Annotated in this window: 60 protein-coding genes and 1 tRNA gene (1 of these 61 only partly in view); 32 read left to right on the plus strand and 29 right to left on the minus strand. The window is 63.2% G+C overall.

Translation table 11 applies throughout. The features are described 5' to 3' along the window. Positions 1-177 precede the first annotated feature (177 nt). Positions 178-1173, minus strand: coding sequence for an aldo/keto reductase (locus NKI37_RS21760; RefSeq protein ID WP_023703777.1), 996 nt, complete (start codon positions 1171-1173; stop codon positions 178-180). A 96-nt stretch (positions 1174-1269) separates the two neighbouring features. On the opposite strand from NKI37_RS21760, the gene NKI37_RS21765 reads away from it, so the two are divergent. The 4 genes from NKI37_RS21765 (at position 1270) to NKI37_RS21780 (ending at position 4599) form a co-directional block, all read left to right on the plus strand. After that, complete coding sequence (locus NKI37_RS21765) at positions 1270-2160, plus strand: LysR family transcriptional regulator (protein WP_023752338.1); 891 nt, start codon at positions 1270-1272, stop codon at positions 2158-2160. Between the two features lie 151 nt (positions 2161-2311). Beyond that, on the plus strand, positions 2312-2890 hold the full coding sequence (locus NKI37_RS21770) for a cytochrome b (RefSeq protein WP_023687445.1): 579 nt from the start codon (positions 2312-2314) through the stop codon (positions 2888-2890). A gap of 68 nt (positions 2891-2958) precedes the next feature. Beyond that, positions 2959-3534, plus strand: coding sequence for a YceI family protein (locus NKI37_RS21775; RefSeq protein ID WP_023672273.1), 576 nt, complete (start codon positions 2959-2961; stop codon positions 3532-3534). Between the two features lie 78 nt (positions 3535-3612). Beyond that, positions 3613-4599 carry a Gfo/Idh/MocA family protein gene (locus NKI37_RS21780; protein ID WP_352789018.1) on the plus strand — a complete coding sequence of 329 codons (987 nt, stop codon included), beginning with the start codon at positions 3613-3615 and terminating at the stop codon, positions 4597-4599. A gap of 79 nt (positions 4600-4678) precedes the next feature. Here the strand turns inward: NKI37_RS21780 and NKI37_RS21785 are convergent, their stop codons facing one another. Continuing rightward, on the minus strand, positions 4679-5527 hold the full coding sequence (locus tag NKI37_RS21785; protein ID WP_352789021.1) for an alpha/beta hydrolase: 849 nt from the start codon (positions 5525-5527) through the stop codon (positions 4679-4681). 53 nt (positions 5528-5580) lie between these two features. Then, positions 5581-5946, minus strand: coding sequence for a VOC family protein (locus tag NKI37_RS21790; protein WP_352789023.1), 366 nt, complete (start codon positions 5944-5946; stop codon positions 5581-5583). Between the two features lie 147 nt (positions 5947-6093). Between NKI37_RS21790 and NKI37_RS21795 the strand changes: the two genes are divergently transcribed. Further along, positions 6094-6402: a hypothetical protein gene (locus tag NKI37_RS21795; RefSeq protein ID WP_352443601.1), complete on the plus strand. Its 309-nt coding sequence runs from the start codon at positions 6094-6096 to the stop codon at positions 6400-6402. A gap of 32 nt (positions 6403-6434) precedes the next feature. Beyond that, positions 6435-7325 (plus strand): sigma-70 family RNA polymerase sigma factor, encoded by an 891-nt coding sequence (locus NKI37_RS21800; protein ID WP_023732742.1) that lies wholly within the window; start codon positions 6435-6437, stop codon positions 7323-7325. A gap of 30 nt (positions 7326-7355) precedes the next feature. Here NKI37_RS21800 and NKI37_RS21805 read toward each other — a convergent pair whose 3' ends face one another. Then, positions 7356-8084, minus strand: coding sequence for a GntR family transcriptional regulator (locus NKI37_RS21805; RefSeq protein WP_023672267.1), 729 nt, complete (start codon positions 8082-8084; stop codon positions 7356-7358). 147 nt (positions 8085-8231) lie between these two features. Here NKI37_RS21805 and NKI37_RS21810 point away from each other — a divergent pair, with 147 nt between their 5' ends. Further along, complete coding sequence (locus NKI37_RS21810) at positions 8232-8774, plus strand: autotransporter (RefSeq protein ID WP_023672266.1); 543 nt, start codon at positions 8232-8234, stop codon at positions 8772-8774. A gap of 296 nt (positions 8775-9070) precedes the next feature. Here the strand turns inward: NKI37_RS21810 and NKI37_RS21815 are convergent. Beyond that, positions 9071-9147 (minus strand) — tRNA-Arg (locus tag NKI37_RS21815). Between the two features lie 195 nt (positions 9148-9342). After that, on the minus strand, positions 9343-10875 hold the full coding sequence (locus NKI37_RS21820; protein ID WP_023672265.1) for an ATP-binding protein: 1533 nt from the start codon (positions 10873-10875) through the stop codon (positions 9343-9345). A 344-nt stretch (positions 10876-11219) separates the two neighbouring features. Between NKI37_RS21820 and rpmH the strand changes: the two genes are divergently transcribed. From rpmH to yihA, 6 genes are all read left to right on the plus strand, one after another. Then, positions 11220-11354, plus strand: a complete 135-nt coding sequence (rpmH, locus tag NKI37_RS21825) for a 50S ribosomal protein L34 (protein WP_008833937.1) — start codon at positions 11220-11222, stop codon at positions 11352-11354. Between the two features lie 16 nt (positions 11355-11370). Next, positions 11371-11724, plus strand: coding sequence for a ribonuclease P protein component (gene rnpA, locus NKI37_RS21830; protein WP_023672264.1), 354 nt, complete (start codon positions 11371-11373; stop codon positions 11722-11724). Between the two features lie 14 nt (positions 11725-11738). After that, complete coding sequence (gene yidC, locus NKI37_RS21835; RefSeq protein WP_352789026.1) at positions 11739-13553, plus strand: membrane protein insertase YidC; 1815 nt, start codon at positions 11739-11741, stop codon at positions 13551-13553. Positions 13554-13898: 345 nt separating this feature from the next. Continuing rightward, positions 13899-14465 carry a fasciclin domain-containing protein gene (locus NKI37_RS21840; protein WP_023673244.1) on the plus strand — a complete coding sequence of 189 codons (567 nt, stop codon included), beginning with the start codon at positions 13899-13901 and terminating at the stop codon, positions 14463-14465. Positions 14466-14783: 318 nt separating this feature from the next. Beyond that, positions 14784-15422, plus strand: coding sequence for a CatB-related O-acetyltransferase (locus tag NKI37_RS21845; RefSeq protein WP_023701989.1), 639 nt, complete (start codon positions 14784-14786; stop codon positions 15420-15422). Next, positions 15419-16078: a ribosome biogenesis GTP-binding protein YihA/YsxC gene (gene yihA, locus NKI37_RS21850; RefSeq protein WP_023673242.1), complete on the plus strand. Its 660-nt coding sequence runs from the start codon at positions 15419-15421 to the stop codon at positions 16076-16078. Before NKI37_RS21845 ends, yihA begins: the two co-directional genes overlap by 4 nt. A 66-nt stretch (positions 16079-16144) precedes the next feature. Here yihA and NKI37_RS21855 read toward each other — a convergent pair whose 3' ends face one another. After that, on the minus strand, positions 16145-16888 hold the full coding sequence (locus NKI37_RS21855) for a TetR/AcrR family transcriptional regulator (protein ID WP_023673241.1): 744 nt from the start codon (positions 16886-16888) through the stop codon (positions 16145-16147). A gap of 146 nt (positions 16889-17034) precedes the next feature. On the opposite strand from NKI37_RS21855, the gene NKI37_RS21860 reads away from it, so the two are divergent. Together NKI37_RS21860 and NKI37_RS21865 are read left to right on the plus strand one after the other, a co-directional pair. Next, positions 17035-18216, plus strand: coding sequence for an HlyD family secretion protein (locus NKI37_RS21860; RefSeq protein ID WP_352789028.1), 1182 nt, complete (start codon positions 17035-17037; stop codon positions 18214-18216). A gap of 21 nt (positions 18217-18237) precedes the next feature. Continuing rightward, complete coding sequence (locus NKI37_RS21865) at positions 18238-19839, plus strand: DHA2 family efflux MFS transporter permease subunit (protein WP_352789030.1); 1602 nt, start codon at positions 18238-18240, stop codon at positions 19837-19839. Between the two features lie 116 nt (positions 19840-19955). Here the strand turns inward: NKI37_RS21865 and NKI37_RS21870 are convergent, their stop codons facing one another. The 5 genes from NKI37_RS21870 to NKI37_RS21890 all read right to left on the minus strand — a co-directional run bounded on the left by NKI37_RS21870 (position 19956) and on the right by NKI37_RS21890 (position 24402). Next, entirely contained in the window at positions 19956-21503 is a 1548-nt protein-coding gene (locus tag NKI37_RS21870) for an FAD-dependent monooxygenase (protein WP_352789032.1), read from the minus strand. Positions 21504-21654: 151 nt separating this feature from the next. Continuing rightward, positions 21655-22149 (minus strand): peptide-methionine (R)-S-oxide reductase MsrB, encoded by a 495-nt coding sequence (msrB, locus tag NKI37_RS21875; RefSeq protein ID WP_352710578.1) that lies wholly within the window; start codon positions 22147-22149, stop codon positions 21655-21657. Positions 22150-22360: 211 nt separating this feature from the next. Next, positions 22361-22918: a fasciclin domain-containing protein gene (locus NKI37_RS21880; RefSeq protein ID WP_023693011.1), complete on the minus strand. Its 558-nt coding sequence runs from the start codon at positions 22916-22918 to the stop codon at positions 22361-22363. Positions 22919-23143: 225 nt separating this feature from the next. Beyond that, complete coding sequence (locus NKI37_RS21885; protein WP_023673235.1) at positions 23144-23866, minus strand: anti-sigma factor; 723 nt, start codon at positions 23864-23866, stop codon at positions 23144-23146. Further along, positions 23863-24402 carry a sigma-70 family RNA polymerase sigma factor gene (locus tag NKI37_RS21890; RefSeq protein ID WP_023673234.1) on the minus strand — a complete coding sequence of 180 codons (540 nt, stop codon included), beginning with the start codon at positions 24400-24402 and terminating at the stop codon, positions 23863-23865. Before NKI37_RS21890 ends, NKI37_RS21885 begins: the two co-directional genes overlap by 4 nt. A 410-nt stretch (positions 24403-24812) precedes the next feature. Here NKI37_RS21890 and NKI37_RS21895 point away from each other — a divergent pair, with 410 nt between their 5' ends. Continuing rightward, positions 24813-25019, plus strand: a complete 207-nt coding sequence (locus NKI37_RS21895) for an amidase family protein (RefSeq protein WP_023687462.1) — start codon at positions 24813-24815, stop codon at positions 25017-25019. 100 nt (positions 25020-25119) lie between these two features. Then, positions 25120-26013 (plus strand): acetylglutamate kinase, encoded by an 894-nt coding sequence (gene argB / locus NKI37_RS21900; protein ID WP_352669651.1) that lies wholly within the window; start codon positions 25120-25122, stop codon positions 26011-26013. Between the two features lie 42 nt (positions 26014-26055). Here the strand turns inward: argB and NKI37_RS21905 are convergent, their stop codons facing one another. The 3 genes from NKI37_RS21905 to NKI37_RS21915 form a co-directional block, all read right to left on the minus strand. After that, positions 26056-26454, minus strand: coding sequence for a RidA family protein (locus tag NKI37_RS21905; protein ID WP_023687463.1), 399 nt, complete (start codon positions 26452-26454; stop codon positions 26056-26058). Positions 26455-26562: 108 nt separating this feature from the next. Beyond that, the gene (gene bchE, locus NKI37_RS21910) at positions 26563-28110 is read right to left on the minus strand and encodes a magnesium-protoporphyrin IX monomethyl ester anaerobic oxidative cyclase (RefSeq protein ID WP_352669648.1); all 1548 of its coding nucleotides are present in this window, start codon (positions 28108-28110) and stop codon (positions 26563-26565) included. Positions 28111-28221: 111 nt separating this feature from the next. Further along, entirely contained in the window at positions 28222-28698 is a 477-nt protein-coding gene (locus tag NKI37_RS21915; protein ID WP_023687465.1) for an Lrp/AsnC family transcriptional regulator, read from the minus strand. Positions 28699-28837: 139 nt separating this feature from the next. Between NKI37_RS21915 and phhA the strand changes: the two genes are divergently transcribed. Further along, positions 28838-29674, plus strand: a complete 837-nt coding sequence (phhA, locus tag NKI37_RS21920) for a phenylalanine 4-monooxygenase (RefSeq protein WP_023696031.1) — start codon at positions 28838-28840, stop codon at positions 29672-29674. A gap of 198 nt (positions 29675-29872) precedes the next feature. Here phhA and NKI37_RS21925 read toward each other — a convergent pair whose 3' ends face one another. From NKI37_RS21925 to NKI37_RS21935, 3 genes are all read right to left on the minus strand, one after another. After that, positions 29873-31312 (minus strand): GMC oxidoreductase, encoded by a 1440-nt coding sequence (locus tag NKI37_RS21925; RefSeq protein ID WP_023821729.1) that lies wholly within the window; start codon positions 31310-31312, stop codon positions 29873-29875. After that, positions 31309-31479 (minus strand): hypothetical protein, encoded by a 171-nt coding sequence (locus tag NKI37_RS21930; RefSeq protein WP_023673226.1) that lies wholly within the window; start codon positions 31477-31479, stop codon positions 31309-31311. The genes NKI37_RS21925 and NKI37_RS21930 overlap by 4 nt, the downstream gene beginning before the upstream one ends. A gap of 177 nt (positions 31480-31656) precedes the next feature. Further along, the gene (locus NKI37_RS21935) at positions 31657-32418 is read right to left on the minus strand and encodes a GGDEF domain-containing protein (RefSeq protein WP_023681345.1); all 762 of its coding nucleotides are present in this window, start codon (positions 32416-32418) and stop codon (positions 31657-31659) included. A 175-nt stretch (positions 32419-32593) separates the two neighbouring features. Between NKI37_RS21935 and NKI37_RS21940 the strand changes: the two genes are divergently transcribed. Further along, a complete protein-coding gene (locus tag NKI37_RS21940) occupies positions 32594-33313 on the plus strand; it encodes a pyrimidine 5'-nucleotidase (RefSeq protein ID WP_023687469.1) in 720 nt (239 codons plus the stop codon). A gap of 80 nt (positions 33314-33393) precedes the next feature. On the opposite strand, the gene NKI37_RS21945 is transcribed toward NKI37_RS21940, so the two are convergent. Continuing rightward, the gene (locus NKI37_RS21945; protein WP_352789036.1) at positions 33394-34239 is read right to left on the minus strand and encodes an LOG family protein; all 846 of its coding nucleotides are present in this window, start codon (positions 34237-34239) and stop codon (positions 33394-33396) included. A 148-nt stretch (positions 34240-34387) separates the two neighbouring features. Here NKI37_RS21945 and dapD point away from each other — a divergent pair, with 148 nt between their 5' ends. Genes dapD through NKI37_RS21960 form a run of 3 tightly spaced genes read left to right on the plus strand, consistent with a single transcriptional unit; the run spans position 34388 to position 36435 of the window. Continuing rightward, positions 34388-35242 (plus strand): 2,3,4,5-tetrahydropyridine-2,6-dicarboxylate N-succinyltransferase, encoded by an 855-nt coding sequence (gene dapD, locus NKI37_RS21950; protein ID WP_023673222.1) that lies wholly within the window; start codon positions 34388-34390, stop codon positions 35240-35242. Beyond that, complete coding sequence (locus NKI37_RS21955; protein WP_081725464.1) at positions 35239-35643, plus strand: DUF805 domain-containing protein; 405 nt, start codon at positions 35239-35241, stop codon at positions 35641-35643. The genes dapD and NKI37_RS21955 overlap by 4 nt, the downstream gene beginning before the upstream one ends. 21 nt (positions 35644-35664) lie before the next feature. Then, positions 35665-36435, plus strand: coding sequence for a hypothetical protein (locus NKI37_RS21960; protein WP_023703796.1), 771 nt, complete (start codon positions 35665-35667; stop codon positions 36433-36435). Between the two features lie 66 nt (positions 36436-36501). Here the strand turns inward: NKI37_RS21960 and NKI37_RS21965 are convergent, their stop codons facing one another. Then, a complete protein-coding gene (locus NKI37_RS21965; RefSeq protein ID WP_023703797.1) occupies positions 36502-37515 on the minus strand; it encodes a 2-dehydropantoate 2-reductase in 1014 nt (337 codons plus the stop codon). Between the two features lie 115 nt (positions 37516-37630). Between NKI37_RS21965 and dapE the strand changes: the two genes are divergently transcribed. Next, positions 37631-38821, plus strand: a complete 1191-nt coding sequence (gene dapE, locus NKI37_RS21970; RefSeq protein ID WP_023673218.1) for a succinyl-diaminopimelate desuccinylase — start codon at positions 37631-37633, stop codon at positions 38819-38821. 2 nt (positions 38822-38823) lie between these two features. Then, positions 38824-39429, plus strand: coding sequence for a hypothetical protein (locus NKI37_RS21975; RefSeq protein ID WP_023673217.1), 606 nt, complete (start codon positions 38824-38826; stop codon positions 39427-39429). On the opposite strand, the gene truA is transcribed toward NKI37_RS21975, so the two are convergent. From truA to def, 4 genes are read right to left on the minus strand one after another with little or no spacing between them, the layout of a single operon-like run. Beyond that, on the minus strand, positions 39426-40181 hold the full coding sequence (gene truA / locus NKI37_RS21980; protein WP_023673216.1) for a tRNA pseudouridine(38-40) synthase TruA: 756 nt from the start codon (positions 40179-40181) through the stop codon (positions 39426-39428). The two genes, NKI37_RS21975 and truA, sit on opposite strands and share 4 nt — an antisense overlap. Before the next feature lie 11 nt (positions 40182-40192). Continuing rightward, the gene (locus tag NKI37_RS21985) at positions 40193-40699 is read right to left on the minus strand and encodes a GNAT family N-acetyltransferase (protein WP_352789039.1); all 507 of its coding nucleotides are present in this window, start codon (positions 40697-40699) and stop codon (positions 40193-40195) included. Then, a complete protein-coding gene (gene fmt, locus NKI37_RS21990; protein ID WP_023728812.1) occupies positions 40696-41646 on the minus strand; it encodes a methionyl-tRNA formyltransferase in 951 nt (316 codons plus the stop codon). The genes NKI37_RS21985 and fmt overlap by 4 nt, the downstream gene beginning before the upstream one ends. A gap of 5 nt (positions 41647-41651) precedes the next feature. Next, complete coding sequence (gene def / locus NKI37_RS21995) at positions 41652-42182, minus strand: peptide deformylase (RefSeq protein WP_352789040.1); 531 nt, start codon at positions 42180-42182, stop codon at positions 41652-41654. 103 nt (positions 42183-42285) lie between these two features. Here def and NKI37_RS22000 point away from each other — a divergent pair, with 103 nt between their 5' ends. Continuing rightward, positions 42286-43539 (plus strand): DNA recombination protein RmuC, encoded by a 1254-nt coding sequence (locus NKI37_RS22000; protein WP_023710397.1) that lies wholly within the window; start codon positions 42286-42288, stop codon positions 43537-43539. A 99-nt stretch (positions 43540-43638) separates the two neighbouring features. Here NKI37_RS22000 and NKI37_RS22005 read toward each other — a convergent pair whose 3' ends face one another. From NKI37_RS22005 to NKI37_RS22020, 4 genes are all read right to left on the minus strand, one after another. Further along, positions 43639-44445 carry a class I SAM-dependent methyltransferase gene (locus NKI37_RS22005; protein ID WP_023748252.1) on the minus strand — a complete coding sequence of 269 codons (807 nt, stop codon included), beginning with the start codon at positions 44443-44445 and terminating at the stop codon, positions 43639-43641. 81 nt (positions 44446-44526) lie between these two features. Next, positions 44527-44931 carry a GFA family protein gene (locus tag NKI37_RS22010; RefSeq protein ID WP_023673210.1) on the minus strand — a complete coding sequence of 135 codons (405 nt, stop codon included), beginning with the start codon at positions 44929-44931 and terminating at the stop codon, positions 44527-44529. Positions 44932-45008: 77 nt separating this feature from the next. Next, positions 45009-45962, minus strand: a complete 954-nt coding sequence (locus NKI37_RS22015; RefSeq protein ID WP_352789044.1) for a cation diffusion facilitator family transporter — start codon at positions 45960-45962, stop codon at positions 45009-45011. Between the two features lie 112 nt (positions 45963-46074). Then, entirely contained in the window at positions 46075-46884 is an 810-nt protein-coding gene (locus NKI37_RS22020) for a transglutaminase-like domain-containing protein (protein ID WP_352789047.1), read from the minus strand. A 213-nt stretch (positions 46885-47097) separates the two neighbouring features. On the opposite strand from NKI37_RS22020, the gene NKI37_RS22025 reads away from it, so the two are divergent. Next, positions 47098-47223 carry a hypothetical protein gene (locus NKI37_RS22025; protein WP_006200611.1) on the plus strand — a complete coding sequence of 42 codons (126 nt, stop codon included), beginning with the start codon at positions 47098-47100 and terminating at the stop codon, positions 47221-47223. Positions 47224-47429: 206 nt separating this feature from the next. After that, positions 47430-47744 (plus strand): quaternary ammonium compound efflux SMR transporter SugE, encoded by a 315-nt coding sequence (gene sugE, locus NKI37_RS22030; RefSeq protein ID WP_023681326.1) that lies wholly within the window; start codon positions 47430-47432, stop codon positions 47742-47744. 85 nt (positions 47745-47829) lie between these two features. Here sugE and NKI37_RS22035 read toward each other — a convergent pair whose 3' ends face one another. Then, positions 47830-48258 (minus strand): DUF6481 family protein, encoded by a 429-nt coding sequence (locus NKI37_RS22035; protein WP_023673205.1) that lies wholly within the window; start codon positions 48256-48258, stop codon positions 47830-47832. 234 nt (positions 48259-48492) lie between these two features. On the opposite strand from NKI37_RS22035, the gene NKI37_RS22040 reads away from it, so the two are divergent. The 5 genes from NKI37_RS22040 to dnaK form a co-directional block, all read left to right on the plus strand. Then, positions 48493-49554 (plus strand): LLM class flavin-dependent oxidoreductase, encoded by a 1062-nt coding sequence (locus NKI37_RS22040; RefSeq protein WP_023673204.1) that lies wholly within the window; start codon positions 48493-48495, stop codon positions 49552-49554. A gap of 110 nt (positions 49555-49664) precedes the next feature. Then, entirely contained in the window at positions 49665-50834 is a 1170-nt protein-coding gene (locus tag NKI37_RS22045) for an AI-2E family transporter (protein WP_023673203.1), read from the plus strand. An 82-nt stretch (positions 50835-50916) separates the two neighbouring features. Next, positions 50917-51120, plus strand: a complete 204-nt coding sequence (locus NKI37_RS22050; protein WP_023673202.1) for an arylamine N-acetyltransferase — start codon at positions 50917-50919, stop codon at positions 51118-51120. A 22-nt stretch (positions 51121-51142) separates the two neighbouring features. Next, positions 51143-52141: an LLM class flavin-dependent oxidoreductase gene (locus NKI37_RS22055; protein ID WP_023673201.1), complete on the plus strand. Its 999-nt coding sequence runs from the start codon at positions 51143-51145 to the stop codon at positions 52139-52141. Positions 52142-52512: 371 nt separating this feature from the next. Further along, on the plus strand, positions 52513-53859 hold the 5' portion of the coding sequence (gene dnaK / locus NKI37_RS22060; protein ID WP_023832243.1) for a molecular chaperone DnaK. 570 nt of this gene lie beyond the right edge of the window; 1347 of the gene's 1917 nt are visible here — the first part of the coding sequence; the start codon lies at positions 52513-52515; its stop codon lies off the right edge, out of view.

A 53859-nucleotide genomic window follows, 5' to 3' on the forward strand; every position in this document is an offset into this window, starting at 1 on the left:
GGGGTTTCGGGGGGGGGGCGGGGGCTCCCCCCCCCCCCCGGGGGGGGGGGGGGGGCGGCGCGCGCGGCCCCGGGGGGGGCCCCCCTGGGGGGGGGGGGGGCCCCGCGCCTCACGAGGACCCCCACCCCGATCCGCTTCGCGGATCGACCCTCCCCACAAGGGGGAGGGTAAAGGCACTCACCCATTCACCAGCGCCAACAGCTCCTCCGTATAGCGCTTGCCAACCACCTTGTCCGGCGACAGCGCATCGCCGATCGCCGCGACCTCAGCCGCGCTCAGCTCGATCCCGACCGCCGCCGTGTTCTGCTCGAGATGGCGTATCTTTCTTGCGCCGGGGATCGGCACGATGAAGTCGCCCTGGTGCAGCACCCAGGCCAGCGCCAGCTGGGCCGAGGTGACGCCTTTTTCCACCGCCAGCTTTTCCAGCGTCGCAACGACCTTGGCATTAGCGGCCATGGCGTCGGCCTGGAAACGCGGCAAGGTCCGGCGCCAGTCGTCGTCGCTGAGGGCCTCGGGCTTGGCGATGGTGCCGGTGAGCAGGCCGCGACCGAGCGGGCTGTAGGGGACGAAGCCGATGCCGAGTTCGCGGCAGACATCGAACACTTCGTCTTCGGGGTCGCGGCTCCAGAGCGAATATTCACTCTGCACGGCAGCGATCGGATGCACGGCGTGCGCCCGGCGGATGGTGGTGGCACTGACCTCCGACAGGCCCAGCGCCCGCACCTTGCCGTCGCGCACCAGTTCCGCCATGGCGCCGACCGTGTCCTCTATCGGCACGCCGGGATCGACGCGGTGCTGGTAGTAGAGGTCGATGACATCGGTATCGAGCCGTTTCAGCGAGGCTTCCGCCACTGCCTTGACGTGCTCCGGGCGGCTATCGACGCCAACCATACGTTCGAGGCCTGAGCCTTCCTCGGAAATCTTGAAGCCGAATTTGGTGGCGATCGTCACCCTGTCGCGCACCGGCTTCAACGCCTTGCCGAGAAGGATCTCGTTCTCAAAGGGACCATAGACTTCGGCGGTGTCGAAAAACGTCACGCCGATCTCGACAGCGCGGCGCAGCGTGGCGATTGCGTCCGCCTCGGCCTGACCGCCATAGGCGAAGCTCATGCCCATGCAGCCGAGGCCGACGGGGAAGACTTCGAGTTCAGTACCAAGTTTGCGGGTTTTCATGGCGCGTCTCCTTGTTGCGATGAAAGAGAGATAGCGCTTGGCTTTACGTTCGATAATTGGCTGTCATTCGCACGGGCTGTTCTATAAAATAGAGCAATGAACCGAGCGCATCTTTCTCAACTCGCTGTACTGGCAACAGTCGCCCAATGCGGCAGTTTTCGTGGCGCGGCGCGCGAACTGGCCATAGCGCCCTCGGCAGTGAGCCATGCCGTGTCCAGCCTGGAGGCGCGGCTCGGCGTGCGGCTTTTGGCGCGCAGCACCCGCAGCGTAGCGCCAACGGAAGAGGGCGCGCAGTTGCTCGAACGGCTGCGGCCGGCGCTGTCCGAGATCGATCTGGCGCTGGAAACGGCGATCGAGGCGCGCGACCGGCCGGCCGGGAACCTGCGGCTGACCGTGCCGCGCACCGCGGCCCACCTGGCATTGACGCCCAGGCTCGGCGGCTTTGCCGCGGCCTATCCTGACATCGTGCTGGAAATCGTCATCGAGGATCGCTTCACCGACGTCGTCGAAGGCGGCTTCGATGCCGGCGTGCGGCTCGGTGAGAGCCTGCAGCGCGACATGATCGCGGTGCGCATCGGACCGGACCTTCGCGGCGCCGTGGTCGGCGCGCCATGCTATTTCGCGACCATGCCAAGACCCCGCCATCCGCGCGATCTTGCCGACCACCGCTGCATCCGCTTCCGTTTTTCCAGCGGCATTCTTTACCGCTGGGAATTCGAGAAGGATGGCGAAGAGATCGAGATCGCGGCGCAAGGGCCGCTGATCCTCGACGAAGACCATCTGATCGCCCAGGCGGCGGTCGACGGCGCTGGGCTCGCCTTCGTCTTCGACGATTATGTGCGCGCGCCGCTCGCCGACGGTCGCTTGATCCGCGTGCTGGAAGACTGGTGTCCGCCCTTCGACGGTTTCTTCGTCTACTACCCCAGCCGCCGCCAGATGCGCCCGGCGCTGCGGGCGTTTGTGGATTTCTTCAAGGTCGGTGCTTAGCCACCTCCCCCTTGTGGGGAGGGTCGATCCGCGTAGCGGATCGGGGTGGGGGTCTTCGTAGGGCGCTACCCCCCCACCCCGTCGCTTCGCGCCGACCCTCCCCACAAGGGGGAGGGTGGAAGAAAGCCCAGCTGCCATTCGTTCACCAGCCATGCCGGCATTCATCACCAACAACTCAACCCGCTACGGCTGGGCGGCGATCGTCCTCCACTGGCTGATCGGCATCCTGTTCATCGGCCAGTTCATGCTCGGCTTCATCATGGTGCGGTTGACCAGCCAGCGCACCGCCTTCGAGCTGATCCAACTGCACAAATCCTTCGGCTTCCTGCTGCTCGGCCTCCTCATCCTGCGCATTGCCTGGCGGCTCGGCAACGCGGCCCCGGCCTTGCCGGCCTCGGTCGGAGGCCTGGAGCGTCGGACGGCGCCGCTGGCGCATCTGGCACTTTATGGCTTCCAGCTCGCGGTGCCGCTGTCCGGCTGGGCACTGGTTTCGGTGTCGATGCTGGAGATCCCCAGCATGCCGTTCAACCTTTTCGTGATGCCGAACCTGCCGCTCGGCGTGTCCGATGCGGCGGAAAACTTCTGGGCGGTAGCACACTGGTATCTCGCCTATGCCGGCATTGCCTTGGTCGCGCTGCATGCGCTGGCGGCGCTGCGGCATCATTTCTGGCTGCGCGACAGCGTGCTCACGCGCATGATCACGCCTTCGTCAGATCAGGACATGGAATAGGGCGCGCCGCGCATTCGTTCATTGGGGTGAGGGCGCAACACTTCGCTTGCCCCAGAAGGACAAAACCCATGTATGCGCGCATCTTCGGATTGGCGGCTGTTGCCGCTTGCCTTGCCATGCCTGTCTCCGCCGCTGTGGACCTCGGCGACGCCGCCGGCAGCTACACGGTCAACCCGGCCAGCTCCAGCATTCGCTTCTCCATCGGCAAGGTCGGTGGCGGCGGCCTCGACGGCGCCTTTGGCCGCTTCAAGGGCTCTATCCGCATCGACAACAGCGATGTCGGCCGTTCCGCGGTCAACTTCACCATCTATCCCGAAAGCGTCGGCACCGGCCAGGGCCGCATCGACGCCTTCCTGCGCTCCGATGCGGTGTTCGACGTGGCCAACAGCCCCGAAATCCAGTTCCGCTCGACCAGCGTAACCCGAACCAGCGACACCACGGCGCTGGTCAGCGGCCGGCTGACGGCGCGCGGCAAGACGTTTGCGGAAAAGTTCACTGCCGAGCTCGGCGGGCTGAAGGGTGGCGTCATTAAATTCCACGTCACCGGCAAGGTGCTGCGCTCCCGCTACGGCATGGATGTCGGCACGCCGATCTATTCGAATATTGTCGATTTCGACATGACGCTGACGGGCAAGCGAGGCTAGCAGGACCAGCGATCCGCATTGGCTTTTCCCGCAATTTCGGGCAAACCTCTTCGCCTGTAAATCGATAGGAGAAGCCTGATGTTCCGATGGGGTGTTTTGTCGACGGCCAAGATCGGCCGCGAGCAATTGTTGCCGGCAATCGTCGAGGCCGAGAATGGCGTTTTGTCCGCGATCGCCAGCCGCGACCTGTCGAAGGCCGAGGCCCTGGGCGAGCGGTTCGGCGCCAGGCATGCCTTTGGTTCGTATGAGGAGCTGCTCGCTTCGAAAGACGTCGACGGCGTCTACATCCCGCTGCCGACCTCGCAGCATGTCGAATGGACGGCCAAGGCCATCGAAGCGGGAAAACATGTGCTGGTGGAGAAGCCGCTGGCGCTCGACGCCAAGGACATCGCGCCGCTGATCAAGCTGCGCGACAGCAAGAAGGTGCTGGTCTGCGAGGCCTTCATGGTCATCTACCACCCGCAATGGATCAAGGTGCGCGATCTCATCGCCGATGGCGCCATCGGCCGGCTGCGCCATGTGCAGGGCGCCTTCTCCTATTACAATGTCAATCCCACCAACATGCGCAACCAGCTCGATCTCGGCGGCGGCGCGCTGCCTGATATCGGCGTCTATCCGACGGTGTCGACGCGGTTTTCGAGCGGCAAGGAGCCGCTGCGCGTGCAGGCGACGATCGAGCGCGACAAGAAATTCGGCACCGACATCTATTCCTCGATCCGCGCCGATTTCGGCGATTTCGAACTGTCCTTCTATCTGTCGACGCAGATGGCGGCGCGGCAGGTGATGGTGTTCCACGGCGAGAAGGGTTTCATCGAGGTGTTCTCGCCGTTCAATGCCGGGCTCTACGACCATCACCGCATCGAATTGCACAACCAGAACCACACCGAGGCGCAGGTGTTCCGCTTTCCCGGCACGCAACAGTACCGGCGCGAGGTCGAGACGTTTGCCAGGGCGGCACAGGGCGGCAAGGAGCGTATCTTCACGCTGGAGGAGTCCGTACTCAACCAGAAGGTCATCGACGCCATCTTCCGCGCCGGTGCCAAGGAAGGCTGGGAGGCCGTCTGATACACCAATCTTAGCCGGTAATTTCATGGGAGAAGGGCATTGTGCATGCGGACGCTCCTTTCCTATTGGACTGACGATCTCACGCGCCTCTGAGCGTCAGGTGCAAGGTCTCGGCGAAGCGATCGGGATAGGGCGCAAAGCCCATATGGTCGCCGGGGAAGGCGGCGCGCTTGCTGCCGAGCCTGTCGGCCAGCGCCTTGCCCATGCCGTCGATCGGCTGGCCGATGGACTCTTCGCCGATGCCGACCACGACCGGGCGGCCGCGCAGCGCCTCGATATCAGGACGGTAGAGCGACAGCGGCATGACGCCATGCGCCAGCCAGTATTCGAAATTGCCGCTGACCCTGGCAAAGGTCTCGGCCTCCTCGGGCGACGGTTCGAACGAAGGCGGTCCGTCCTGCGGCCCGGCTTCATCCTGACCCGGCCCTTCCGACAGGCTGTTCTCGCTGAAGAATTTCTGCATCGCCGCCTCGACACCCTGGCTGCGATAGGTGTCGTGCAGGTCGCGCATGCCGGCCAGTGACGGCGACGGGTCGTGGAGCAGCATCATGCTGGGCGGCTCATGCGCCACCAGTGCACGAACCCGGCCGGGATGGCGGGCGGCGAGGTTGAGCCCGATCTGGGCGCCGCCGCTGGTGCCGAACACATAGGCCGGTCCGGCGCCAAGCGCCTCGATCAATCGCGCGGCATCGTCGCCATGGACATCGAGGTCCTGCTCTTGCGGCTCTCCGTCGAAGGTGCTGCGCGAATTGCCGCGCGGATCATAGGCGACCACCGTGTAGCGGTCGGCGAGGTGGCCCGCGACATCGGCGAAGACGCCGGCGTCCTGCGGTCCGCCGGGGATTATCAACAGTACGGGGCCGGAACCGCGCATCTCATAATAGAGGCTGGCGCCCGGTACTTTCAGCGTCGACGTTTGGGGGGTCATGTCCATCTCTCCTGTTGTTCTCATGTCAAAGTTCGGCTTTGCGCCGGGTCCGATCATTTGCTGGCGACAACCATGCGGTTGCCCTCGCTGTCGCGGAATTCGGCGACCGTGCGGCCCGGCTGCCAAGGCGCTTCCTGCGGCTCGGTGATGATTTCGACGCCGCGCGCCTTCAGGCCCGCGACCGTTGCCTCGACATCGCCATCAACGAGCACCAGCACGGGCTCAGTGCCCGGCGTTTCATCGGGGCGTTTGACGAAATGCAAATTGGTGACGGCGCCGGGAAATGTCAGCTCGATCCAGCGCCAGCCGCTGTCGCCCATCAGCTGGTCCTCCGCCACCTGGCAAGCAAGATGTCCGGTGTAGAAGGCCTTGGCGCGGTCCTGGTCGAACACCGGCAATTCGGCAAACTGGATGTGCATGATGGGTCTCTCCTGCTCCTGGACGGCTGCCGCGCAGCCGTCGACGGGAAAGACGATCCGGACGATCGAAAAGATTCGCCGGGCGACGAATCTTTTCGAGGCCGCGAAACGTCTTCTCTGTGCAGAGTTGAAAAACAGGAGACGACAATGGGCTGCAATCTCATCCGCTACGGCGTGAAGGACGAAAGCATCGCCGAGAACCGTATGCTGGTTGCACAGGTGTTCGACGCACTCGACGACACGAAGCCGCAATCTGTGCGCTACCTCGTCCTGGAACTGGAGAATGGCGAGTTCATCCATCTTGTCAGCCAGGATGGCGACGGCCTGACCGGGCTCACAGCCTTCAAGGCCTTCAGCGCCGATCATGCCGGACGCCGCTCGACGCCGCTTGCCAGATCGCCGGCAAAGATCGTCGGCAATTATCGTATGCTGGCCGGCGAGGTCGTGCCGGCTTGAATGCAAAGACCGGCATTTAGGGAACGGACAGGATGAACACAGCAAAACTCGACCGCGTTGCCCTGGAGGCGATGCTCGGCTCCTTGCGACCGAAGCTGCACCGCTACTGCGCCCGCATGGCCGGCTCGGTGATCGATGGCGAGGACATCGTCCAGGAGACACTGATCAAGGCACTGCAGGCCATCGACGGCGACGCCGCCGTCGAGCGTCCGGAGCAATGGCTGTTCCGCATAGCCCACAATGCCGCGCAGGATCATCTGCGCCGGCGCCAGCGGGAGCAGGCGCGCATGAGCGAGACCGACATGACGACGATCGAAGACCCCTCCGCAAGCGCCGATGCGAGGCTCGCCACCGCCGCCAGCCTGCGAAGCTTCATGCAGCTGGCAACAGTGCAGCGCAGCGCCGTGATCCTTGTCGACGTGCTTGGCCTCAGCCTGCACGAAACCTGCGAAGTGTCCGGCGCGACCCTGGCCGCGACCAAGGCAGCGCTGCATCGCGGGCGGTCGCAGCTGCGCCTGCTGGCGTCACAGGACGAGCAGGCGCCTGCCCCAAAACTCGACGCCGGTGACGAGCGGCGCCTGCGCCGCTATGTCGACCTGTTCAACGCGCGCGACTTCGACGCCGTGCGCGCGTTGATTGCCGAGGACATCCAGCTTGAAGTCGTCAATCGCACCCGCATGCGCGGCAAGGCGCAGGTTTCCAACTATTTCGGCAATTACGACCGTGTCCAGGATTGGGCGCTGTCGCTCGGCTTCGTCGACGGCAGGCCGGCCATCCTGATCCGCAGCCCGCAAGCGGGAGATGACGCCGTGCGCGGCTTCATGCTGGTCGACTGGCAGGATGGAAAGGTCAGCCATATCCGCGATTTCCGCTACGCGCCCTATTGCCTTGCCGATGCGGACATCCGCTTCATCGACGAGTAAGCATCGGCCAGAGAGCGCGGGCTTCGCGCCTCAGGCGAAGCTTTGCAAATTGGCGTCCTGCAGCTTGGAGCCGGCGAGCAAGGCCTCGAGCACCTGCTTCTTGAGCGACAGGCACTGCGAGCGGGCAAGCTTTGCGATGGCCGAGACTTCGGCCAGCTCGCAGGCAAGCACCAACTCCTTCTGCTGGCCGATGATCGCTTGCGTGAAGTCGCGCGATTTGAAGCCGAGATGGAGGACACGCTCCGACTGGTCGAGCGTTTGGTCGAGCAGGCGAACCAGCCGCAGATTGCCGGAGAGTTCAGCCAGGGCCAGGCGAAAGGCGCGGTCGGCCGCCAGAAAGGCGACATGGCTGCGCAGCGTCTCCGGCTTCAGCACCTTCTGCGCCGCCAGCCTGATGTCGTCGAGCCCGCGTTCGGTGAGGTTTGCCGCGGCCACCCGGAACACTTCCGGTTCGATCAGGCTGCGGAGGTCGAAAATCTCGTTGACGTCGCGCAGGCTAAGCGGTGCGATGACATAACCGCGGCGCGGCTCGCTCTTGATCAGCCCTTCCTGCGTCAGGCGGGCCAAAGCCGAGCGGATCGTCGCCTTCCTGATCTGGTAGCGGTCGCCGATCTGCTTTTCGGTCAGGCTTTCGCCGGGTTGCAGGACGCAGGCGACGATGTCGCTCTTCAGCTGCTCATAAGCTTCCTCGCTGCGCAATATGTCGGCGGTCGACGGCGCCTTGACGGCGGACGGTGACACTGATTTCGGAAGAGCCATATCTGCCTGCCCGTGTGGTCTGCCCGCGTAGTCTGCCCGCGTAGTCTGCTTGCCCGTTTCGACCATCCGGTTGACGGGTCTGTCGGCATTCGCTAGCCTGAGCATCTCAGCTGTATTGGTTGAGCTTCCCAATGGAGATGACGACAAATGTCTCTTGCCGCCAACTCGCCTCTCTACGCCGTAACCGCCGGTATCGTCAACGCAGCCAAAGGTGCTCATGCCATCGAACGGGTCAAGGCGGTGCTGCGCGAACACACCGACCGCTTCCATGCATCAGGCGTGCTCGCGCATGAGGAAGACGACGATGAGGTGCTGCTGCATGCCAGCCCTGACTTGACCATCTACCACATCACGCTGTCGCCCGGCCTGCGGTACCCGCCGCACAACCATCTGATGGATGCGCTGATCGGCATCTACAAGGGCAGCGAGACCAACTTCATCTATCCCGTCGACGGCAGCGAGATCGATGCGCCGGAACGCCACGACATCGCGGCGCCCGCGGTGGTGCACATGACCCCTGATACCGTGCACGCGGTGGCCAACACCGGCATCGCCCGCTCAGGCGCGCTGCATGTCTATCTCGGCAATCTGACCGAGACCCACCGCCACATGTGGAGCCCGGGCAGCACCCACGCCGAGCCGTTTGACAATGAGCGGTATCTGGCTGGAGCGAGGCCTATTGGGCCCTGATCCGGGAAAGGCGGAAGAAAAGTGAGCGTGCTGCGCGGCGGCGTGAATGAGCATTCAGCGTCGCTGCGCCCAGATAACGGTCGCCGCGTACTCTCCCGTTTCAAGAACATCGCAGCGCGTTTATAGCGCAGTCAGGCTGACGACTGGGGTAATAAATGAAGAAGCCCGGAATAGGCGGCGTCCAGTTCTCCAGCACTCGGATGAGGCGGTGCTCGGCAACGTGTTCCGCGACCTGCTCTTCATATGCGAGCCCAAGACCGAAAGCGGATCGCAGGAAATCGCAGATTCGGCGGAAATGGCGCGCCCGAAGAGATTCGAACTCCTGACCCCCAGATTCGTAGTCTGGTGCTCTATCCAGCTGAGCTACGGGCGCGCAACAGGCCATGCTTTACATAGCCCCGCTAACCGATCCTGACGACCGGCCGCGACAAGACGTGTTCCCTAGCGACTGAATTTCCGAAAAGCAAGCCAATCCGGCAAAAGTTTTGTCGCAGCTGCTTTCGACGGTGCCGATCAAAGGGGTGCTGAGATTCAGCTCAGTCCGGCTTCGGCTGAATATCAATACAGCTCAGGCAGGGCGGCGCAGGCCGTTGCGGGCCTGGTCGAGGCGGACCGGCTGGTCGGGGATGGTGACGGCGAAGGTGGTGCGGCCGCCGATCGATTCGACCAGTTCCACCGTGCCGCCATGGGCGCGGATCAGCTCGTGCGCGATGGCCAGGCCAAGGCCGGTGCCGCCGCTGCGGGCCGAGCCTCGAAACGCCGCGAACAGGTTTTCTCGCGCCTTCGCCGGCAGGCCGGGACCGGTGTCGGTGACAATGATGCGGCTTACGCTGCCTATGCGCTCGGCCGATACGGCGAGCCGGCGCACCAGCGCGCTCTCGGCGTCGGCCGCCATCGCCTGCACCGCGTTTCGGCACAGATTGGTGAGCACGCGAAACAGCTGGTCGGAATCGGCATCGACCTCGAAGGCGAGCTCGACGGCATTGACGAATTCGATGCCGTCCTCGATGTCGAGCAGGCCGTGGACGTCGTCGACCAGCTGGCGCAGCCGCAAGCGGCGGCGTGAGGGCGCCGGCTCCTGCGTGCGACCATAGTGGAGCACACCTTCGGAATAGGAGACGGCGCGGTCGAGCGCGCGCAACAGCTTTGGCGCGAAGGCCTGCACCGTCGGGTCCTTGACCAGGCGCAGGCGGTCCGACATCAGCTGCGCCGAGGCCAGGATGTTGCGCATGTCATGGTTGATCTTGGAGACGGCGAGGCCAAGATCGGCAAGATGCTTCTGCTCCGACAGCATCTTTTGCAGCCGTTCCTGCATCTGCGACAGTTCGCGCTCGGCAACGCCGATCTCGTCGGCACGGGCGGCCGGGTGGATGATGCGCCCTGGATCGTCGGGCGCCTCGGAGAAGGACAGCATCGAGCGCGTCATGGTGCGGATCGGGCCGATCATGATCAGGTCGATCGCGGCATAGACCAGCATTGCGGTGAACAGCGAGATCAGCAGCGAGACGAAGGCGACGTTGCGCGAATAGCGCAGCATGGCGTTGCGGAGGGAATAGTCGGGCATGATCAGCTCGAATTCCTTGTCGCTGTCGCCGACCGGGCCGAACACCCGCAGCATGCGCTTGCCGCCGAAGAACAGCGTATCCAGCGCCCCGGTCATGCCCTTGATCATGCCGACATTGGCGATGTCGATGTGCTCGTCGACCTGCGGCGGCATCTCGGCCACCACCAGCAGGCGCGATACGCCGCCGTCGCGCACCGCGATCGCCTTGGCGCCGATTGCCATCAGCACGTCGTTCTGGGCGGCGCGGGAGAGCGAATTGGGCTCACCCTGCACCAGCACGATCGACACCGCGGCAGCGGTGCTTAGCCTCTCCTTCAGCCAGGCCAGGCGGTAGCTGGCGATCCAGGGCAGGAAAATGAGGACTTCGGCCAGGAGCACGAAGACAATGGTGAGCAAGAGCAGCTTGGTCGACAGGCCGCGCGCCAAGGGCACTGAACGATTGGGCACCGAACGGCTCGCAACCGGGCGAACGGTCGCCGGGCTGGCATCGGCTGTCGCCGGGCCGCTCCCTTCATCCGCTGATGCAACTTCGCTCATTAAGGCCTGTCTTCACAAACGCTTGATCGGTTGAGATTAGGTGATTGCGGCTTTTTTGCCAATTTCATCCTTCGTTGGACGATGGCGCCAGCAATAAAAATAGCCTCGAACTGGGTGTTCGCGCCGCGACGAACGGGGTGTCGCGCCGTGACGAACTGGCAGTTCGCGCTGCGACGAACTGGCGTTCGCGCTGGATTGACTCCCAAAACCCTTCTTTCTATAAGCCGCTCACGCTCGGGCCATTCGTCCCGGCGCGGTTTCGATCGCGCCAATGCCGGCCCGGCAAAGCTCCTGTTACACAGTGACAGAATCAAGAAGGGCCGCACCCCGCGGTATTAAAACAAATGAAGCGTACCTACCAACCGTCCAAACTCGTCCGCAAACGCCGGCACGGTTTCCGTGCTCGCATGGCCACCAAGGGTGGTCGCGGCGTCGTCGCAGCTCGCCGCAACCGCGGCCGCAAGCGGCTCAGCGCCTGAACGGAAGACGAGATCGTTGCCCGCAACCGGCAAGCCAGTGGGACCAAACCCCAAGCGGCTTCTGAAACGTGCGGAATTCCTGGCCGTCCGCCGCGGTGAAAAGCGGCGCGGGCGGCTTTTTCTCGTCGAAGTTCTCGACCGCAATGACGGCCTGCCGCCGCGCGTCGGCTTCACCGTCACCAAGAAGGTCGGCAATGCGGTTGTCCGCAACCGCGTCAGGCGGCGGCTGAAAGAAGCCGTGCGCACCCATGCCGCAAGTGACATGGCGCCCGGCAATGACTATGTCATCGTCGGGCGTGAAGACGTGCTCACCATTCCGTTCGGCCAGTTGAAGGCCGAACTCTCCCGCCGTCTCAGCGGAACACGATAGGCCAAGGGCTTTCGATGGAAAACAACCGGAACTTCTACATCACCATCGTCTTGTCGGTGCTGATCCTCGGGCTGTGGCAATATTTCTATGTGCTGCCGCGCAGCGAACAGCAGCGCGAGGCGGCCCGCATCGAAGAGCAGCGGGCGGCGGAGCAGAAGAAGGCGGCCGAGGCCGCCAACCCCGGCGGCACGCCGGCGCCCGCAGCGCCCGGCGCCATTCCAAACGCGCCCGGCACCTATGTTACGACGCCGGAAGGCCGCGCGCAGGAAGTGGCCAAGACGGCCCGCGTCAACATCGACACGCCGAGCCTGTCGGGCTCGATCAACCTCACCGGCGCCCGCCTCGACGACCTCAAGCTCAAGCACTATACCGAGACGGTCGACAAGACATCGCCGCAGATCCAGCTGCTCAATCCGCAGGCGCTGCCCACCGGCTATTATGCCGAGATCGGCTTTGTCGGCAGCGACACGACCGGCACGGTGCCGGGCCCGGAAACGGTCTGGAGCGTCGACGGCAATGCGACTCTGACGCCGGCGACGCCAGTGACGCTGACCTTCACCAACGACAAGGGCCTGACCTTCAAGCGCACGATCTCCGTCGACGGCGACTACATGTTCACCGTTTCCGATGCGGTGCAGAATTCAGGCTCGGCCCCGGTCACGCTGTCCAATTACGGCCGCGTCATCCGTTTCGACAAGCCAGCCATTGCCAGCTCCTATGTGCTGCATGAAGGCCTGATCGGCGTCACCGGCACGGAAGGCCTGCAGGAGCACAAATACGCCGACATCGAGAAGAACAAGCTGTATACGCCGAGCAAATCGACCGATGGCTGGCTTGGCATCACCGACAAATACTGGGCGGTCACCCTGGTGCCGACCGAGAAGCAGCCCTTCCAGCCGCACTATGCCTATTACCACAATGGCCGCCCGCGCTACCAGTCGGACTTCCTCACCGACCCGATCACCATTGCCGCCGGCCAGTCGGCGACGGTGGAGACCGAGATCTTCGCCGGCGCCAAGGAAGTCAACAAGATCAACGCCTACGCCCAGGACCGGCAGATCAGGCTGTTCGACCGGCTGATCGATTGGGGGTGGTTCATCTGGATCACCAAGCCGATGTTCTACCTGATCGACACGCTGTACAAATTCTTCGGCAATTTCGGCCTGGCCATCCTTGCCACCACGGTCGTCGTCAAAACCCTCTTCTTCCCGCTCGCCAACAAATCCTATGCGTCGATGGCGAACATGAAGAAGGTGCAGCCCAAGATGCTCGAGATCCGCGAGAAATACGCGGACGACAAGATGAAGCAGCAACAGGCGATGATGGAGCTGTACAAGACCGAGAAGATCAATCCGCTCGCCGGCTGCTGGCCGGTGGCGCTGCAGATCCCGGTGTTCTTCTCGCTCTACAAGGTGCTCTACATCACCATCGAGATGCGGCACGCGCCGTTCTTCGGCTGGATCCAGGATTTGGCCGCGCCCGATCCGACCTCGGTCTTCAACCTGTTCGGCCTGCTGCCCTTCGCGCCACCGGCATTCCTGCCGCATATGGGCGCCTGGGCGGTGGTCATGGGCATCACCATGTTCCTGCAGATGCGCATGAACCCGACGCCGCCGGATCCGACGCAGGCGCAGATCTTCACCTGGATGCCGGTGATCTTCACCTTCATGATGGGCAGCTTCCCGGCCGGCCTCGTCATCTACTGGGCCTGGAACAACACGCTGTCGATCCTGCAGCAGGGCGTGATCATGAAGCGCCAGGGCGCCAAGATCGAATTGTGGGACAATCTGACGGCATTGTTCCGAAAGAAACCCTCGCCGGCTGAATAGAAGGCGCTATTCCGGCAATCAAAGCCCCGGCTCGTCCGGGGTTTTTTTGGACGAGGCGCGCATCACGTTCCCGTGAGGCGCGAAACTTGCGGCGTGCAACCGGCGTGGCTGCTGCTTGTACCGCCAAGGCCGATCAACACCGATCAGCTCTAATCCGAAGACCGCTGTTTTTGATCCGTGACCCCGTCATGTCCATCGCGGGGATGCGGCGCGTGGAATGGGCATTCGCCTTTAAGTATTTGTTATCATTATCGTTTTTTACTCTGCACCGAAACTTTCCCGCAATCGCCGCGTAACTCTTCCCGACAATCGAATCAACAATTGTCGCACCAGAAGGGTTCTCCAATGGCAAAGTCCATCCTCAAGGCATTCTGCTTTTCCGCCGGCCTGGCTCTATCGGGCCTCGCAGCTACGACGGCCTATACGCTCGCCAATCCCGCCGTTGGCGGCGCTGCGATGCTGACCTCGAAGAACATCGTCGAGAACGCCCTCAACTCGCCGATCCACAAGACGCTGGTTGCCGCCGTCAAGGCCGCCGGCCTGGTCGACACGCTGGAAAGCGCGGGACCCTTCACGGTGTTTGCGCCGACCGATTCCGCCTTTAAGAAACTGCCGGCCGGCACCGTCGCCACGCTGGTGAAGCCCGAAAATAAGGACAAGCTGACCAAGATCCTGACCGCCCATGTCGTGGCCGGCAAGATCTCCGCCAAGGATATGATGACCAAGGCCAAGGCGATGGGTGGCAAGTATGAAATGAAGACCGTCAGCGGCGACACGCTGATCGCCGAGGTAAAAAAAGGCGCGCTTTATATCGTCGACGAATCCGGCGGCGCCGCCAAGGTAACGGTCGCCGACGTCAACCAGTCGAACGGCGTCATCCACGTCGTCAACAAGGTGCTGTTGCCGAAGTAACGGTTTTAGGCAACGGCGAATGACGGCGGGCTGCGACGGGCTTTCTCGGTCTGCCTTCCCCACCTCACGGCGAGGTGCCATTCTTTTGAAGCCGTCTTCGACACCACCGGGGTCCTGCTTGTCCTTCGCAGGGCCCCGTTTTTCGTTTCAGGGCGCCTTAGGCGACTGCGCTGCGGTCGACCTGATCGTGATCTGCCGCGGCACCAAGTGAACATCGAAGCCCAGCAGGGCTCGCTCATCGGGCGATTGGTGCTATAGGGCGGATCACGCCATCTAGAATGGCGGCTTTAATTTGCGCCACTCTCGACGGATCTCGCCATGGACGGACCCAACCCAGACATCAAACACCCGATCCCGATGCACACCCGCGTCGGCTTCCTCAAGCCCCTGGTCACCGCGCCGAATATCGAGATCGGCGAGTTCACCTACTATGACGATCCTGACGGACCGGACAAATTCGCCGAGCGATGCGTGCTGCATCATTATCCCTTCATCGGCGACAAGCTGATCATCGGCAAGTTCTGCGCCATCGCGGAGGGCGCGCGCTTCATCATGAACGGCGCCAACCATGCCATGTCCGGCTTTTCCACCTATCCGTTCAACATTTTCGGTCATGGCTGGGAGCAAGGCTTCGACCCGAAGACGTGGTCACAGGAACTGCGCGGCGACACGGTGGTCGGCAATGATGTATGGATCGGCATGGATGCGGTGATCATGCCCGGCGTGTCGGTCGGCAATGGCGCCATCGTGGCGGCGAAATCGGTGGTGACGCATGACGTGCCGGCCTATGCGATCGTCGCCGGCAATGCAGCAAAGGTGGTGAAGATGCGTTTCGACGACAGGACGGTGCGGCGGTTGCTGGCTGTGGCGTGGTGGAATTGGCCGGTGGACAAGATCGGCCGCAACCTCAACGCCATCCGGGGCGCCGATATTTCCAGGCTGGAGGCAGCAATTTGAACGCGCTGGGCAACACCGTCATCGGCACCGACCTGTTCACCAAGGGGTGGATCTTCATCCGCGGCGTGCCGGCGATGAAGTTCCTGCCGCCGGAGGGGCCGCCTGAGATCGCCTTTGCCGGCCGCTCCAATGTCGGCAAGTCGTCGCTGATCAATGCGCTCGTCGGCCATAACGGGCTGGCGCGCACCTCCAACACGCCGGGGCGCACGCAGGAGCTCAACTATTTCGTGCCGGGCGGGTTTTCCGGCGAAGGCACCGACCTGCCGCCAATGGCGCTGGTCGACATGCCGGGCTACGGCTATGCCAGCGCGCCGAAGGAAAAGGTGGACGATTGGACCAAGCTGGTCTTCGACTATCTCAAGGGCCGCGTGACGCTGAAGCGGGTCTATGTGCTGATCGATTCCCGCCATGGCATCAAAGCCAAGGACGACGAAGTGCTGTCGCTGCTCGACAAGGCGGCGGTGTCCTACCAGATCGTGCTGACCAAGACCGACAAGATCAAGGCCGCCGGCGTGCCGCAGCTGATCGAAGAGACATTACTGAAGATCAAGAAGCGGCCGGCGGCGTTTCCGTTCGTGCTCGCCACGTCGTCGGAAAAGGGCGAGGGTCTGGACGAACTGCGCGCGGCTATCGTGCTGGCGGCCAATGGCGGTTAAAAGCAACTCCGGGAAAAGTGTGAAGCGGTTTTCCGTCCGGAGTTGCGAAAAAAGACCTTTGGCTAACTAGGCCTTTGCCTTGGACTTCGCCTCGAGCGCGATCATCTGATGGCTTTCTTCCTCGGCAAGCTTTTCGGTGCCGTAGGACTTCAGGAACAGGCTGACGCCCGACCGCACGATGTGGTCGATTTCATCCTGGCTCGGCGCCGTGGTGCGGTAGGCGAAGATGCACTGGCGAAACAGGCCGGCGAGGCACAGTTCGGTGAATTGATAGGCGGCAAGATCGACATCATCGATCTTGAGCAGGCCGCGTTCGATGGCTGCATTGAGGAACTTGACCACCTTGTCGTGGCCGCGTTTGGGGCCACGTTCGTAAAACCGCGCGCCCATGTCCGGTATCCTGTCGGAGGCGCCGATCACGGTGCGTTGCGCCTGGATGACCTTGGCCGAGGTGATCTTCATCGACAGCACCTTGCCGAATTTCACCAGCGTCTGGCGCAGATCGTCGGCGCGGTCGAGCATGTCGTACATGTTCTTGAAGATGGTGCCGCGCTCTTCCTCGATCAGCGCCTCGAACAGCTCTTCCTTGTTGGCGAAGTAGACATAGATCGTGCCCTTGGAGACGCCGGCCTCGCGGGTAATGTCGTTCATCGACGCCGCTTCGAAGCCCTTGTCGATGAACACGCGCCGCGCGCCCTCAATGATCTGGCTGCGCTTGACCGGATCCTGGCCCGCCGCCGGGCGGCCGCGACGCGCACTATCCAGCACATCGCACCGATCATTTTCGACGTCGGGTAACGTGTCGGCCATTAAAGTCACACCTCGCGAAATAATTCGAACCGAGCGGTTCGATTGCTCTTGATATGGGCCTGCTTTAGCGCTATGTCAACGTTCGCATCGAACCGAACGGTTCAGTATAACACATTTTCCTTATGTAGCTACGGTAGCGAGATATCATGTCCTCGAACACGCCAACCACCGCCGAAGTCCGCCCCTTTCCCAACGCCAAGGTCTCGCCGGCTATCGAAGCGCCGGAAGCGCCCATCAAGCCTGCCGCCGAAGTTTTGGCCGAGGTGCCGGCCAAGAAGAAGCGGGAGGCTCGCTCGTTCATGCTGCCGATCATCGGCCTCGCTCTGCTCAGCGCCGGCGCCTGGTATGGCTATAATTACTGGACGGACGGCCGGTTCCTGATCTCGACCGACGACGCCTATGTCCAGGCCGACATGTCGTTCGTCTCGCCGAAGATTTCCGGCTATGTCGATCAAGTCAAGGTCTCGGAGAACCAGCAGGTCAAGGCTGGCGATCCGCTGCTGACGATCGACGACGGCGACTACAGAATAGCCGTTGCCCAGGCGGAGGCGCAGATCGCCACGCTGGCCAAGACGCTCGACCGTATCGACGCGCAGACGAAGGCGGCGCAAGCTTCGCTGCAACAGGCGCAGGCGCAGAAGGTCGCCGACCAGGCGGCAGCCGACAACGCCGCTCGCGCCCAGCAGCGCGCCGCGCAACTGGTCAAGACGCATGTCGGCACACAGGCGCAACTGGACGATGCCCAGACCGCTCTCGACCAGGCCAATGCAGCCCTCGTCGGCGCCGACGCGCAGATTGCAGCCGCACAGGCCAATATCGGCGTGTTCGAAGCGCAGCGCGCCGAATCGGCCAGCACGCTGGCTTCGCTGCGGCTGAACCGCGACAAGGCCGCGCGCGATCTGTCCTTCACCGTGCTCAAGGCGCCTTATGACGGCGTCGTCGGCAACCGCTCGGTCGAGCAGGGCGACCTCGTCAGCCCCGGCCAGAAGCTCGCCGTCGTGGTGCCGCTGGACAAGCTCTACATCGTTGCCAACTTCAAGGAGACGCAGCTGGCCAAGCTGGTGCCCGGCGAGAAGGTGCGGGTCTCGGTCGACGCCACGGACGGCCATGATTTCGAAGGCACGGTGTCGTCGCTGGCGCCGGCTTCGGGTGCGGTGTTCTCGCTGCTGCCGCCGGAAAATGCCACCGGCAACTTCACCAAGGTGGTGCAGCGCATCCCGGTTCGCATCGACGTGCCGGCCGATGTGCTGAAGGCAGGCAGGCTGCGCGCCGGCCTGAGCGTCGTCGTCGCCGTCGACAGCCGCACGGCTCCGGCTACGGCGAACTGAGCGAAAGCCGGGAGCAATGCCATGGCAACCGCAACCATAACTGCAGGAGCGTCGCCGGCGCCTGCCATGCCGGCGGTACCGACGACCATCTCGACGCGCCGCCTCATCGCCTTCCTGGCGATGGTGTTCGGCATGTTCATGGCGATCCTCGACATCCAGATCGTCTCAGCCTCGCTGGCCGAGATCCAGGCCGGCCTCAGCGCCAGTTCCGATGAAATCCCATGGGTGCAGACCGCCTATCTGATCGCCGAAGTGGTGATGATCCCGCTGTCGGGCTTCCTCAGCCGGATGCTGTCGACGCGCGTGCTGTTTGCAGGCGCCGCGGCCGGCTTCACGGCGGCCAGCGCGCTGGCCGCGACCGCCACCAACATCGACCAGATGATCGTCTACCGCGCCATCCAGGGCTTTATCGGCGGCGGCATGATCCCGAGCGTTTTCGCCGCCGCCTTCACCATCTTCCCGCCGTCGCGCCGCGCCATGGTGTCGCCGATGATCGGCCTGGTGGCGACGCTGGCGCCGACCATCGGCCCGACCGTCGGCGGCTATATCAGCCATGCCATGTCGTGGCACTGGCTGTTCCTCATCAATGTCATTCCAGGCATTCTGGTGACGGTTACGACCTGGACCCTGATCGATTTTGACAAGCCCAATCTCGGCCTGTTCAGCAAGTTCGACTGGTGGGGCCTTGCCGGTATGGCGGCGTTTCTCGGCTGCATGGAATATGTGCTCGAGGAAGGTCCGAACCATGACTGGCTGCAGGAACAGGCCGTGTTCATCTGTGCCATCATCATGGTTGTCGGTGCGGCGCTGTTCTTCTGGCGTGCCTTCACCGCCGAGGAGCCTATCGTCGATCTCAGGGCCTTCACCAACGTCAATTTCGCCTTCGGTTCGCTGTTCTCCTTCGTCATCGGAATCGGCCTGTACGGTCTGACCTATCTCTACCCGGTGTTCCTCGGACGCATCCGCGGCTACGATTCCTTGATGATCGGCGAAGCCCTGTTCGTCAGCGGCCTGGCGATGTTCGTCACTGCGCCGATTTCCGGCATCCTGTCGAGCAAGATGGATTTGCGCATCATGATGATGATCGGGCTGTTCGGTTTCGCTGCCGGCACATGGTGGATGACGCATCTGACCGCCGACTGGGATTTCTGGGAATTGCTGATCCCGCAGATCCTGCGCGGCAGCTCGATGATGCTGTGCATGGTGCCGATCAACAACATTGCGCTCGGCACCTTGCCGCCGGACCGGCTGAAGAACGCGTCGGGCCTGTTCAACCTGACCCGCAACCTCGGCGGTGCGGTCGGCCTTGCCGTCATCAACACCGTGCTGATCGATCGCAACGCCTTCCACTACGCCAGGCTGTCCGAACATGTGGAATGGGGCAGTGCGGCGGCGCAGGCCAAGCTGCAGAACATGACGCTCGACTTCCAGCAGACTCCCGGCCTCGACGCCACCAAGGCGGCGATCTCCAAACTGTCGGGCATGGTCCAGCAGCAGGCGTCGCTGCTGTCGTTCATGGATGTGTTCACCATGCTGACCGTGCTGTTCGCGACCATGGCGGTCTTCACCCTGGTCATCGCCAAGCCGGCGCCGCCCGCGGGCAGCGGTGGCGGAGGCCATTGAGCGCGCCGGATCCCCGCCTGGCGCCCTCATGTGTGACCCCGGAAATCACCCCCGATTTCCGGGGTCACGCTTAAGCATCGATCGTTGTCAAGCTCCTTGGTCGAACACCCGGCGCGCTATGCTGCGGCAGGCGGCCCAAACCATTTGGTCAGCGAGTCGGTTAGCCCGGCTGCTTCAGGGCCGCCGACCCAGGCCACATAACCGTCAGGCCGGACCAGCACTGCGCGTGGGGCTTCGACTGCCCCCAGCACCGGAAGCTCCCATGCGCCATCGTAGCTGGCGTCGACCAGCTGAATCCGCTCCACCCACGGGCCGATACCAAAAGCGCCGGGCTCACCAAGATTAAGCAGCAGCGGCCGAGCGTCGTGCAGCAGGGCGAAAACCGGCAGCGGACCGGCAGCGGTGACGAGGTCGAGATCCGGCATGCGACGCCCCAGCAGCGGATGCCCCTCGCCAAGATCGTAGTGGATGTCCAGGCCGGATAACATGCCGGCAAAACGCTTGCGCGGTTCTTCCATGCCGAGAAGTTCCGACACTGTATCGCGCAGCGCTTTGGTGCGCTCGTCTTCGCGACGGAGCACGACCGACGCCATGGTGTTTTTCATCACACGCGCGGCAATCGGGTGGCGCTCTGCCTGGTAGCTGTCGAGCAGGCTTTCGGGCGCAGTTTTCCTGACCACCTGGGCAAGTTTCCAGCCCAGATTGACCGCGTCCTGCACGCCGGTCTGCAGCCCCTGTCCACCGTCCGGTGGATGCACATGCGCGGCGTCGCCGGCCAGCAGCACCCGCCCCTTGCGGTATACGGCTGCCTGCCGGGTCATGTCGGTGAAGCGGGCCAGCGATGTCGGATTGTGGACGCCATAATCGGTGCCGTAGACGGCAATGAGCGCCTCGCTGAGATCGCGCAAAGTTGGCTCGCCGCCAGCCCCGACCTCGCGCTCGGTCACCAGCACCCGTACCGTATCGTCTTCCAGTCTGCTGAGGCCGTGAATTCCGATGGCATCGCGGTGGATACCCCATTGCGGCTCTTCTGTTACCTCGATCTCGGCGATCAAATTGCTGGTTGTCGGCTCGGAACCGGGGAACTCTATGCCCCCCGCCTTGCGCACGAGGCTTCTGCCGCCGTCGCAGCCGACGAGATAATCGGCACGAAGCGACCCGCCATCGCTCAGCGCGACATCGACGCCGCCGCCATCCTGCACGAAGCCTGTCACCTCGCGGCCACGGTAGACCGTGACGCCAAGTTCATCGACCCAGCAGGCAAGGATGCGCTCTATGTGCTTTTGCCACAGCGCCAGCCCGTAATTGTGGCGGGTGGGGAAGTCGCTGATATCAAGCGAAACGCCGGCGAAGCCTGCGACCTGTGCGGTCTGGCCTTGCGACAGGAACCGATCGGCAATGCCGCGCTGGTCGAAGATCTCGATGGTGCGCGAATGCAGGCCGCCCGAGCGCGCGCCGGCGAGGTCCTGGTTCTCGCGCCGCTCGACGATGGCGACATCGATGCCGGCCAGGGAAAGCTCGCCGCCCAGCATCAACCCGGTCGGGCCGCCGCCGGCGATCACCACGGAATGGGATATTCGCGGCCGGTCCGCATCAACACCGTCGGTCGATTTGGCGCTCGATTTGGGCTCGCCGTCGCGAGCCCGTGCTTTGGTTGGTTGCATAGGTTCTGGCCCTCTCGTTGGGGCTGCGGAATCTACGCATAAAAAGCCGTCTGCCAATTCTTGAAGTTGACTGTTTTCGCCCCATTTCAAGAGATAAGAGGCGGTCGTCACGCCGGCTCCAAATCCCCACCCCGCTAAAGACGCCGAACGGTCAGGCAGTGGCCGGCTTGAAGCTGAGCGCAACGCCGTTGATGCAATGGCGCAGGCCGGTGGGTGCGGGACCGTCATCGAAGACATGGCCGAGATGACCGCCGCAGCGGCGGCAATGGACCTCGGTGCGGGTCATGCCCAGCGAACGGTCCTCGGTCTTGCCGACGGCGTTGGCAATCTCCTGCCAGAAGCTCGGCCAGCCGGTGCCGGACTCGAACTTGGTGTCTGAGGGGTAGACCGGCAGGTCGCAACCGGCGCAGGCGAAAATGCCCTTGCGATGCTCGTTCAGCAGCGGGCTGGTGCCGGGATACTCGGTGCCTTCCTTGCGCAGCACGTTGAAGGCTTCGTCGGACAGGATGGCGTGCCATTCGGTGTCGGTCTTGGTGACCTCGAAGGTTTCGGCAGCCTTAGCGGGCCCGCCCATGCGCAACGTTGCCGCCGCGCCGGCCACGGCAGCGATGGCGGCGCCGCTCAAAAGCAAATCTCGACGGTTCATGACAGAAATCCTCCTGCGGGTTGTTTTGCCAAATTTGGCCGCCACTGGAAAATCAAAAGCCGGTGACGGTTGTCCTGCAAACGAACGCTCCACACCGGCTCCGCGCTTGTTGCGGACGGGATGGAGCGCTCGGTCGTTTGCTCGGCCCACGGGGGCGGGGCCGCGCAATCTGCAGGAGCTTACCGCCTGTTCGTCGGCGGCAGGGGCTTTGTTACATCTTCGGCAGCAGGACCTTGTCGATGACGTGGATGACGCCGTTCGACTGCTCGACGTCGGCGATCGTCACATTGGCGACATTGCCGTTCTCGTCGGTCACGGTGACCTTGCCGCCATCAGCCTTGAGCGACAGCTCGCAGCCGCCGACCGTCTTGACCTTGTGGGTGCCGCCATCGGCCTTGGCCATCGAGGCGACATCGGCGCCCATCGCCTTGGCGCCGATGACATGGCAGGTCAGGATCTTGGTGAGCTTGTCCTTGTTCTCGGGCTTGAGCAGCGACTCGACCGTGCCAGCCGGAAGCGCGGCGAAGGCCTCATTGGTCGGCGCGAAGACGGTGAACGGGCCGGCGCCCTGCAGTGTCTCGACCAGGCCGGCAGCCTTGACGGCGGCGACCAGTGTCGTGTGATCCTTCGAATTGACGGCGTTCTCAACGATGTTCTTGTTGGCGTACATGGCGGCGCCGCCAACCATCGGATTCTCGGCATAGGCGATTGTGGCGAGGGCGGAGACGGCAATGGTACCGGCGAGCAAAAGGGTGGCGATTCTACGCATAGTGTTCGAACTCCTCGGGGTTATTGTTTCCTCTTTCGGGAACATGAGGAGATACGGAATAGAACTGCCTGAGTTTCCGCGCGCCGGGAAAAATTTATCCTTTATTTTGTCGACGAATTAATCTCCGGAGATCGAACCTCTAATCTCCAGCAGCGTATCCAAAACGAAAACAGCGGAAGATGTACTTCCGCTGTCTTCATTGTCACGTCATGGTTTTACGATTTATCAGATGCCCTTCAGGTCGCCCGCGGCAACGACCGGTCCGGTCGGCTGTCCGGTCGTCGAACCGCCCGTCGGCTCGACGCTGACGGCAAGCACGGCGCCTTGCGCCAGCTTCTGCTGCACTGCCGGGGTAACCGGAATGTGCGTGACCTGGCCGGCGGGAATGACACCCATCGAGACCGGCGCATTCTTGCCTTCGATCATCCACAGTTCGAAGTCCTTGCCGGCGGCGCGTTCGCCCGAAACCAGCGACAGGCCGACATCGCGGCGGGAAGCGTCGTAGACGACGAGGTATTTGACATCGCTGCCTTCGGCAGCCAGCGAGGCGACGAGGCGCTCCTGCGGCACGACGACCGGCGACCTGACGTAAGGCACGGCGACATAGAGCACCAGGGCCGCGAGAGCCGCTGCGGTGAGGCCGCGCCAGAAGCTAAGGCTGGACCACAGGCTGCCGCTCGGGGCCGTCGTCGACGCCGCGGTGGAGGAGAACAGCCGGCGATCGATAGCCGGCTTGATGGTGGCCGGCGGCTCTACCTCAGCATAAGCGGCAGCCATCGGCGAGAGATTCACTTCCCAGGAATCGACGAGACGGGCAAAGCCGGTCTCCGCGTCGATGCGTCCGGAGGCTATCTGGCGCTCATCCGCCGGCAGCACGCCGAGAACGTATTCGGCTGCGAGCAGGTCGTCGCCTCCACGTTCCGGTCCATTTTCTTCTGCCAGGGTCATCTTTCCAGACATTCTCTAAGTTTCAACAGGCTGCGGCGCAGCCATGTCCGCATCGTGTTGAGCGGAACCTTGTGACGTTCCGCGAGCTCGGCGTAACTTTCGCCGTTCAAATAAGCACCCCGAACGGCTTGCGCCCGGTCTTGTTCCAACTCTTCAAGGCACTGATAGATGCGCTCGGATTCACCGCCCGCAACAACCATAGCCTCTGGCCCCGGACCGGGGTCAGCCACGTCGAGCGCCGCATCGATATCGGCAGCGGGCTTGCGTCGCGACCGGATGCGATCAATCGCATGATTGCGTGCTATGGCCACCAGCCAGGAGATTGGGCTGAGATCAGAAACAGCGAAACGATCCGCCTTCGTCCACACTTTGACGAAGACCTCTTGCAGCGCTTCTTCCGCATCTCCGCGATCCTTCAATACACGAAGGCACACGCCGAAAAGTTTCGCACTGGTTTGCCGGTAAAGCAGATCGAACGCAGTCCGATCCTTCATCGAGGTCCGGACAATCAGGGTGGAGATATCCTGCGGCGTCATACGGACAAGCTAAGCGATCACAATTTATTTGCAAAGGCAGAAATCTTGTTGTCCACGCAAACGATGTCCGCGCCCGATCGCCAGTAATCGCCGGTCGGTGCCAAGGAAATCGGCTGTCGTTAGCCTCCCGCAGAAAGGGGAACAGCAATGTCGGCCGAACAGATGCTGTGGGAGAACGATGCAACCGACTTGGCAGGCTGTGCACAGAGGCGAGATCTCGCCGCCAGACCTTGTCGATGCTGCGATCGCGCGCGCCGAGGCAACCCGATCATTGCGCATCCGCCGCTTGCCTGAGGCGCCATGGACCCGAAGGGGGCCGACGAGCTCATCGAAAACCTGCTCGACAAATTGCATTTGACCCGTCTCTTGGAGATCAGATCCCTGTTTGGGCAATTGATGGACAAGAGCCAGTGGTTCACCACTGGCCGGCGATCCAGAATGTCAGCGGCCAGCCGTCGATCGCGCTGCCGGCCCATGTCACCGATGCCGGCCTGCCGCTCGACATCCAGGGCGTCGGCCGCCCCGGCGACGAGCAGACGGTTTTGTCGCTCGCCGCGCAGATGGAGAAGATTTCCGGCTGGCTGACGCGGCGGGCGCCGCTCAAGGTGCCGGCCTGATCCGGCAGATTTCATCATCGTGATAGCAAAGCTGTTTGCGGCCTGGGCCAATTCCCGCTAAGACGCCGCCGTCCTTACCCGCATCCAGGGAACCATGCCGATGACGGAGATCACCGCCACCGCCGAAATGCAGGCCGCCCTGCTCTCGCGGGCCCTGCCCTATATGCAGCGCTACGAGCACAAGACGGTGGTGGTGAAATATGGCGGTCATGCCATGGGCGATATCGAGCTCGGCAAGGCTTTCGCCCGTGACATCGCGCTGCTGAAGCAGTCCGGCGTCAACCCGATCGTCGTCCATGGCGGCGGGCCGCAGATCGGCGCCATGCTGGCCAAGATGGGCATCGAATCCAAGTTCGAAGGCGGACTGCGCGTCACGGATCAGAAGACGGTCGAAATCGTCGAGATGGTGCTGGCCGGTTCGATCAACAAGGAGATCGTCGCGCTGATCAACGCCGAGGGCGAATGGGCGATCGGCCTGTGCGGCAAGGACGGCAACATGGTGTTCGCCGAAAAGGCTCGCAAGACCATGATCGACCCGGATTCCAACATCGAGCGTGTGCTCGATCTCGGTTTCGTGGGCGAACCGGTCGAAGTCGACCGCACCCTGCTCGACCTGCTGGCGCGCTCCGAAATGATCCCGGTGCTGGCGCCGGTGGCGCCCGGCCGCGATGGCCATACCTACAACATCAATGCCGACACCTTCGCCGGCGCCATCGCCGGCGCCTGCCAGGCGACGCGCCTTTTGTTCCTGACCGACGTGCCCGGCGTGCTCGACGAGAACAAGAAGCTGATCGACGAGCTGACGGTGGCCGAAGCCAAGGCGCTGATCAAGGACGGCACGGTGTCGGGCGGCATGATCCCCAAAGTCGAGACCTGCATCGAGGCGATCGAGCGCGGCGTCGAAGGCGTCGTCATCCTCAACGGCAAGACGCCGCATGCGGTGCTGCTGGAATTGTTCACCGAACACGGCGCCGGCACGCTAATCGTGCCCTGATCGGCAACTGGCTTGGCGGCCAGTTGGTCGGCTGGCCAGCCCTTAGGCAGGCTGGGGCAGGCGCGCGATGACCTTTATCTCGAAGTCGAAGCCGGCTAACCAGTTGACGCCGACCGCCGTCCAATTGGTGTAGGGCGGTTCACCGAACACCTTCAGCCGAACGGCATCGATCACGGGCCATTGCGTTGCCGGATCGGTGTGGAAGGTGGTCACGTCGACTATATCGTCGAACGTGGCGCCCGCTGCTTTCAGCACTGCCGCGAGATTATCGAAGGCAAGCTGGACCTGCTTTTCGAAGACAGGTTCGGGCGACCCGTCCTCGCGGCTGCCGACCTGGCCCGAGACAAACAAAAGATCGCCTGATCGGATTGCAGCAGAATAGCGATTTATCTCGTAGAGAGCCTGCCGGCCGGCAGGAAAGATCGCGTCACGTTTGGTCATTTTCACTCCATTGTCCGGGGCACTCACATACGTCCCGTATGCATGAGGTGGGTACATACGCTGCGTATGTCAATACGCATACGGTAGGTATGAAGGGCAGCGAGCCCGTCAGGCGCCGGCCGAGATCGCGACAGCCGCTTCGGCCGGCTTGAGCGGCGGGCGCATGACGACCATGGATTCCTCATCGGCATCCTGCGGCGCGCCCCCGAACTCAGCCAGCGTCGGACCATCCTTAAGGCGGCGGTCGCGGGCCAGAAAACCCCAGACCTCGCGGAACCAGACGCGGCGGCCCATTTGCGTGTACCAGCGCATCGAATGGCGCTGTTCGGGATCGGGGTGGAAGAGAATGCGCGTCAGCGCCTTCGGCCGCGACTGCACCGCGACCTCGATCAGCTTGATCGAGAAGAACAGCATCCACGGTTTCAGCCGGGTCATCTGCAGCACCTGGTGCTTGTAGTCCCACAGCCGGGCATCCGTCTGAATCACCTTGCGGTTCTTGGCGATGCGGAAGAACGGCGTCCAGCGGTGCGGCGCGACATAGAGCGCCTGGATCTGGTCGGGGTCATAGGCAAGCAGCTGGCGAAAGCCGCGCCACAGATCGCGAAAGGTCTCATCCTCGAACCCGGCCACCCAGGTCGCCATGGACAGTATGCCATGCTGGCGGAGCAGCCGGATTGCCTCGCGGTCGGATGAGGTGCTGCCGCCCTTGCGGATCAATTGAAGCGTCTGTTCGTCGGTGTTTTCCATGCCGAGCAGCCAGCGGATGACGCCGGCCTTGCGATAGAGGTGCAGGATGTCGGCATCGCGCACGATGTCATTGGCCCGGGTCGAGCCGACGATCAGCACCGGCACGTTCTCGGCGATCAGCGCATCGAGAAAGGCGCGCCAAACCTTCTTCGACACGGTCGGGTTTTCGTCGGCGAGGTTGATCAGTTCGACGCCGTGCTGGCGGTGCAGCCAGGCAATCTCCTGCGCAAATTTCTTGGGGTCGCGATGCCGCCAGCGGGTCCAGAAACCGCGTTGGCCACAATAGTTGCACAGATGCGGGCAGCCCCGCGAAAACTGCATGACCACGGCGCGCTTGCCGCCCCAATAGCTGTAGCGGCGGTGATCGATCAGCTCCCAGCCGACGCGGTACTCGTCCAGATCGGCAATGGTCCCGGCCGGCCGCGTCGCGAAGGGGCGGCCGAGATCGTCGCGATAGGCGATGCCCGCGACATCGGCCAGTGGCCGGCGATTGTCCAGTGCCACGACCAGGGCAAGGATGGTTGCCTCGCCCTCGCCGCGCACGATGAAGTCGAAGACATCGCTCGCCGCCAGTATGTCGCGCCAGTGATAGGTCGGGAACACGCCGCCATAGATCACCAGCGTCGCCGGCTCGAGCGCCTTGACCATGCGGGCGATCGCGAGCGCGGTGGGATGCGCCGAGGTCGAGCCGGAATGGCCGATCAGGATGCAATCGGGCTGGCCGCTGAGCGCATCGCGCACCAGCGTTTCCAACGGCATCGGCCCGAATTCGGCATCGACCAGCCGGACTTTATGGCCGGCTTCGATAAGCGGGCCGCCCAGTGCCAGCAGGCCGAGCGGTGGCAGATGGTCATCGGGCACGCGGCTGCCGATGGCGGTGTGCGGCGGATTGATCAGCACGATGTTCATGACGGACCTTTGAGCGACGGTCCGCATGGCGTAGCCGGCGTTTCAGTTTCGCATTTGGGCTCCGTTCAGCAGTTTGCGTGCAGCTTTTCCGCAGAAATGGCGATGCGTGTCCTACCGCCTGAGGTGGGCGAGCGGCACGTGGCCCGGGCCCTTGATGTTCTGCAGCACCAGCTGGGTGTGAACGTCGCGCACGCCGGCAAGGCGCATCAGGCGGTGCATGACGAAGGCGTTGAGTTCGTCGACCGACGGCACCATGACGTGCAGCAGGAAATCGTGGTCGCCGGTCATCGTCCAGCATGACGACACTTCGTCCATGCGTTGCACGGCGGCGATGAAGGTTTCGGGCGAACCGTCGCTGTGGCTGGTGAGGCGCACCTGGATGAACACCTCGACCATCAGGCCGACGGCGCGGCGGTTGAGCACGGCGGCAAAGCCCTTGATGATGCCGGCCTCCTGCAGCGCCTCGAAGCGGCGGGCGCAAGGCGTCGTCGACAGGCCGATCTCCTGCGCCAGTTCGGACACGGGCTTGCGTCCATCGCGCTGAAGAACATCCAGCATCTTGATCTCGAAATCGTCGAACTGAGGCATTTTCACTCTCTTTCAGCTTCTGCTTGGTGATTTTTACCTCAAATCATGGACCCAAGCCATCATCAAAGCTGAATTGCCTCGCCGGCCGCCGCTAGACTCTGCGGACATATTCAAGTGTCACGATCAGGGGAGAAGAACCATGACGACGATGAGCGTTGCCGAATATGCCCGTGATTGCGCGGCGCAAGGCCTGCGTGGCGACTATTCAGTGTGCCGTTCCGACTTCACCGTGGCGCAGGGCTACAACTACAGCGCCGACGAACAGGCGGTGTGGCGCACGCTGTGCGACCGGCAGACCAAGCTGACGCAGAAGCTGGCGCACCATTCCTATCTCGATGGGATCGCCGCACTCGGCCTGCTCGACCAGATCCCGGATTTCGGCGCGGTCTCAGACAAGCTGCGCAAGCTGACCGGCTGGGAAATCGTCGCCGTGCCTGGCCTCATCCCGGCCGCGCCCTTCTTCGACCATCTCGCCAACCGGCGCTTTCCGGTGACCAACTGGCTGCGCACCAAGGACGAGCTCGACTACATCGTCGAACCCGACATGTTCCACGACTTCTTCGGCCATGTGCCCATCCTGACGCAGCCGGTGTTTGCCGACTTCATGCAGATGTATGGCGAAAAGGCCGAGAGCGTGATTGCACTGGGCGGTGACGAGATGATCACCCGGCTCTACTGGTACACCGCCGAATACGGGCTGATACAGGAGGAGGGCCAGAAGCGGAAAGCTTTCGGCGCCGGGCTGATGTCGTCGTTCACCGAATTGCAGTTCGCCGTCGCGAGCCCGGACGCGCACCACGTGCCCTTCGACCTCGAAACGGTGATGCGCACCGGCTACGAGATCGACAAGTTCCAGCGCGCCTATTTCGTGCTGCCGTCCTTCGACGTGTTGCGCGATGCGTTCCGGACCGCCGATTTCAAGGCGATCGTCGCCCGCCGCAAGGGGCAGCCGGCGCTGGATCCAGCGACGGTTTAGCAAATCCTGAAGGGTTTGCGCGGCACCTACCCCCACCCTTAATCCCTCCCCACAAAGGAGGACGGAGATCTCGTTGGCGCTGATTTCCGAGGGTTTCGACGCCAAGGCATGGGTAGCGCCGGCAGCAATCCTGTCGCGCCGTTCGCTTTTTTGACAATCAGACGGTGATGACTTCGTCACACCGGGGGGATGACTTCGTCACACCGTGATTACTTTGGTCAGATGGTCGCCTAGCCGGCAGGCAAGTGCGGTGATCGTCGTCGTCGGGTTGCATTCGCCCGACGTGCAGAATACCGAGGAACCGCCGACATAGAGATTGTCCATGCCGTGCACCTTGCAGTTGGCGTCGACCACGCTCTTGGTGACATCGGTGCCCATGCGCGTGCCGCCCATGTGGTGGTGGCCGGCCAGTTCCTCATCCGTCGGGTAGTCCTCGCCATTGGTCAGCCAGTCCATGATGCGGACGCGGCCGAGGTCCTTCTCGATCAGCGTCGTTCCGAACAACTTGAGCCCCTCGAGGATGGTGCGGCGCTCCAACGGCGACTTCTTCCAGTGCAGCTCGATGCGCGGCACGCCGGCACGGTCGACATCGGTCTTCGACAATTCGATATGGTTCGAGGCCAGCGGCGCCTGTTCCCAGGCGACGTAGAGCTGGGCGGCGCAGCGCAGGTTCTGGCTGAGCTGGTAGGCGACCCATTCGGCGGCCTCGGGCGCGGTGCAGGCAAGGTCGGCAATCAGGCTCTTGACGCCGGCATAGGGCGTCTCGATCAGACGTATGCCGAAATTCATGATCTGCAGCCGCTCCATGGCGGCGAGCGTCGGCGAGAAGAACGCCTCGTTGACGGCATCGACCTCGAACTCGCTGTAATCGGCCAGGATGGCATTGCCGCCCTCGAAGGTCGGGTGCTCCATCCAGTAGCGGCCAAGTGCCGTGGCGTTCGGCACCACGCCGCCATTCGAGCGCTGGTTCGACCATAGAAGCAGCCGCGAATTCTCCAGCCCGCCGGCGCAGACGATGAAATAATCGGCGCTGAAAGCGCCGGCATCCTTGCCGTTCGACCACAGCCTGGCGCCGGTCACTCGCTTGCCGTCGCCGGCAAGTTCGGTGGCATAGGTGTTGAGGACGAGCGCTATGTTCTTGCTCTTGTCGAGCTCGTCGGAGAATTTCTCGCCAAAGCGCACGGCCGGGCTCTTGATCAGCTGCACCCAGCGTATGTCGTCTGAAATCGGCACATCGGGCTTGAAGTCGGGAAGCTCGAGTATGTCGTGCACCTCGGACAGATAGGGCTCGATGTCGGTCCGGGCGATTGGCCAGCCGGTGTCCGGCGCCCATGCCTTGGGCTCAAAGTCCTGCTTGTCGAGCACGCGGCACCAGCCGGCCCAGTGGTTCGACGACCCGCCCATGAAGCGCAGCCGGGTGATGTCGAGATCGAAATATTGATCGCCGACCGTGGAGCCGCGGTAGAAATCCTGCGACTCGTCGCTGAATTCGCGTGCGCCGGCCTCCAGCACAACGACCGGAATGCCGGCGGCGCCGAGCTTTCTGGCAATGGTGGTGCCGGCCGGCCCGGAGCCGAGAATGCAGACCTTGGGCTTGAAATCCGAGGCTCGAAACGCCTCATAGCTGTCGAAGATCATGCCAGGTCGCTCCGCTTCAGGATCCAGCCATTGACCACGACGATCTCGTCGGGATCGGCCGGGGGGCGGTCGCTGTCAGGCAGCTTGCGAAAAAGCTGTAGCGCCGGCATCGCAATCAGCGCCTGCACGATGGTGCGGCGCGACATTTTCCTGATGAAGAAACTCATGACACGTCTCTGGATGGGGGCTTCGATCCACGCATGGCGTTCCCTGAACGGCACAGGTACCGGCCAGCCATGCCATTCCCGTGCCAAGCCTTGCCTGTAAACGAGTTACAACCCGGTAAACGGCGCAGTTGCGTGGAAACAATGTTGGCGAACCGTTAACAGCCCCACCACCAACACCTAGGCAGCTTCGGAAATGTCCCGGTCGAGGATCGACAAATTGCGGCCGCGGTGCTTGGCCTCGTAGAGCCGGCGGTCGGCGGCGCGCATCAGGTCCGAGACATCGGCATCTTGCGCACAGGTGATGCCGCCGATCGAGACGGTCAGCGGCACCGTGCGCTCGTCGACCGGACGAAAGCGGACCAGCTCGACTTCACGGCGGATGCGCTCGGCCACGCGCCGGGCTTCGGCTTCCGTAGCGCCGACCAGGAAGGCGCCGAACTCCTCACCGCCAATGCGGCCGAGCACGTCGCCGCTGCGGACGCCGCGCTCGATGGCGCTGGCGATCAACACCAGTGCGTCATCGCCGGTCAGATGGCCGAAACTGTCGTTGATCGCCTTGAAATGGTCGGCGTCGATGATCAGCAGCGCGCCGCGATCGGATTTGCGCCGCGAGCCGTCCAACGCGGCAAAGAAGCTCTCGCGGTTGAGCATGCCGGTCATGTCGTCGCGGCTCGCCTTCGCCGACAGGCGCCGATGCGCGGCGGCGAGCTGGGCATGCGCGCGGGCGAGATCGCGATGCGCGTTTTTCAGTCGGTCGCTCTGCCAGAAGGTGCTGGCGCAGGCGATCCAGGCGAGCGCCAGCGGGCACACCGTCGATGTCAGCCAGACAGTGCGGTCGACCGGAAAACCCATGGCGGGAACGATGATCAGCGTCAGCAAAAGCGAGATGGCTACCGAGCCGAATGCGACCGCGGCGGACTTTAAGACTATGCGACTCATCGCTGGCTCCCACTGAACCGTCTCTGTGCCAGCAAGCCCTGAAGGCCACCTTTCCGTGATGGCTAAAATTTGAATGGTGAGCCCATTTTTACAACTCTAGATGCACATAGGTTGTGGATAAGCTCTACATCAGAAAGGGGTTCGAACGGCAGATATTTCATGCCATAAGGACGCCATGACCACGCTGCCCGATCCCGCCCGCTTCGCCCATGTCACCGACTGGGTGTTCGACCTCGACAACACGCTTTATCCGCACCATTCGAATCTGTTTTCGCAGATCGACGTCAAGATGACGGCCTATGTCGGAGAACTGCTCACGCTGCCGCGCGAGGAAGCGCGCAAGCTGCAGAAGGAACTCTATCTCGAATATGGCACGACGCTGAACGGGCTGATGACGCGCCACGGCATCGACCCCGACGATTTTCTCGAAAAGGTGCACGACATCGACTATTCGTGGCTGGTGCCGGATCCGGTGCTGGGCACCGCCATCCGCCAGCTGCCCGGCCGCAAGTTCATCTTCACCAATGGCGACCGCAGGCACGCCGAGCGCACCGCGCGCCAGCTCGGCATACTCGACCATTTCGACGACATTTTCGATATCGTCGCCGCCGGGCTGACGCCGAAGCCGTCGCGGCAGACCTATGAGAAGTTTGCCGAACTGCACGCAGTCACCGGACACAATGCGGTGATGTTCGAGGATCTCGCCCGCAACCTCGAGGTGCCGAAATCACTGGGCATGACCACGGTGCTGGTGGTGCCGCGCAATTTCGAGCCGACCTTTGCCGAGATCTGGGAACGCGATCCGGCCAATGAGGACGACGTCGATTTCGTCACCGACGATCTCGCGACGTTTCTGACGGGGATAGTGGAGGGGGTAGAGGAATTGAGGAGCTGAAGAATTGAAGAACTGGTGAAAGGGAGACCGATCCGGACCTCCTTTTCCTCAATTCTTCAGTTCTTCAATTCCCGGTTCCCCTACTCCCCCAACTTGTAGAAGCGGCTGATGATCCCCCAGGCCTCGTCGGCGGTGTCGACAAAGTCGATGATATCCTGGTCGCCGGGCGTGATGGTGCCTTGTTCGGCCAGGAAATCGAGGTCGATCGCGCGCTGCCAGAACGCCTTGCCGAACAGGATCACCGGCACGCGCTCCATGCGGCCAGTCTGGATCAGCGTCAGCGTCTCGAAGAATTCGTCCATGGTACCGAAGCCGCCCGGAAACACCGCGACGGCCTTGGCGCGCATGACGAAATGCATCTTGCGGATGGCGAAATAGTGGAAGTTGAAGCACAGCTCCGGGGTCACATAGGCGTTCGGCGCCTGCTCGTGTGGCAGGACGATGTTGAGGCCGATCGACGGCGCGCCGACATCGTCGGCGCCGCGATTTCCCGCCTCCATCACGCCTGGGCCGCCACCGGTGACGACGACGAATTCGCGGTAGTAGGACATGGCCGATTGCTGTGAGCAGAGGCGGGCGAATTTGCGCGCCTCCTCGTAGTATTTGCTGTTTTCCTCGAGGTTTTTCTTCTGCGTCTCGTTCTTGGCGGCCCAGGCCTCGCCGCCGGGCTCGGGAATACGCGCGCCGCCGAACAGGATCACCGTCGAGCGGATGCCGCGCTCGGCCAGGATCATTTCGGGCTTCAAGAGCTCAAGCTGCAAGCGCACAGCGCGCAATTCCCGGCGCGTCATGAAGTCGGGATCGTTCCAGGCCAGCCGGTAGGTTTCGGCGCGCGTCTGCGGCGTGTCGGGAACGCTTTTCGAGCGCTCCAGATCCTCGTCCGAATGCGGCAGCGGCGTCCATCCCGCCTTTTCCATAGGAGTCATATGCTTTCTACCCGTCCCAACAGTTCACTTGCGCCGTCCCATGGCGCACGCGCGATTGACCCCCAATACGCCTTAACATAGGGTCCGCGCGACTTTCAAAACAAGGTTAAGGCCGACGGCCTTAACAGCGTGGTAACGGAGCGAATTCATGTCGAAGCCTGATCTGGCCAGCCTCGAAAAGACCATCGAGAAGGCCTTCGAGGAGCGCGACACGATTTCGACCGCGACCCGGGGCGAAACGCGCGACGCCATCCAGTCCTCACTCGACCTGCTCGACCGTGGCACCGTGCGCGTTGCCGAGCGCCAGGCCGATGGCAAATGGCATGTCAACCAATGGCTGAAGAAGGCGGTGCTGCTCTCGTTCCGGCTCTATCCGATGGAGATCATCAAGGGCGGCCCCGGCCAGGCGGTCTGGTGGGACAAGGTGGCGTCGAAGTTCGACGGCTGGAGCGCGGTCGATTTCGAGAAGGCAGGCTTCCGCGCCGTGCCGTCTTCGATCGTGCGCCGCTCGGCCTATGTCGCGCCGGGCGCGGTGCTGATGCCGTCCTTCGTCAATGTCGGCGCCTATGTCGATAGCGGCACCATGGTCGACACCTGGGCCTCGGTCGGCTCCTGCGCCCAGATCGGCAAGAATGTGCACCTCTCGGGCGGCGTAGGCATCGGCGGGGTGCTGGAGCCGATGCAGGCCGGCCCGACCATCATCGAGGACAATTGCTTCATCGGCGCGCGCTCCGAAGTGGTCGAGGGCTGCATCGTGCGCGAAGGCTCGGTGCTCGGAATGGGTGTGTTCATCGGCCAGTCGACCAAGATCGTCGACCGCGCCACCGGCGAAGTGTTTTATGGCGAGGTGCCGCCGAATTCGGTCGTCGTCGCCGGCTCGATGCCGGGCAAGGCCTTTCCGAACAACGAGCCGGGCCCTGGCCTCTACTGCGCCGTCATCGTCAAGCGCGTCGATGCCAAGACCCGGTCGAAAACCTCGATCAACGAACTGCTGCGTGATTGATCCTGTCCGAGCAACCAGAGCGCTCCAGATTGCCCAACACACCACCACTTCCCTGGCTTTTCTTCAGCCTCTCAGGGCGCGTCAGCCCAAGTGCCTACGTGCTCGCCGGGCTGCTGCTGGTGCTTGCACAGTTTTTCCCGCTCTACCAGTTGTCGAGACTGGAACCCGGCACCGCAACCAGCCAGAACTGGGCACTTGTGTTCTGGGTCGTTTTGCTGATCTCGACATGGTCGAGCTTTGCGGTAACCGCAAAGCGGTTTCATGATTTCGGCAAGCCGACTTATTACGCGTTGATCTCTCTTATCATCGGCCCCATTCTTCTCATCGTTCTAGCGTGTTTCCGGGGTGACCCCGGTCCGAACCGCTACGGCAAGCGCAGCAACGCGCCGGCTGAACCATGAGCGCCGACCGGATATCTCGCCATGCGCTACCGCACGCTTGATCCGAAACTGATCATCGACACCGCCGAGCGGCTGGAAGAGCGCGTCGCCGAGCGTTTTCCCGATGCCGGCCTGCGCGGCGTCGCCGCCGAACTGGTGTCGCTGTCGCGCGACCTGGCCAAGGCGGCGCAGGCGCTGGAAGCGCCGATCTGGTGGCTGCGCGGCGCCATCGTCGCCGCTGTTGCCGCCGGCGCGCTGACCTTCCTATTCGTCGGCACCATCCTGCCGCTCATCCATATCTCGCAGGCCGACGATGCGGTGCAGTCGGTGCAAGGCATCGAAGCCACGATCAACATGATGATCCTTGCCGTGCTCGGCCTGCTGGCGCTGATCCGCACCGAGGAGCGCATCAAGCGCAAGCGGGTGTTTCGCCAGCTGCATGGGTTGAGATCGCTGATCCATGTCATCGACATGCACCAGCTGACCAAGGATCCGGCAGCATTGTCCGCCAATTTCAGGCCGACCGCGCATTCGCCGGCTCGCATCACCAATGCCGCCGACCTGGCGCGCTACCTCGACTATTGCTCGGAAATGCTGTCGATCACCGGCAAGATCGCGGCGCTGTTTGCGCAGTCCGTCAATGACGATGTGGTCATCGACGGCGTCAACGACGTCGAGAACCTGGCGTCCAACCTGTCGCGCAAGATCTGGCAGAAGATCACGCTGATCGAGAACCACCCGGCGGCGCAGCCCGTGCCGGCGCCAGGCCCGGCGAGCAAAGCGCCGGCTCCGAGGCGCGCACCAAAGCTGTGACGCGGCGGGCCCACGCGCCTGTTTTCGGGCTATGCGGGCCAAGGCCCGAGGCTCGCGGCAAGTAGACTATCCAGTGACGGCTTCCGGCGTCAGCCCGGGTGAGCCGCGCGTTTCCCGCTCGGCCTGCCGCACCAGCGCGGTGACCCGCTTCAGCAGAGGCGCCGGCGTGCCGGCCTTTTCGGCGAGGCTCAGGACGGCCCCCTGCAGGTCACCGATCTCGGTCGGCCGACCGCGCTGGAGGTCGTCCCACATCGACGAGCGCGCCTGCGGGTCGATGGCGAGCATGCGGCGGGCGACCAGCCGGAACAGCCAGTCCGGCAGCCGGAGCAGCTTCGGCAGCAGGCCGGGACGCAAGCCGCCGATCCGCGCCGGCGCGATATGTAACGCCTTCATCGCCGCCAAGGCCTCGTCGATCTGACCGGCCAGGATCCGCCGCCAGCGGCGGTCGGCAAGTTCGCTCGCCAGCGGCAGGCCGGACAAGGCGACAAGCGCGTTGTTGAGGTTGATCAGCAGCTTGCCCCACTGAACGGCTTTCATGTCGGGATGGGTTTCCACGCCAAGCCCTTCGACATCGAGAAGGCCGGCAAGGCCGGTCACGCCATCTTCGATCATGACCTTGCCGTTGCTGGCGCGATGCACGTGAAGCGGCAAATTGCCTATGGCCGACTGGACGACATTGAACGGCACCATGCCGGCGAGCACAGTCCGTCCACCGAGCCCGGCGCGTAACCGGTCGGCATTGCCGACGCCGTTCTGGAGGCTGACCACCACGACTTCGCCGCGCGCATGTCCGGCAACAAGCGACGCCATCTCCTCGGTAGCGCCGTTCTTGACCGTCACCAGCACCACGTCGGCACTGGCCAGGGCAGCGGCGGGATCAGTGGTGACGGACTCCGGCCGGATGGATCGGTCGCGATTATCGAGATCGGTGATGCGCAGGCCGCCGTCCAGCAAGACCGTCGCGATGCTTGGCCGCGCCAAAAACACCACCTTGCGTCCGGCCAGCGCCAGGCAGCCGCCGACATAGCAGCCTATGCTGCCGGCGCCGGCAATGACGATGGTCTTTTCGGCGTTGGCCATGCGATTATCTCGTGTTGGCCTGCACTATACGACAGGAAAACCATAATGTCGGCGGCAGGACCGGTCATCATCTCTGGCCGTGACAGGCCTTTCGCTTTCGACTATCGCTTTGCCCATGAAACTGCCGACCGATCCCGCCGCCAACCTCGCGACCCTCATACGCTGCGCCTCCGTAACGCCCGCCGAGGGCGGCGCGCTGGCTGCCCTGGAAGGCATGCTGAAGCCGCTCGGCTTTTCCGTCGAACGCCCGGTGTTTTCCGAAGACGGCACCCCCGACATCGAGAACCTCTACGCGCGTCGCTCCGGCAATGGGCCGCATCTGATGTTTGCCGGCCATACCGACGTGGTGCCGGCGGGCGACGAGGCGTCGTGGACGCATCCGCCCTTCGCCGCCGAGATCGCCAAGGGCGAGATGTATGGCCGCGGCGCCGTCGACATGAAGGGCGGCATCGCCTGTTTCATCGCCGCCGTGGCGCGCCATGTCGAGAAAAAGGGTGGTCCGAAAGGCTCGGTCTCGCTGCTGATTACCGGCGACGAGGAGGGGCCGGCGATCAACGGGACGACAAAACTGCTCGACTGGGCGGCGGCCAGGGGCGAGAGATGGGACGCCGCGATCGTTGGCGAGCCGACCAATCCGGACACGCTCGGCGACATGATCAAGATCGGCCGGCGTGGCTCGATGTCGGGCAGTGTCACGGTCAACGGCCGCCAGGGCCATGTCGCCTATCCATTGCTCGCCGACAATCCGGTGCGCGGCCTGATCAGCCTGGTCGACGCCTTGCTGTCGCCCGTCTTCGACAAGGGCACGAAGGATTTTCAGCCGACCAATCTGGAAGTGACCTCGATCGATGTCGGCAACCCGGCGACCAATGTTATTCCGGCCAAGGCGACAGCCACCTTCAACATCCGCTTCAACGACACATGGACTGCCGAGACGGTGCAGGCCGAGATCCATAACCGCCTCGACCAGGCGGCGAAGCGCAAGAAATACCGGACCGGCAAGACGCCGGTCGACTACGAGCTGATCTGGCGCGACCGGCCGAGCCATGTCTTCCTGACGCGCGACGACAAGCTGATCGAGACGCTGCGCGGGTCGATCAAGGCGACAGTCGGCAAGGAGCCGGCGCTGTCCACCTCGGGCGGAACCTCGGATGCGCGTTTCATCAAGGACTATTGCCCGGTGGTCGAGTTCGGCCTCGTCGGCAAGACCATGCACATGGTCGACGAGCGCGTCGCACTGGCCGACCTCGAGACGCTGACCCAAATCTACCAGCGCTTCATCGATGACTGGTTCGAGCAGGGCTGATCATGCTTTCGGTTGACGAGACCTCTTCATCGCTTAACGGCGCCTGGCGGCTGATGCTCGGAAAGGCCGACGGCTTGCGGCTGCTCGACCTTTCGGCGGACGGCTTCTGGAATTCCTTCTTCGCCATCGTCGTCGCCGCGCCGGCGATGATCGTCGGCTGGGTCGGCACGGCCAACGAGATCGGCGATCCCAATGCGTTCGCCGGCCGGCTGGGCATGTTGATTCGCCTGGCGACCGTCGACCTCGGCTCGTGGCTGCTGCCCCTGGTTGTGCTTGCCCTGGTCGCATCGCGCGCCGGCATCGGCGACCGCTTCGTCCACTATGTCGTCGCCAGCAACTGGGCGTCGGCGATCACTGCCTGGATGCTGCTGCCTTCAGCGCTGATCAGGCTTTTCCTGCCGTCTGGCAACCCGGTTGCCGAATTGGTGTGGCTGGTTCTGGTGGTGCTGTCGCTGGTACTCTCCTGGCGGATGACCAACGCCGCGATCGGCAAGGGCGCGGCTGTCGGCAGCGCCGTGTTCGCAGGCATGTTGGTGGTGTCTCTGGCCGTCTTGTTCGGCCTGGTGGCGCTGCTCGGCATCACTGTGCCGACCGCCGCTCCGGCTTAGAACTTTTCCGGATAGTCTACACCGACGAGAAAAAGCCCGTCGGGCGGCGCCACCTGGCCGCAGGCGGCGCGGTCTTGCGCCGCGAGCGCTGCCTTGAGGTCGGCGCCGGTCCAGCCGCCGTCGCCGACGCGTTTCAGCGAACCGACCATGGAGCGCACTTGGTTGTGCAGGAAAGAGCGCGCCGAGGCCCTGACTTCGATCAGGTCGCCCTGGCGGCTTACATCGAGCCGCTCCAGCGTCCGCACCGGACTGTTGGCCTGGCATTGCGTCGAGCGGAAGGTGGTAAAGTCATGTCGGCCGAGCAGGACTTTCGCCGCTTCGTGCATGGCGTTCGCATCGAGCCGCTTCGGCACCCACCAGACCTTGCCCTTTTCCATCGCTGCAGGCGCGCGCCGGTTGAGGATGCGGTAGAGATAGTGCCGCCCGGTGGCCGAGAAACGGGCGTCGAACTCATTGGGGACAACCGTCGCCTGCAGGATGGCGATGCGCGCGCCTGCCGCCTGCAGGTGCGCGTTGACGGCGTCGCGCACCTTGTCGTTTGGCCATGCCTTGGCGAGGTCGACATGCGCCACCTGGGCGGTCGCATGCACCCCGGCGTCGGTGCGGCCGGCGGCGCGTATCCGCACCGCCTCACCGCAGAATTTCTCGATCGCCTGCTCTATCGCCTGCTGCACCGAAGGCTGATCCGCCTGGTGTTGCCAGCCGGCGAAAAGGCTGCCGTCATATTCGATATCGAGACGAAAACGCGGCATACACCCTTCGTTCAGGCGGCGAGTGCGGTAAAGGCCTGGGCGTAGACCAGTTTGCCTTTTTCGGGTGCGTCACCCCAGGCCAGCGCCTGCAGCGCTTCGCCCTGATATTCGCTCTCGAACTTTTCGGCGCGCGCATGGCTGTAGCCGAAGCGGCCGTAATAGGCCGGATCGCCCAACACAACGGCGAGCGTCTCGCCGCCATCCCTGAGGCGGATATGCGCTTCGCGGATCAGCGCACCGCCAATGCCCGAGCCGTGGAACGAAGGTTCCACCGCCAACGGCGCCAGCGCCACGGCTGCAAACTGCTTGCCGCCGTTCCTAACGAACAGCCTGGAAAACAGGATGTGGCCGACCACCTGGCCGTCTTCTTCCGCCACCAGTTCGACAACGGCGTCGCCGCCGGTGACCAGAGCGTCGACCAGCCCGGCCTCCGCCTGCTGGCCGAATGCGTGTTCCTCGACCAGGCGTATGGCCTCGCGGTCCCGCGGCGTCGCGCCGCGTATCGACATCATGCTCATGAGAACTTCATTCCTTTTTCGATCTTGGCCCCGCGCAGAAACTCCTTCGCGGCAGCAGGCTTTCCGCCCGCCCGTTGAACTTCGACCAGCCTGACCGCGCCCGACCCGCAGGCGACCGTCAGCCGGTCATCGAGAATTCCTCCCGACTCGCCCATGCTTTCAGAAAGCGTACCTTCAGAAAGCGTCGAGCGAAGCAGTTTCAGCCGTTCCGTGCGGCCGCCGATGTCGGCCTCGCACCAGGCGCCGGGGAATGGCGACAGCCCGCGAATGTGATTGTGGACCTCCGCAGCCGGGCGCGTCCAGTCCACACGTGTCTCCGACTTATCGATTTTCCTGGCGTAGGTCACCCCGTCAGCCGCCTGCAAAGTCGATGCCAGGGTATTTGTCTCCAATCGGGACAGCGCTTCCACCATCAGCGTGGCAGCAATATTCATCAAGCGGTCGTGCAGATCGCCGGCCGTCATATCGGGCTCTATGGCGCATTTTTCAACCAGTGCCACCGGACCGGTGTCCAGGCCCTCTTCCATGCGCATCACCATCATGCCGGTCTCGACGTCGCCGGCCATAATGGCGCGCTGGATGGGAGCTGCACCACGCCAACGCGGCAAAAGCGAGGCGTGGCCGTTGAGGCAGCCGAGGCGCGGAGCCTCCAGAATAGCCTTCGGCAACAGCAAACCATACGCGACGACGACCGCGACATCGGCACGCAACGCCTGGAAAGCAGCTTGCTCGGCCTCGCCCTTCAGCGACAGCGGCGTGCGCACTTCGATGCCCAGCCGCTCAGCCTCGCGCTGCACCGGCGACGGTGTCAGCTCCAGCCCGCGGCGGCCCGCGGCGCGCGGCGGCTGGGTGTAGACGGCTGCTATCTCGTGCCCGGCCTCGGCAATCGCGCGCAGCACCGGCACCGAAAACTCCGGCGTGCCCATGAAGATGACGCGAAGCGGCATCTTCCCTATCCCACCAGCTTGCCCGGCGCCTTGTCCTTGGCGAGCTTCTTGAACTTCTTGACCACCATGTCGCGCTTCAGCTTCGAGATGTGGTCGATGAACAGCACACCGTTGAGATGGTCGATCTCGTGCTGCAGGCAGGTCGCCATCAGGCCTTCGGCCTCGATCTCCTGCAGCTTGCCGTCGCGGTCGAGATATTTCACGCGCACCGAGGCGGGACGCTCGACCTCGGCGTAATAGTCCGGGATCGACAGGCAGCCTTCCTCGTAGACGGAGCGAGCGTCGGCGCTTTCGAGGATTTCGGGATTGATGAAGAAATGCGGCGCCGGCGGCTCGTCTTCCTTGGCGAGGTCGATGACCAGCATGCGCAGCGGCTCGCCAATCTGGATTGCGGCCAAGCCGATGCCCGGCGCATCATACATCGTCGCCAGCATGTCGTCGGTCAGTTTGCGCAAAGGCGCGTCGACGCGTTCGACCGGTTTGGAAACCTGGCGCAGGATAGGATCGGGAAGGATGATGAGCGGCTTGATCGACATGGCGCCTCACCTAAAACGTCGCAGGAGAAGCGTCAACCGGTGCGAATCGGTCTCGTTCACGTTTTGATCTGTGCCAGGTCTGCGAATCGGCTATGCTGGCGGGATGAACGACCTGAGCACCATCCTTTCCGAACCCGTTGCCCGGCTTGGCGCGACGACGATCACGCTCGGCCATGCACTGGCCATCGGCGCGCTGGTGTTTCTCGGCCTGTTCCTGGCGCTTGTCGTGGCGCTGTGGCGATCGGCCAAGGCGCGCACCATCGCCGCGGCGGAAGCCGCCGACCACGCCCGCGACGCCGAGGCGCGGATGGCCGGCATTTTGCAAAGCCAGGCCGAGATGCAGGGCCGCATGGGCGCCATCGCCGACGTGTTCGGCGCAAGGCAGGCCGAACTCAACCAGTCGATCGGCCAGCGCCTCGACGCCATGACCGGCCGACTCGGCCAAACCATGACCGAACAGACCAAATCGACGCATGAGAGCCTCGCCAAACTGCAGGAACGGCTGGCGGTCATCGACACCGCGCAAGGCAACATTCAGTCGCTGGCCGGCCAGGTCGTGCAATTGCAGGCGATCCTGTCCAACAAGCAGACGCGCGGCGCCTTCGGCCAGTCGCGCATGGAGGCGATCGTCGCCGACGGCCTTCCGATGGGCGCCTACGAGTTCCAGGCAACGCTGTCAAACGGCAGCCGTCCCGACTGCCTGGTCAGGATGCCGAACGGTGCGCCGCAGCTTGCCATCGACGCCAAGTTTCCGCTGGAAGCCTGGAACGCCATCCGCGCCGCCGATGGCGCCGAACAACAGAAGATCGCGGCCCAGGCTTTCCGCCGCGACATCGAAATTCACGTCCGCGATATCTCGGAAAAATACCTGATCCAGGGCGAGACGCAGGACACCGCCTTCATGTTCGTGCCGTCGGAATCGGTGTTCGCCGAAATCCACGAGAATTTCGACGCCGTGGTCCAGAAGGCGCACCGGGCGCGTGTCATCATCGTCTCACCGTCGCTTTTGATGCTGTCGATCCAGGTCATCCAGGCCATCCTCAAGGACGCCCGCATGCGCGAACAGGCGCATCTGATCCAGGGCGAGGTGATCCGGCTGATGGAGGACGTCGCGCGCGTCGACGAACGCGTGCGCCGGCTGCAGACGCATTTTGGCCAGTCGGCCAAGGATATCGACGAGATACTGGTGTCGACGTCGAAGGTGACCAAGCGCGGCCAAAAGATCGAAGCGCTGGAGTTTGGCGAAAACGAAGCCGAAGTGCGCGGTGGCGGACCCGCCAAGGCCGAAGCCGGGGTGCGGGTGGCGGATTCCAAGACGGGGCAGCTCAGGCTACGTGTCGTCGAAGGCGACGATTAAAGCGCGTCGCGCTGAAACGGATTCATACGACGCGCCTTAAGTCTTTGTTTTGATGCATGTCGTTGCCCCAGAACCGCGGCACACTTCTGGCGCCATGCATTAGACCGTAGCCACGATCACGTGTGCCTGGATCTTGGCCGCAACCTCGCCGCTGCCGTGTCTGGCTGCAATCACGGACGCGGCGTGATCGGTTGCGGCTTCCAATTTTCCTCGGGCCTCGATTTCATTGCGAAGCGGAGTTCCCTGGCAATAGGCAACCGCCGGAAGGCGCGGCGAGGAGGCACGGCTTTGTTCGGCCCTCGTGTCGATCACCACACGGGAGAAACCTGCGGCTTCCAACTCGCCGCGGATCAATGCAGTGTCATTGTAGCCGTGCGGCGTGCGGGCGAGAAAGCGGGGCGGATCGTTCGGAAAAATCTCCGCAAGAGCATTCGTCACATCATTGGCGAATACATTCTCTTCAATGCGATCCCACACGTTGAACAGGAAATGGCCGCCGGTCTTCAGGACCCGCTTTGCTTCGCGATAGCCGGCGGCTCGGTCGGGAAAGAACATCGCGCCGAACTGACAGCAAACGAGATCGAAAGCCGCATCTTCGAACGGCAGCGCCAGAGCATCCGCCTGACGCCATTGTATGCGACTGTCGGGAGCTTGTCGCGAGGCCGCGTAGTCGAGCATAGGCTGGTTGAGGTCGGTCACGACATAGCTTGCGCCAGGGGACAGTTTTGGCGCCAATGCGCGGGTAACAACGCCGGTGCCGGCGGCGACTTCCAGGACGGCGCCGGGCGACAAGGACGCTGCCCGTCGTGCCAAATCCGCGGCGAACGGCTCGAAGATCAGCGGCACCATGTAGCGGTCGTAGTTTTCCGGAATCGAGCCGGCAAACACTTTGTCCGTTTCCGACATTGCTATCCCCCGCCATCCGTTTGATGGCTAGCCTAGCACATTATTGGCTGGTTTGGGCCGCGTTTAACCGGGAGGCAGGTGCTACTGCGCCTCTACGATGCTTACGCCCTCGAATTCCGGAAGCCAGTGCAGGGCCGATCGGTGCCATTTCTGTTGGGTCGGAACGAGATCCTCGCGTTGCCGCGCGGTCCCCGCCCTGATCCCATAGACCTTCGGCCCGTCGCCAACCGACGTTGCGTAAAGATGCGAACCGCAGTCGCCGCAGAACGCCTGGGCACGCTTGGCGCCGCTCGATCCCGTCTTGATATAGACCTTCGGTGTGCCCTTGGTGATCCTGTAATGATCCTCAGGCGCGGGAACAGTGACACGAAAGGCGGTGCCGGTCAGTTGCTGGCAGTCGGTGCAATGACAGATAGAGGTCTTTTCCGGGTCGACGTCTGCTTCATAAGTTATGGCGCCGCAATGGCACCCACCATCGATTTTCATGGTTGATTCTCCGAAATCCGTCGGGTGATCTTAGCGGGACCAGGCGATGGGGCCAACGGTGCACTGCTGGTCCAGAACTAGTCCGACGCCGCCTCGACCTGCTTGCGCCGGTGCTCCCACGTTCCGGTCGTCTGCGGCTTGACGAACAGTCTGGTGATCTCCGGCATTTCTTTTTTCAAGAGCGCCTCGATGCGCTCGACACAGGCTTCGATCTCAGGCGCCGTCAGATGGTCCTCGAATTCGATGCTCAGCCCAGCGACGATCTGTTGCGGGCCGAGATGGACGGTGAGAACGCCGTTGGCCCGCTGCACCGCCGAATCCTGCTGGGCGATGGCCAGCACCTTGGCCTGCACTTCCGCCGAGGCCGGCTCACCGATGAGCAATCCCTTGCTTTCGCGCGCCAGAAAGATGGCGGTGGCGCCGAGGATCATCGCGATGCCGATCGAGGCGACGCCGTCGAGTTCGGGCATGTCGAGGAGTTCGGCCGCCAATATGCCGGCGAAGGCGACGAAGAGACCGAGCAGGGCGGCGCTGTCCTCGAACAGGATCGTGTAGACGCTCGGATCCTTGCTCGATTGCACGGCCTGCAGCCAGCCTTGCTTGCCCTTCTGCTGGCGGAACTCCTTCAGCGCCACGTACCAGGAGCTGCCCTCGAACAGCATCGAGAGGCCAAGCACGATGTAGTTGATTTTGGGATTGGCGACCGGCTCAGGCGCCATGATGTGGACGACGCCTTCATAGAAGGACACGCCGGCGCCGAGCGCAAAGACGAGCAGGGCGACAATGAAGCTCCAGAAATACAGCTCGCGGCCATGGCCGAGCGGATGCGTGCGGTCCGGCGGACGGGCGGCGCGGTGCATGCCGTAGAGCAGCAGCCCGCCATTGCCGGTATCCACCAGCGAGTGCACGCCTTCCGACAGCATCGCCGAGCTGCCGGTGAAGAAGGCGGCGACGAATTTGGTCACAGCAATAGCTAAATTACCGGCGAGCGCCGCGTAGATGACCGTCTTCGACCCGCCATGCGCTGCCATGCTGTCCCTCCAAGGCGCCCAATGTAACGGCCTGCCGCCGAGCTCCACAGGCATCACAACGCACGAATCGCCTGGTCGTTCAGGTTGAAGGCCAGCTTGCGGAAAGACGCCCCTATTCGATGATCTCGTCCGTCCACACCTTGAAACCAGCCAGCGTGCCCGGTCCGAAGATGTGGGTCAGCGGCACGTCGGCGGCGTCGCGACCCGACGCGATCAGGATGCGGCCGATGCGTGGCGAATTGTTGCGCGGGTCAAAGACATGCCAGCGGCCACCGAGATAGACCTCCATCCAGGCTGCGAAATCCATGCTCGCCCAAGGTTTGGGCAGGCCGATGTCGCTGATGTAGCCGGTGCAGTAGCGGGTCGGGATGTTTAGCGCACGGCAGAAGGTGACGGCGAGGTGGGCAAAGTCACGGCAGACGCCGCTTTGCTCGCGATAGGCTTCGGCCGCGGTGCGCGTCGGTCGGGCATTGCCGTAGCTGAAGACGATGTGGTTGTGGACGAAATCACAGACCGCCTGGACGCGGGCAATACCGAGCGGCGTATGCCCGAACAGCCGCCAGGCTTCGCTGGCCAGCAGATCGCTCTCGCAAAAGCGGCTGGGCAACAGGAACAGCAATGTGTCCGACGGCAGGTCGCGAACCTCATGCTGCCAGGCCATCAGGTCGCCCATCTCGAAGGTACCGGGGTCGTGGATTACCGAATCGGTGCCGAAGGTGAAGCGCCCGGGCGGGGCGACGAAACGGTTGCACCAATTGCCGAAACTGTCGCGGTAGCTCTGGATCGGCACCGGCGGGCTGGAGGTCAGGAAATCCGGGCGCTCGAGATCGGAGGCCCTGGAGTAGTGGACGTTGAGCATCGCGATGAGCGGCGTTTCCTGCGGAAAATCGAAACTCATCTCGCTGCCGATGCGGATTCGCATTGTCGTCCTGACCGCACTGCCTGATCATCGCCGGGCGAAGGCATGGCCGATGCTGCAGTGCGAAGGCAACCATGGCACGGACCGGAATGGTTTACGAGCAAATTAGAAACCGGTTGAAAGCGGCCCGACGGCGCCGGCGACAGACGCCCGCCCCCTTGCAGTCCGGCGTTTCTCTTGTTTCACTTGGCCTCCCAGCAACTGGAGGAGCGAATCATGGCTAAAGGTGCGATGAAGGCGGGCAAGGAAGCTCGGAAGCCGAAAAAAGACGCCAAGAAGCCCGCAGCGGCTCCGGCACTCAAGGCGCCGCCCGTCAAGGCGATGAGGCTCAAGGAAAAGTAAGCCCGCCTCGGAAGATCTTGGACGGTTGAAATCCGGACAACCGTTTCGGCGCAGATTTTGACACCGGCGGCATGAACGATGCGGCCGGTGTTTTTGTTGATCGCACCGGCGCAGCCGCTTATACCGAAGCGGCGAGGACGACCTCGCGCCTTTCTCAAAAGTCCGGCCGGGACGCCCCGCCATCCTCATGGAAGGAGTGCATCCCGATGTCGTGGATTTTTCTGTTCTTCGCTGGTCTGTTCGAAATCGGCTGGGCGATCGGCCTCAAATACACTGACGGCTTCTCGAAGCCGCTGCCGACGGTGCTCACTGTCGCCTCGATGATCATCAGCCTCGGGTTGCTCGGCCTGGCGCTCAAGACGCTGCCTGTCGGGACGGCCTATGCGGTGTGGACCGGCATCGGCACGGTCGGCACGGCGCTGCTTGGCATCTGGCTGCTGGGCGAGCCGGCGACGGCCATCCGGCTCGCCTGCATTGCGCTCATCGTCTGCGGCATTATGGGGCTGAAGCTCGCCGCCTGAGCAAAGCAACCAAGGAAATCGACGCACAAACACATTCAGGGCCGCTGGAAGGCGACCCTGATGTCCGATCGTTTCGATCGAAGCGTTAGCGGGCGGAGAAGCCCGGAGGCGTCCTGCCGGTACGCTGCTTGCGGGCCGCATAGCGTGCGTCGCGCTTGGCCTTGCGTTCGGCTTCGTCGGCCAGCAAACGGGCAATGCGCTCGTTTTCTTCGGCTTCCTTGATCTTCGCTTCAGCCTGCGCTGCCTCTTCGGCCGCAATACGCGCCGCTTCGGCTGCTGCCTCGCGCTCGGCCTTCTCGACCGCCTCGCGTGCCAGCTTTTCCTGCTTCAGCCTGGCCTTTTCGGCCTCGCGTATCTCGCGAGCCTCAAGAATCGCCTTGCGTTCGGCTTGTTTGGCCAGAACCGCAGGATCATCAGCCGCCGGCTTTGACTTGAAGCGCTCCAGAAGCGCCTTCTTTGCCTCGTTCGCGGCATTGCGCCGCTCGAAAATGTCTTTTTCCCTGTAGATAGCCAAGTCCACTTCCCTGAAGTCAATTCGCGACGCTTACATACGCGCGAATACCGAGAGTTCAAGCGCCAAAACGGTATGCCAGCCATGAAAGTTTATGCTGTTGCAGCCGGGAGACGCGTTTTCCCTGAAACAAAGCCGGCCGAAACCGACATGCACTGTTCACCATCCGCCCCTCTGGCGGCCGGGGCGGCTCGCCGCTACCTCTAGCGGCAAATCAGAACATTTGGATGACATGCCATGGAACTCGGTCTCTACACTTTCGCCGACGTCAGCCCGGAGCCCGGCCCCGGCGCGATCGGCCCGCATCAGCGACTGCGCAATCTGATCGAGGAGGTCGAGCTGGCCGACCAGGTCGGCCTCGACGTCTTTGGTCTGGGCGAACATCACCGCCCCGACTATGCCGCGTCCGCGCCGGTGGTGGCGCTGGCCGCTGCCGCCGAACGCACCAAGCGCATCAAGCTGACCAGCGCGGTCACCGTGCTGTCCTCCGACGATCCGGTGCGCGTCTTCCAGCAGTTCGCAACGCTCGACCTTTTGTCGGACGGCCGGGCCGAGATCATGGCCGGGCGCGGCTCGTTCATCGAATCCTTCCCGCTGTTCGGCTACAATCTCGAGGACTATGACGAGCTGTTCGCCGAAAAGCTCGATTTGCTGCTGGCCATCCGCGATAATGTAAATGTCACCTGGTCCGGCAATCTGCGCGCGCCCATCAACGACCGCGGCGTCTATCCGCGGCCGCTGCAGGACAAATTGCCGATCTGGATCGCAATAGGTGGAACGCCGCAATCTGCGGCGCGCGCGGGCGTGCTCGGCCTGCCGCTGGCGCTGGCCATCATCGGCGGTGAGCCGGCGCGGTTTGCACCGCTGTTCGACATTTATCGCGATGCCGCCAGGCGGGCCGGTACCGACCCCTCGGGCCTTGCCACCAGCATCAATGTGCACGGCTTCATCGCCGGGACCACTGAACAGGCGGCCGACGATTTCTACGGCCCGCAGGCCGAAGTGATGAACCGCATCGGCCGCGAGCGCGGCTGGGGCCCGACCTCGCGGGCGCATTTCGATCAGTCGCGTGGTCCGAACGGCGCGCTGTTCGTCGGTAATCCGGAGCAGGTGGCGGAAAAGATCGTCGCCCAGCACAAGATCTTCAACAATGACCGCTTCCTGCTGCAGATGGCGATCGGCGCCATGCCGCACGCCAAGATCATGAAGGCGATCGAACTGTACGGCACCAAGGTGGCGCCGATCGTGCGCAAGGAGACCGCCAAGCCCGGCGTCGCCGTCGCAGCGCCAGCCGCCTGAGCGACGGGCGGCCCGGATTGAGGGCCTTGCCGGCTAACGGAACCTTGGGCTTGCAGAGGCGTTTCCGTCAGGGGAATGCACCAATTGCGGTGCGCCGCTGAGGGAAAATCATGAAAGCCGAACCCGCCGCTTTGGGTGCTGGCCTTGCCGAAACCGAAGAGGCGAGAGTTGTGGCGCGTGCCGACACGCATCTGATGCGTTCGCTGCTCATCGGGATCTTCCTGTTCATGGCCATCTACGCGCTGTATTTCGCGCGTGCTTTCTTCATGCCGGTCATCCTCGCCTTCCTGCTGACGCTGACGCTGACACCAATCGTGCGCTTCCTGCGCAAGCGCGGCATTCCGGAAGTGGTTTCGGCGACAATGTTGGTCGTGCTGTCGATCTGCGTCTTCGGCGTTGCCGGCTATCTGCTCAGCGGCCCGGTCATCGACCTTCTCAACAACACCTCGTCGATCGGCCAACAACTTACCGAACGGCTGGCGCAATTACGGCGTCCGCTCGAGAGGATCATGCAGATCTCGCATCAGATCGAACAGATGACGGAGACCTCGCAGGAGCCGGGCATCCAGAAGGTGGCGATGGCACAGTCCGGCGTCCTGTCGGCCGCCGCCAGCAACGTCCTGTCGGCGGGGACAAGCCTGACCATCATCTTCGTGCTGTCGCTGTTCCTGCTGGCGTCAGGCACGATGTTCTATGAGAAGATCATCCAGTCCTTCGCCAGCCTCAGTGAGAAGAAGCGGGCCTTGCGCGTCGTCTATGACGTCGAGCGCGAAATCTCGCATTATCTGCTCACCGTCACCGTCATCAATGCCGGTCTCGGCGCGGTTATCGGCCTTGGCCTGTGGGCGCTCGGCATGCCCAACCCGCTCGTCTGGGGAACGATGGCGGCGCTGCTCAACTTCCTGCCCTATGTCGGCGCGCTGATCACCATCGTGCTGGTCAGCGTCATTGCGATGATCAGCTTCGACTCGATCACCTACGCCCTTTTGGCGCCGGGCTTCGTGCTTTTGTGCGACATCGTCGAAGGCCAGTTCGTTACGCCGATGGTTGTCGGCCGACGCCTCGAGATCAACGCCGTGGCGATCTTCATCGCCATCGCCTTCTGGTCCTGGCTTTGGGGCTTTGTCGGCGCGCTGATGGCGGTGCCGCTGTTGGTCGTCGTCAAAGTGTTCTGCGATCATTTCGATGGCCTCAGCCATGTCGGCAATTTTCTCGCCGCACAGCAGACGGCCGTGGTGGAGGAAGAAGCGGCCGAAGAGAACGGAAAGGCAGCGGCATAAGCTTGCCGCGCCTGCCCGTCATCGCGCATTTGTTGTCTTCAGGCGGAGTGCCTATATCGAGCCGGTCAAGCCGGACCCTGCGATGAAAGATGCCTCCTTCGACCTCGATTCCTATTTCGACCGCATCGGCTATCGCGGCCCGATCGATGCTCCGCTCGGCACGCTGAGCGCGCCGCATCGCCAGCGTCCGCAGGCGATCCCGTTCGAGAATATGGACCCGTTGCTTGGCACCAGCTCGACATCGTCATTCCCGACCGCGCCTTCGAAACCAGGGTCAGGCAGTTGAACATCGTAAAGGCTTGAGGCCCATGACCGCACTTTCCGTTCTCGACCTGTCGCCGATCGTCGAAGGCAGCGACGCCTCGCAATCGCTGGCAAATTCGCTCGACCTGGCCCGCCATGCCGAGCGGCTCGGCTACAGGCGCTACTGGCTGGCCGAGCACCACAACATGCCGGGCATCGCCAGCGCGGCGACCGCCGTCGTCATCGCCCATGTCGCCGGCGGCACCAAGACCATCCGCGTCGGCGCCGGTGGCATCATGCTGCCCAACCATGCGCCGCTGGTGATTGCCGAGCAGTTCGGCACGCTGGCGGCACTGCACCCCGGCCGCATCGACCTCGGCCTCGGCCGCGCGCCCGGCACCGATATGGGAACAGCGCGCGCGCTGCGCCGCAATCTCGAGGCGTCAGACAATTTCCCCCAGGATGTCGTCGAGCTGATGGGCTATTTCCAGCCGGCCGCGGAAGGCCAGCGTATCCACGCCGTGCCCGGCGAAGGCCAGAAGGTGCCGGTCTGGATCCTCGGTTCCAGCCTCTATGGCGCGCAGCTCGCCGCCATGCTCGGCCTGCCCTATGCCTTCGCCTCGCATTTCGCGCCGGCCGAACTGGACCATGCGCTGGAGATCTACCGTTCGCGCTTCCAGCCTTCGGAACAGCTGGACAAGCCCTATGTCATGCTCGGCCTCAACGTTTTCGCCGCACCGACCGATGGAGAGGCAAAACTGCTGTTCACCTCGCTCCAGCAGGCCTTCGTCAATCTGCGCACCGGGCGGGCCGGCCGCCTGCCGCCGCCGGTCGAGGGCTATGACCAGACGCTCGAGCCGATGGCAAAAACCATGATTTCGCAGGCGCTGTCCTGCGCCGTCGTCGGCTCTCCCGAAACCGTCCGGCAAGGCATAGACGCGTTCGTGCGCCGCACCGGCGCAGACGAGCTGATGGTGACCGCGCAGATCTTCGACCATGCGGCACGCGTGCGCTCGTTCGAAATCCTGGCCGAGGCGCATAAATCGCTGTCGCAGGCCGCGTGACGCTTTTGCCTGTGTCTGCTGTGGGCAGGCGCCTTCCTCAGCCAGGAGCCGCCTCTCTCACGCATAGGTGACGTTTTCTTGTGGTTTCGAAGCCCTGACTGGGCGCTTCGCCGGGGGATCGCGCAGATCCTGGGGTTTTGAGCGCGGTTGGAGCACATCCGGGCCGCTGGGCGGCTGTTCAAAGGCGCCAAGCGCGGCGCGGTGGATGCCATGCGCAGAATGCTTGCGCCCGATGCCGCCTGTTCTTATATACGCGCCAAGCCGCCCAGTGCCGGAATGCCGGTTGCCGGAGCGGAATTTCTTGTGAACAGGGGCTTTCGTCGGAACGCCTTACGGGTCCTGAGAGCCTGCTTAGCGGAGAGACTAGAAAAATGGCAAAAGTAATCGGTATCGATCTCGGCACCACCAACTCCTGCATCGCCATCATGGATGGCAAGGAGCCCAAGGTCATTGAAAATGCGGAAGGCGCGCGCACGACGCCTTCCATCGTCGCCATCTCGGGCGACGGCGAACGTCTCGTCGGCCAGCCGGCCAAGCGCCAGGCGGTCACCAATCCTGAAAACACCATCTTCGCGGTCAAGCGCCTGATCGGCCGCCGCTATGACGACCCGGTGACGGAGAAGGACAAGAAGCTTGTCCCCTACAAGATCGTCAGGGGCGACAATGGCGATGCCTGGGTCGAGGCCGGCGGCAAGAAGCAGTCGCCCAGCCAGATCTCGGCCATGATCCTGCAGAAGATGAAGGAAACGGCGGAGGCCTATCTCGGCGAGAAGGTCGAGAAGGCGGTCATCACCGTTCCGGCCTATTTCAATGACGCCCAGCGCCAGGCCACCAAGGACGCCGGCAAGATCGCCGGCCTTGAGGTGCTGCGCATCATCAACGAGCCGACGGCTGCAGCACTTGCCTACGGCCTCGACAAGAAGGATGGCAAGACCATTGCCGTCTATGACCTTGGCGGCGGCACGTTCGACATTTCGGTGCTCGAAATCGGCGACGGCGTGTTCGAAGTGAAGTCGACCAATGGCGACACCTTCCTCGGCGGCGAGGATTTCGACATGCGTCTCGTCGAATACCTGGCGGCCGAGTTCAAGAAGGAACAGGGCATCGACCTGAAGAACGACAAGCTTGCGCTGCAGCGCCTCAAGGAGGCGGCTGAAAAGGCCAAAATCGAGCTGTCGTCGACGACGCAGACCGAAATCAACCTGCCCTTCATCACCGCCGACGCGACCGGCCCCAAGCACCTGACACTGAAGCTGACCCGTGCCAAGTTCGAGCAGCTGGTCGACGATCTCGTCCAGCGCACCATCGAGCCCTGCAAGGCAGCGCTCAAGGATGCCGGGCTGAAGGCTGGCGAGATCGACGAAGTGGTCCTGGTCGGCGGCATGACCCGCATGCCCAAGATCCAGGAGATCGTGAAGCAGTTCTTCGGCAAGGAGCCGCACAAGGGCGTCAACCCGGATGAGGTCGTCGCACTCGGCGCCGCAATCCAGGCCGGCGTGCTGCAGGGCGACGTGAAGGACGTGCTGCTGCTCGACGTGACGCCGCTGTCGCTCGGCATCGAGACGCTGGGTGGCGTGTTTACCCGCCTGATCGAACGCAACACGACCATCCCGACCAAGAAGAGCCAGGTGTTCTCGACCGCTGAAGACAGTCAGTCGGCCGTGACCATCCGCGTCTTCCAGGGCGAGCGTGAAATGGCTGCCGACAACAAGGCGCTC

The sequence above is a fragment of the Mesorhizobium sp. M0626 genome (genome assembly GCF_040320665.1).
In the GTDB taxonomy this organism is placed as follows: Bacteria; Pseudomonadota; Alphaproteobacteria; order Rhizobiales; family Rhizobiaceae; genus Mesorhizobium.

What these genes read in the sequence shown, in the direction of transcription:
- msrB (WP_352710578.1), bottom strand. Translation starts at nt 22,149, where the DNA reads ATGAACCGTCGAGATTTGCTTTTGAGCGGCGCCGCCATCGCTGCCGTG.
- NKI37_RS21915 (WP_023687465.1), bottom strand. Translation starts at nt 28,698, where the DNA reads ATGCCTCAGTTCGACGATTTCGAGATCAAGATGCTGGATGTTCTTCAG.
- NKI37_RS21860 (WP_352789028.1), top strand. Translation starts at nt 17,035, where the DNA reads ATGTCCTCGAACACGCCAACCACCGCCGAAGTCCGCCCCTTTCCCAAC.
- phhA (WP_023696031.1), top strand. Translation starts at nt 28,838, where the DNA reads ATGACGACGATGAGCGTTGCCGAATATGCCCGTGATTGCGCGGCGCAA.
- NKI37_RS21905 (WP_023687463.1), bottom strand. Translation starts at nt 26,454, where the DNA reads ATGACCAAACGTGACGCGATCTTTCCTGCCGGCCGGCAGGCTCTCTAC.
- dapD (WP_023673222.1), top strand. Translation starts at nt 34,388, where the DNA reads ATGTCGAAGCCTGATCTGGCCAGCCTCGAAAAGACCATCGAGAAGGCC.
- NKI37_RS22055 (WP_023673201.1), top strand. Translation starts at nt 51,143, where the DNA reads ATGACCGCACTTTCCGTTCTCGACCTGTCGCCGATCGTCGAAGGCAGC.
- NKI37_RS21930 (WP_023673226.1), bottom strand. Translation starts at nt 31,479, where the DNA reads ATGAGTTTCTTCATCAGGAAAATGTCGCGCCGCACCATCGTGCAGGCG.
- NKI37_RS21790 (WP_352789023.1), bottom strand. Translation starts at nt 5,946, where the DNA reads ATGCACATCCAGTTTGCCGAATTGCCGGTGTTCGACCAGGACCGCGCC.
- NKI37_RS21945 (WP_352789036.1), bottom strand. Translation starts at nt 34,239, where the DNA reads ATGACTCCTATGGAAAAGGCGGGATGGACGCCGCTGCCGCATTCGGAC.
- yidC (WP_352789026.1), top strand. Translation starts at nt 11,739, where the DNA reads ATGGAAAACAACCGGAACTTCTACATCACCATCGTCTTGTCGGTGCTG.
- NKI37_RS21785 (WP_352789021.1), bottom strand. Translation starts at nt 5,527, where the DNA reads ATGACCCCCCAAACGTCGACGCTGAAAGTACCGGGCGCCAGCCTCTAT.
- NKI37_RS21935 (WP_023681345.1), bottom strand. Translation starts at nt 32,418, where the DNA reads ATGAGTCGCATAGTCTTAAAGTCCGCCGCGGTCGCATTCGGCTCGGTA.
- NKI37_RS21925 (WP_023821729.1), bottom strand. Translation starts at nt 31,312, where the DNA reads ATGATCTTCGACAGCTATGAGGCGTTTCGAGCCTCGGATTTCAAGCCC.
- NKI37_RS21840 (WP_023673244.1), top strand. Translation starts at nt 13,899, where the DNA reads ATGGCAAAGTCCATCCTCAAGGCATTCTGCTTTTCCGCCGGCCTGGCT.
- NKI37_RS22050 (WP_023673202.1), top strand. Translation starts at nt 50,917, where the DNA reads ATGAAAGATGCCTCCTTCGACCTCGATTCCTATTTCGACCGCATCGGC.
- NKI37_RS22025 (WP_006200611.1), top strand. Translation starts at nt 47,098, where the DNA reads ATGGCTAAAGGTGCGATGAAGGCGGGCAAGGAAGCTCGGAAGCCGAAA.
- NKI37_RS22045 (WP_023673203.1), top strand. Translation starts at nt 49,665, where the DNA reads ATGAAAGCCGAACCCGCCGCTTTGGGTGCTGGCCTTGCCGAAACCGAA.
- dapE (WP_023673218.1), top strand. Translation starts at nt 37,631, where the DNA reads ATGAAACTGCCGACCGATCCCGCCGCCAACCTCGCGACCCTCATACGC.
- NKI37_RS21770 (WP_023687445.1), top strand. Translation starts at nt 2,312, where the DNA reads ATGCCGGCATTCATCACCAACAACTCAACCCGCTACGGCTGGGCGGCG.
- NKI37_RS21960 (WP_023703796.1), top strand. Translation starts at nt 35,665, where the DNA reads ATGCGCTACCGCACGCTTGATCCGAAACTGATCATCGACACCGCCGAG.
- bchE (WP_352669648.1), bottom strand. Translation starts at nt 28,110, where the DNA reads ATGAACATCGTGCTGATCAATCCGCCGCACACCGCCATCGGCAGCCGC.
- NKI37_RS22020 (WP_352789047.1), bottom strand. Translation starts at nt 46,884, where the DNA reads ATGCGAATCCGCATCGGCAGCGAGATGAGTTTCGATTTTCCGCAGGAA.
- NKI37_RS22040 (WP_023673204.1), top strand. Translation starts at nt 48,493, where the DNA reads ATGGAACTCGGTCTCTACACTTTCGCCGACGTCAGCCCGGAGCCCGGC.
- NKI37_RS21795 (WP_352443601.1), top strand. Translation starts at nt 6,094, where the DNA reads ATGGGCTGCAATCTCATCCGCTACGGCGTGAAGGACGAAAGCATCGCC.
- NKI37_RS21880 (WP_023693011.1), bottom strand. Translation starts at nt 22,918, where the DNA reads ATGCGTAGAATCGCCACCCTTTTGCTCGCCGGTACCATTGCCGTCTCC.
- NKI37_RS21865 (WP_352789030.1), top strand. Translation starts at nt 18,238, where the DNA reads ATGGCAACCGCAACCATAACTGCAGGAGCGTCGCCGGCGCCTGCCATG.
- NKI37_RS21775 (WP_023672273.1), top strand. Translation starts at nt 2,959, where the DNA reads ATGTATGCGCGCATCTTCGGATTGGCGGCTGTTGCCGCTTGCCTTGCC.
- sugE (WP_023681326.1), top strand. Translation starts at nt 47,430, where the DNA reads ATGTCGTGGATTTTTCTGTTCTTCGCTGGTCTGTTCGAAATCGGCTGG.
- NKI37_RS22000 (WP_023710397.1), top strand. Translation starts at nt 42,286, where the DNA reads ATGAACGACCTGAGCACCATCCTTTCCGAACCCGTTGCCCGGCTTGGC.
- NKI37_RS21870 (WP_352789032.1), bottom strand. Translation starts at nt 21,503, where the DNA reads ATGCAACCAACCAAAGCACGGGCTCGCGACGGCGAGCCCAAATCGAGC.
- NKI37_RS21985 (WP_352789039.1), bottom strand. Translation starts at nt 40,699, where the DNA reads ATGAGCATGATGTCGATACGCGGCGCGACGCCGCGGGACCGCGAGGCC.
- rpmH (WP_008833937.1), top strand. Translation starts at nt 11,220, where the DNA reads ATGAAGCGTACCTACCAACCGTCCAAACTCGTCCGCAAACGCCGGCAC.
- truA (WP_023673216.1), bottom strand. Translation starts at nt 40,181, where the DNA reads ATGCCGCGTTTTCGTCTCGATATCGAATATGACGGCAGCCTTTTCGCC.
- NKI37_RS21765 (WP_023752338.1), top strand. Translation starts at nt 1,270, where the DNA reads ATGAACCGAGCGCATCTTTCTCAACTCGCTGTACTGGCAACAGTCGCC.
- NKI37_RS21855 (WP_023673241.1), bottom strand. Translation starts at nt 16,888, where the DNA reads ATGGCCGACACGTTACCCGACGTCGAAAATGATCGGTGCGATGTGCTG.
- NKI37_RS21780 (WP_352789018.1), top strand. Translation starts at nt 3,613, where the DNA reads ATGTTCCGATGGGGTGTTTTGTCGACGGCCAAGATCGGCCGCGAGCAA.
- NKI37_RS21845 (WP_023701989.1), top strand. Translation starts at nt 14,784, where the DNA reads ATGGACGGACCCAACCCAGACATCAAACACCCGATCCCGATGCACACC.
- NKI37_RS21810 (WP_023672266.1), top strand. Translation starts at nt 8,232, where the DNA reads ATGTCTCTTGCCGCCAACTCGCCTCTCTACGCCGTAACCGCCGGTATC.
- NKI37_RS22010 (WP_023673210.1), bottom strand. Translation starts at nt 44,931, where the DNA reads ATGAAAATCGATGGTGGGTGCCATTGCGGCGCCATAACTTATGAAGCA.
- NKI37_RS22005 (WP_023748252.1), bottom strand. Translation starts at nt 44,445, where the DNA reads ATGTCGGAAACGGACAAAGTGTTTGCCGGCTCGATTCCGGAAAACTAC.
- fmt (WP_023728812.1), bottom strand. Translation starts at nt 41,646, where the DNA reads ATGCCGCTTCGCGTCATCTTCATGGGCACGCCGGAGTTTTCGGTGCCG.
- NKI37_RS21760 (WP_023703777.1), bottom strand. Translation starts at nt 1,173, where the DNA reads ATGAAAACCCGCAAACTTGGTACTGAACTCGAAGTCTTCCCCGTCGGC.
- NKI37_RS21820 (WP_023672265.1), bottom strand. Translation starts at nt 10,875, where the DNA reads ATGAGCGAAGTTGCATCAGCGGATGAAGGGAGCGGCCCGGCGACAGCC.
- NKI37_RS21800 (WP_023732742.1), top strand. Translation starts at nt 6,435, where the DNA reads ATGAACACAGCAAAACTCGACCGCGTTGCCCTGGAGGCGATGCTCGGC.
- NKI37_RS21885 (WP_023673235.1), bottom strand. Translation starts at nt 23,866, where the DNA reads ATGACCCTGGCAGAAGAAAATGGACCGGAACGTGGAGGCGACGACCTG.
- NKI37_RS21975 (WP_023673217.1), top strand. Translation starts at nt 38,824, where the DNA reads ATGCTTTCGGTTGACGAGACCTCTTCATCGCTTAACGGCGCCTGGCGG.
- NKI37_RS22015 (WP_352789044.1), bottom strand. Translation starts at nt 45,962, where the DNA reads ATGGCAGCGCATGGCGGGTCGAAGACGGTCATCTACGCGGCGCTCGCC.
- NKI37_RS21805 (WP_023672267.1), bottom strand. Translation starts at nt 8,084, where the DNA reads ATGGCTCTTCCGAAATCAGTGTCACCGTCCGCCGTCAAGGCGCCGTCG.
- NKI37_RS21940 (WP_023687469.1), top strand. Translation starts at nt 32,594, where the DNA reads ATGACCACGCTGCCCGATCCCGCCCGCTTCGCCCATGTCACCGACTGG.
- argB (WP_352669651.1), top strand. Translation starts at nt 25,120, where the DNA reads ATGACGGAGATCACCGCCACCGCCGAAATGCAGGCCGCCCTGCTCTCG.
- NKI37_RS21890 (WP_023673234.1), bottom strand. Translation starts at nt 24,402, where the DNA reads ATGACGCCGCAGGATATCTCCACCCTGATTGTCCGGACCTCGATGAAG.
- def (WP_352789040.1), bottom strand. Translation starts at nt 42,182, where the DNA reads ATGTCGATCAAGCCGCTCATCATCCTTCCCGATCCTATCCTGCGCCAG.
- NKI37_RS21965 (WP_023703797.1), bottom strand. Translation starts at nt 37,515, where the DNA reads ATGGCCAACGCCGAAAAGACCATCGTCATTGCCGGCGCCGGCAGCATA.